General features: G+C 71.9%; 58 protein-coding genes, 1 tRNA gene and 1 pseudogene. 24 read left to right on the forward strand and 36 right to left on the reverse strand.

The window, feature by feature from the left end; genetic code table 11:
- Positions 1-110: 110 nt before the first annotated feature.
- The 5 genes from AB0B68_RS19860 to AB0B68_RS19880 all read right to left on the reverse strand — a co-directional run bounded on the left by AB0B68_RS19860 (position 111) and on the right by AB0B68_RS19880 (position 5,389).
- The gene (locus tag AB0B68_RS19860; RefSeq protein WP_355005148.1) at positions 111-566 is read right to left on the reverse strand and encodes a DUF4383 domain-containing protein; all 456 of its coding nucleotides are present in this window, start codon (positions 564-566) and stop codon (positions 111-113) included.
- Positions 567-666: 100 nt separating this feature from the next.
- Complete coding sequence (locus tag AB0B68_RS19865; RefSeq protein ID WP_357261647.1) at positions 667-2,472, reverse strand: ABC-F family ATP-binding cassette domain-containing protein; 1,806 nt, start codon at positions 2,470-2,472, stop codon at positions 667-669.
- Between the two features lie 120 nt (positions 2,473-2,592).
- A complete protein-coding gene (locus tag AB0B68_RS19870) occupies positions 2,593-3,540 on the reverse strand; it encodes a 4-(cytidine 5'-diphospho)-2-C-methyl-D-erythritol kinase (RefSeq protein WP_357208226.1) in 948 nt (315 codons plus the stop codon).
- An 86-nt stretch (positions 3,541-3,626) separates the two neighbouring features.
- Positions 3,627-4,496, reverse strand: a complete 870-nt coding sequence (gene rsmA, locus AB0B68_RS19875; protein WP_357261650.1) for a 16S rRNA (adenine(1518)-N(6)/adenine(1519)-N(6))-dimethyltransferase RsmA — start codon at positions 4,494-4,496, stop codon at positions 3,627-3,629.
- Positions 4,490-5,389 (reverse strand): TatD family hydrolase, encoded by a 900-nt coding sequence (locus AB0B68_RS19880; protein ID WP_357206770.1) that lies wholly within the window; start codon positions 5,387-5,389, stop codon positions 4,490-4,492. The genes rsmA and AB0B68_RS19880 overlap by 7 nt, the downstream gene beginning before the upstream one ends.
- 129 nt (positions 5,390-5,518) lie before the next feature.
- Between AB0B68_RS19880 and AB0B68_RS19885 the strand changes: the two genes are divergently transcribed.
- Positions 5,519-6,766 carry a hypothetical protein gene (locus AB0B68_RS19885; RefSeq protein WP_357206772.1) on the forward strand — a complete coding sequence of 416 codons (1,248 nt, stop codon included), beginning with the start codon at positions 5,519-5,521 and terminating at the stop codon, positions 6,764-6,766.
- A gap of 130 nt (positions 6,767-6,896) precedes the next feature.
- A complete protein-coding gene (locus AB0B68_RS19890; RefSeq protein ID WP_357261653.1) occupies positions 6,897-9,800 on the forward strand; it encodes a hypothetical protein in 2,904 nt (967 codons plus the stop codon).
- Positions 9,801-9,871: 71 nt separating this feature from the next.
- Here AB0B68_RS19890 and metG read toward each other — a convergent pair whose 3' ends face one another.
- The gene (gene metG, locus AB0B68_RS19895) at positions 9,872-11,674 is read right to left on the reverse strand and encodes a methionine--tRNA ligase (RefSeq protein WP_355005141.1); all 1,803 of its coding nucleotides are present in this window, start codon (positions 11,672-11,674) and stop codon (positions 9,872-9,874) included.
- A 158-nt stretch (positions 11,675-11,832) separates the two neighbouring features.
- On the opposite strand from metG, the gene AB0B68_RS19900 reads away from it, so the two are divergent.
- Positions 11,833-12,885, forward strand: a complete 1,053-nt coding sequence (locus tag AB0B68_RS19900; protein WP_357261656.1) for a hypothetical protein — start codon at positions 11,833-11,835, stop codon at positions 12,883-12,885.
- Positions 12,886-12,915: 30 nt separating this feature from the next.
- Here the strand turns inward: AB0B68_RS19900 and rsmI are convergent, their stop codons facing one another.
- Positions 12,916-13,764 (reverse strand): 16S rRNA (cytidine(1402)-2'-O)-methyltransferase, encoded by an 849-nt coding sequence (gene rsmI, locus AB0B68_RS19905; protein ID WP_357261659.1) that lies wholly within the window; start codon positions 13,762-13,764, stop codon positions 12,916-12,918.
- 131 nt (positions 13,765-13,895) lie between these two features.
- Between rsmI and AB0B68_RS19910 the strand changes: the two genes are divergently transcribed.
- From AB0B68_RS19910 to AB0B68_RS19920, 3 genes are all read left to right on the forward strand, one after another.
- A complete protein-coding gene (locus tag AB0B68_RS19910; protein ID WP_357261797.1) occupies positions 13,896-15,557 on the forward strand; it encodes a phospholipid carrier-dependent glycosyltransferase in 1,662 nt (553 codons plus the stop codon).
- A gap of 365 nt (positions 15,558-15,922) precedes the next feature.
- Positions 15,923-17,200: a VWA domain-containing protein gene (locus AB0B68_RS19915; protein WP_357261662.1), complete on the forward strand. Its 1,278-nt coding sequence runs from the start codon at positions 15,923-15,925 to the stop codon at positions 17,198-17,200.
- Complete coding sequence (locus AB0B68_RS19920) at positions 17,200-17,982, forward strand: peptidase (protein ID WP_355005137.1); 783 nt, start codon at positions 17,200-17,202, stop codon at positions 17,980-17,982. Before AB0B68_RS19915 ends, AB0B68_RS19920 begins: the two co-directional genes overlap by 1 nt.
- A 46-nt stretch (positions 17,983-18,028) precedes the next feature.
- Here the strand turns inward: AB0B68_RS19920 and AB0B68_RS19925 are convergent, their stop codons facing one another.
- Entirely contained in the window at positions 18,029-18,298 is a 270-nt protein-coding gene (locus AB0B68_RS19925) for a hypothetical protein (RefSeq protein WP_357207537.1), read from the reverse strand.
- 198 nt (positions 18,299-18,496) lie between these two features.
- Here AB0B68_RS19925 and AB0B68_RS19930 point away from each other — a divergent pair, with 198 nt between their 5' ends.
- Together AB0B68_RS19930 and AB0B68_RS19935 are read left to right on the forward strand one after the other, a co-directional pair.
- Complete coding sequence (locus AB0B68_RS19930) at positions 18,497-19,153, forward strand: 4'-phosphopantetheinyl transferase superfamily protein (RefSeq protein WP_357261665.1); 657 nt, start codon at positions 18,497-18,499, stop codon at positions 19,151-19,153.
- Between the two features lie 202 nt (positions 19,154-19,355).
- Complete coding sequence (locus AB0B68_RS19935; RefSeq protein ID WP_357207531.1) at positions 19,356-20,123, forward strand: DUF4352 domain-containing protein; 768 nt, start codon at positions 19,356-19,358, stop codon at positions 20,121-20,123.
- A gap of 64 nt (positions 20,124-20,187) precedes the next feature.
- On the opposite strand, the gene AB0B68_RS19940 is transcribed toward AB0B68_RS19935, so the two are convergent.
- The gene (locus tag AB0B68_RS19940; RefSeq protein ID WP_357207528.1) at positions 20,188-21,204 is read right to left on the reverse strand and encodes a hypothetical protein; all 1,017 of its coding nucleotides are present in this window, start codon (positions 21,202-21,204) and stop codon (positions 20,188-20,190) included.
- Positions 21,205-21,324: 120 nt separating this feature from the next.
- A complete protein-coding gene (locus tag AB0B68_RS19945; protein WP_357207525.1) occupies positions 21,325-22,410 on the reverse strand; it encodes a Gfo/Idh/MocA family oxidoreductase in 1,086 nt (361 codons plus the stop codon).
- 59 nt (positions 22,411-22,469) lie between these two features.
- On the opposite strand from AB0B68_RS19945, the gene AB0B68_RS19950 reads away from it, so the two are divergent.
- Positions 22,470-23,204, forward strand: a complete 735-nt coding sequence (locus AB0B68_RS19950) for a hypothetical protein (protein WP_357207522.1) — start codon at positions 22,470-22,472, stop codon at positions 23,202-23,204.
- Between the two features lie 104 nt (positions 23,205-23,308).
- On the opposite strand, the gene AB0B68_RS19955 is transcribed toward AB0B68_RS19950, so the two are convergent.
- From AB0B68_RS19955 to AB0B68_RS19980, 6 genes are all read right to left on the reverse strand, one after another.
- Positions 23,309-23,382, reverse strand: a tRNA-Ala gene (locus tag AB0B68_RS19955).
- A 242-nt stretch (positions 23,383-23,624) separates the two neighbouring features.
- A complete protein-coding gene (locus tag AB0B68_RS19960; protein ID WP_357195416.1) occupies positions 23,625-24,407 on the reverse strand; it encodes a hypothetical protein in 783 nt (260 codons plus the stop codon).
- 200 nt (positions 24,408-24,607) lie between these two features.
- On the reverse strand, positions 24,608-25,258 hold the full coding sequence (locus AB0B68_RS19965) for a GNAT family protein (protein ID WP_357195419.1): 651 nt from the start codon (positions 25,256-25,258) through the stop codon (positions 24,608-24,610).
- Between the two features lie 111 nt (positions 25,259-25,369).
- Positions 25,370-26,683 carry a gephyrin-like molybdotransferase Glp gene (gene glp / locus AB0B68_RS19970; protein ID WP_091394702.1) on the reverse strand — a complete coding sequence of 438 codons (1,314 nt, stop codon included), beginning with the start codon at positions 26,681-26,683 and terminating at the stop codon, positions 25,370-25,372.
- Complete coding sequence (locus AB0B68_RS19975) at positions 26,680-27,642, reverse strand: UTP--glucose-1-phosphate uridylyltransferase (RefSeq protein ID WP_355005128.1); 963 nt, start codon at positions 27,640-27,642, stop codon at positions 26,680-26,682. The genes glp and AB0B68_RS19975 overlap by 4 nt, the downstream gene beginning before the upstream one ends.
- Before the next feature lie 9 nt (positions 27,643-27,651).
- The gene (locus AB0B68_RS19980) at positions 27,652-30,006 is read right to left on the reverse strand and encodes a diguanylate cyclase (protein WP_357261669.1); all 2,355 of its coding nucleotides are present in this window, start codon (positions 30,004-30,006) and stop codon (positions 27,652-27,654) included.
- An 84-nt stretch (positions 30,007-30,090) separates the two neighbouring features.
- On the opposite strand from AB0B68_RS19980, the gene AB0B68_RS19985 reads away from it, so the two are divergent.
- Together AB0B68_RS19985 and AB0B68_RS19990 are read left to right on the forward strand one after the other, a co-directional pair.
- The gene (locus AB0B68_RS19985; RefSeq protein WP_357261672.1) at positions 30,091-30,768 is read left to right on the forward strand and encodes a 5-formyltetrahydrofolate cyclo-ligase; all 678 of its coding nucleotides are present in this window, start codon (positions 30,091-30,093) and stop codon (positions 30,766-30,768) included.
- A pseudogene (locus AB0B68_RS19990) lies at positions 30,765-30,971 on the forward strand (FmdB family zinc ribbon protein); the annotation flags it as partial. The gene AB0B68_RS19985 and the pseudogene AB0B68_RS19990, both read left to right, overlap by 4 nt.
- A 14-nt stretch (positions 30,972-30,985) precedes the next feature.
- On the opposite strand, the gene AB0B68_RS19995 reads toward AB0B68_RS19990, so the two are convergent.
- Positions 30,986-31,333: a hypothetical protein gene (locus tag AB0B68_RS19995; protein WP_357261803.1), complete on the reverse strand. Its 348-nt coding sequence runs from the start codon at positions 31,331-31,333 to the stop codon at positions 30,986-30,988.
- A gap of 160 nt (positions 31,334-31,493) precedes the next feature.
- Between AB0B68_RS19995 and AB0B68_RS20000 the strand changes: the two genes are divergently transcribed.
- Positions 31,494-31,691 carry a hypothetical protein gene (locus AB0B68_RS20000; RefSeq protein WP_357261675.1) on the forward strand — a complete coding sequence of 66 codons (198 nt, stop codon included), beginning with the start codon at positions 31,494-31,496 and terminating at the stop codon, positions 31,689-31,691.
- Positions 31,692-31,816: 125 nt separating this feature from the next.
- Here the strand turns inward: AB0B68_RS20000 and AB0B68_RS20005 are convergent, their stop codons facing one another.
- On the reverse strand, positions 31,817-31,999 hold the full coding sequence (locus tag AB0B68_RS20005; RefSeq protein ID WP_355005124.1) for a hypothetical protein: 183 nt from the start codon (positions 31,997-31,999) through the stop codon (positions 31,817-31,819).
- Positions 32,000-32,142: 143 nt separating this feature from the next.
- Here AB0B68_RS20005 and AB0B68_RS20010 point away from each other — a divergent pair, with 143 nt between their 5' ends.
- The gene (locus AB0B68_RS20010) at positions 32,143-32,649 is read left to right on the forward strand and encodes a hypothetical protein (RefSeq protein WP_357261678.1); all 507 of its coding nucleotides are present in this window, start codon (positions 32,143-32,145) and stop codon (positions 32,647-32,649) included.
- A 34-nt stretch (positions 32,650-32,683) separates the two neighbouring features.
- On the opposite strand, the gene AB0B68_RS20015 is transcribed toward AB0B68_RS20010, so the two are convergent.
- Positions 32,684-33,166: a DUF2231 domain-containing protein gene (locus AB0B68_RS20015; RefSeq protein ID WP_357195558.1), complete on the reverse strand. Its 483-nt coding sequence runs from the start codon at positions 33,164-33,166 to the stop codon at positions 32,684-32,686.
- A gap of 202 nt (positions 33,167-33,368) precedes the next feature.
- Here AB0B68_RS20015 and AB0B68_RS20020 point away from each other — a divergent pair, with 202 nt between their 5' ends.
- Together AB0B68_RS20020 and AB0B68_RS20025 are read left to right on the forward strand one after the other, a co-directional pair.
- Positions 33,369-33,797 carry a Fur family transcriptional regulator gene (locus AB0B68_RS20020; protein WP_357195440.1) on the forward strand — a complete coding sequence of 143 codons (429 nt, stop codon included), beginning with the start codon at positions 33,369-33,371 and terminating at the stop codon, positions 33,795-33,797.
- Between the two features lie 59 nt (positions 33,798-33,856).
- The gene (locus AB0B68_RS20025; protein ID WP_357195442.1) at positions 33,857-34,720 is read left to right on the forward strand and encodes an oxygenase MpaB family protein; all 864 of its coding nucleotides are present in this window, start codon (positions 33,857-33,859) and stop codon (positions 34,718-34,720) included.
- Between the two features lie 22 nt (positions 34,721-34,742).
- Here AB0B68_RS20025 and AB0B68_RS20030 read toward each other — a convergent pair whose 3' ends face one another.
- The 11 genes from AB0B68_RS20030 to AB0B68_RS20080 form a co-directional block, all read right to left on the reverse strand.
- On the reverse strand, positions 34,743-35,663 hold the full coding sequence (locus tag AB0B68_RS20030; protein WP_357195445.1) for a PD-(D/E)XK nuclease family protein: 921 nt from the start codon (positions 35,661-35,663) through the stop codon (positions 34,743-34,745).
- A 43-nt stretch (positions 35,664-35,706) separates the two neighbouring features.
- Positions 35,707-36,321 (reverse strand): MarC family protein, encoded by a 615-nt coding sequence (locus AB0B68_RS20035; protein WP_091394729.1) that lies wholly within the window; start codon positions 36,319-36,321, stop codon positions 35,707-35,709.
- Positions 36,322-36,362: 41 nt separating this feature from the next.
- On the reverse strand, positions 36,363-37,235 hold the full coding sequence (locus AB0B68_RS20040; protein ID WP_357195448.1) for a PHP domain-containing protein: 873 nt from the start codon (positions 37,233-37,235) through the stop codon (positions 36,363-36,365).
- 53 nt (positions 37,236-37,288) lie between these two features.
- Positions 37,289-38,551: a hypothetical protein gene (locus AB0B68_RS20045; protein ID WP_357261682.1), complete on the reverse strand. Its 1,263-nt coding sequence runs from the start codon at positions 38,549-38,551 to the stop codon at positions 37,289-37,291.
- Positions 38,548-39,330, reverse strand: a complete 783-nt coding sequence (locus AB0B68_RS20050; RefSeq protein WP_357224458.1) for a SigE family RNA polymerase sigma factor — start codon at positions 39,328-39,330, stop codon at positions 38,548-38,550. The genes AB0B68_RS20045 and AB0B68_RS20050 overlap by 4 nt, the downstream gene beginning before the upstream one ends.
- Before the next feature lie 103 nt (positions 39,331-39,433).
- Positions 39,434-40,309 (reverse strand): PH domain-containing protein, encoded by an 876-nt coding sequence (locus tag AB0B68_RS20055; protein ID WP_357195457.1) that lies wholly within the window; start codon positions 40,307-40,309, stop codon positions 39,434-39,436.
- A gap of 6 nt (positions 40,310-40,315) precedes the next feature.
- Positions 40,316-40,474: a hypothetical protein gene (locus AB0B68_RS20060; protein WP_007455302.1), complete on the reverse strand. Its 159-nt coding sequence runs from the start codon at positions 40,472-40,474 to the stop codon at positions 40,316-40,318.
- 116 nt (positions 40,475-40,590) lie between these two features.
- Entirely contained in the window at positions 40,591-41,337 is a 747-nt protein-coding gene (locus tag AB0B68_RS20065) for a DUF6758 family protein (RefSeq protein WP_357195460.1), read from the reverse strand.
- Between the two features lie 10 nt (positions 41,338-41,347).
- Positions 41,348-41,971 (reverse strand): RNA methyltransferase, encoded by a 624-nt coding sequence (locus tag AB0B68_RS20070; protein WP_357195561.1) that lies wholly within the window; start codon positions 41,969-41,971, stop codon positions 41,348-41,350.
- A gap of 51 nt (positions 41,972-42,022) precedes the next feature.
- A complete protein-coding gene (locus AB0B68_RS20075; protein WP_357261686.1) occupies positions 42,023-42,559 on the reverse strand; it encodes a hypothetical protein in 537 nt (178 codons plus the stop codon).
- A 94-nt stretch (positions 42,560-42,653) separates the two neighbouring features.
- Positions 42,654-43,169, reverse strand: a complete 516-nt coding sequence (locus AB0B68_RS20080) for a MaoC family dehydratase (protein WP_030486570.1) — start codon at positions 43,167-43,169, stop codon at positions 42,654-42,656.
- 548 nt (positions 43,170-43,717) lie between these two features.
- On the opposite strand from AB0B68_RS20080, the gene trxA reads away from it, so the two are divergent.
- The 3 genes from trxA to AB0B68_RS20095 all read left to right on the forward strand — a co-directional run bounded on the left by trxA (position 43,718) and on the right by AB0B68_RS20095 (position 45,642).
- Positions 43,718-44,080: a thioredoxin gene (trxA, locus tag AB0B68_RS20085; RefSeq protein ID WP_007455291.1), complete on the forward strand. Its 363-nt coding sequence runs from the start codon at positions 43,718-43,720 to the stop codon at positions 44,078-44,080.
- Between the two features lie 153 nt (positions 44,081-44,233).
- Positions 44,234-44,674 (forward strand): hypothetical protein, encoded by a 441-nt coding sequence (locus tag AB0B68_RS20090; protein ID WP_355005113.1) that lies wholly within the window; start codon positions 44,234-44,236, stop codon positions 44,672-44,674.
- Entirely contained in the window at positions 44,671-45,642 is a 972-nt protein-coding gene (locus AB0B68_RS20095) for an HTTM domain-containing protein (RefSeq protein WP_357195468.1), read from the forward strand. The genes AB0B68_RS20090 and AB0B68_RS20095 overlap by 4 nt, the downstream gene beginning before the upstream one ends.
- Here AB0B68_RS20095 and AB0B68_RS20100 read toward each other — a convergent pair.
- The gene (locus tag AB0B68_RS20100; protein ID WP_112620689.1) at positions 45,606-46,025 is read right to left on the reverse strand and encodes a DUF393 domain-containing protein; all 420 of its coding nucleotides are present in this window, start codon (positions 46,023-46,025) and stop codon (positions 45,606-45,608) included. The genes AB0B68_RS20095 and AB0B68_RS20100 overlap by 37 nt on opposite strands.
- A 93-nt stretch (positions 46,026-46,118) precedes the next feature.
- Between AB0B68_RS20100 and AB0B68_RS20105 the strand changes: the two genes are divergently transcribed.
- Entirely contained in the window at positions 46,119-47,162 is a 1,044-nt protein-coding gene (locus tag AB0B68_RS20105; protein WP_357261689.1) for an Rv2578c family radical SAM protein, read from the forward strand.
- 19 nt (positions 47,163-47,181) lie between these two features.
- The gene (locus AB0B68_RS20110) at positions 47,182-47,589 is read left to right on the forward strand and encodes a CoA-binding protein (protein WP_357195475.1); all 408 of its coding nucleotides are present in this window, start codon (positions 47,182-47,184) and stop codon (positions 47,587-47,589) included.
- Between the two features lie 105 nt (positions 47,590-47,694).
- Here AB0B68_RS20110 and AB0B68_RS20115 read toward each other — a convergent pair whose 3' ends face one another.
- Positions 47,695-48,891: an acyl-CoA dehydrogenase family protein gene (locus AB0B68_RS20115; protein WP_357195564.1), complete on the reverse strand. Its 1,197-nt coding sequence runs from the start codon at positions 48,889-48,891 to the stop codon at positions 47,695-47,697.
- Between the two features lie 177 nt (positions 48,892-49,068).
- Here AB0B68_RS20115 and AB0B68_RS20120 point away from each other — a divergent pair, with 177 nt between their 5' ends.
- Complete coding sequence (locus tag AB0B68_RS20120; RefSeq protein ID WP_357195478.1) at positions 49,069-49,608, forward strand: DUF4190 domain-containing protein; 540 nt, start codon at positions 49,069-49,071, stop codon at positions 49,606-49,608.
- A gap of 27 nt (positions 49,609-49,635) precedes the next feature.
- On the opposite strand, the gene AB0B68_RS20125 is transcribed toward AB0B68_RS20120, so the two are convergent.
- Positions 49,636-50,541: an SDR family NAD(P)-dependent oxidoreductase gene (locus AB0B68_RS20125; RefSeq protein WP_357195481.1), complete on the reverse strand. Its 906-nt coding sequence runs from the start codon at positions 50,539-50,541 to the stop codon at positions 49,636-49,638.
- 118 nt (positions 50,542-50,659) lie between these two features.
- Between AB0B68_RS20125 and AB0B68_RS20130 the strand changes: the two genes are divergently transcribed.
- Positions 50,660-51,223 carry a DUF4190 domain-containing protein gene (locus tag AB0B68_RS20130; protein WP_357261692.1) on the forward strand — a complete coding sequence of 188 codons (564 nt, stop codon included), beginning with the start codon at positions 50,660-50,662 and terminating at the stop codon, positions 51,221-51,223.
- A 75-nt stretch (positions 51,224-51,298) separates the two neighbouring features.
- Here the strand turns inward: AB0B68_RS20130 and AB0B68_RS20135 are convergent, their stop codons facing one another.
- Positions 51,299-52,255: a CoA ester lyase gene (locus tag AB0B68_RS20135; protein WP_357195487.1), complete on the reverse strand. Its 957-nt coding sequence runs from the start codon at positions 52,253-52,255 to the stop codon at positions 51,299-51,301.
- A 128-nt stretch (positions 52,256-52,383) separates the two neighbouring features.
- Between AB0B68_RS20135 and AB0B68_RS20140 the strand changes: the two genes are divergently transcribed.
- Entirely contained in the window at positions 52,384-53,208 is an 825-nt protein-coding gene (locus AB0B68_RS20140; RefSeq protein ID WP_357195567.1) for an SDR family NAD(P)-dependent oxidoreductase, read from the forward strand.
- Complete coding sequence (locus AB0B68_RS20145; protein WP_357195490.1) at positions 53,201-53,518, forward strand: hypothetical protein; 318 nt, start codon at positions 53,201-53,203, stop codon at positions 53,516-53,518. Before AB0B68_RS20140 ends, AB0B68_RS20145 begins: the two co-directional genes overlap by 8 nt.
- On the opposite strand, the gene AB0B68_RS20150 is transcribed toward AB0B68_RS20145, so the two are convergent.
- Complete coding sequence (locus tag AB0B68_RS20150; RefSeq protein WP_357261695.1) at positions 53,492-54,880, reverse strand: hypothetical protein; 1,389 nt, start codon at positions 54,878-54,880, stop codon at positions 53,492-53,494. The two genes, AB0B68_RS20145 and AB0B68_RS20150, sit on opposite strands and share 27 nt — an antisense overlap.
- The gene (locus AB0B68_RS20155) at positions 54,877-55,401 is read right to left on the reverse strand and encodes a SigE family RNA polymerase sigma factor (RefSeq protein WP_279515046.1); all 525 of its coding nucleotides are present in this window, start codon (positions 55,399-55,401) and stop codon (positions 54,877-54,879) included. The genes AB0B68_RS20150 and AB0B68_RS20155 overlap by 4 nt, the downstream gene beginning before the upstream one ends.
- Positions 55,402-55,514 lie beyond the last annotated feature (113 nt).

Genomic DNA, 55,514 nt, shown 5'->3' on the forward strand with positions numbered 1-55,514 from the left:
TAATGCCTTGCCCTGTTCTGGTTTCCCCCCGTACCCCGCGCTCCACTGGGATCAAGCCTGACCGCCCGGAGCAGCTCGGGCTCCGGCGGAAAACCCACGACCAGAGCAGATCAGAGCACCAGACGAGCCTTCTGGAACGCCTCCGCCTCGTCATCCGTGCCGACCTTGCCGTACATGCCGACCATGAGCAGCACCAGGGCTGCCGTCATCACCACGACCACAGTGGTGATGCTGAAGTTGAAGATGTTCGCGTCGGTCCGGATGAACGCGAGACCGGCCAGGCTGACCACCATGAGGCCGTACGCCAGCCACTGGTTGATCGCCACGTCGATGTTGCGGCCGAGCGCGGTGCCGACCAGCACGACGACCCCGACCAGCACGCTGAACAGCGAGAAGCCGAGGTTGGTGCCCTGACCGAGGACCCGGGTGTCGTCCTGGGCGAGGATCTCGTTGCCGGTGCTGGCGATGATGCCGAGCACCCCGAAGACGACCAGGTACAGACCGGTCAGCCCGCCGATCGCCCGGTAGATCGGCCGCGCGGGGTGGTTGACGGGGGTGTGTGCCATGTCTGTGTCTCCAACGCCGTGGGGTAGGTGTCGCCGACGATTGTCTCGCATGTGGTGGTGTGACGCCGCACACGGGGGCCGGGCCGGCGCGCCAGGCCGGTCAGCTCTCGGGCAGGTCCTCGGCGAGGGTCATCCAGCTCTCCTCGATCCGCTCCCGTTCGGCGCGCAGATCCTTCAGCTGGGTGTCCAACTCGGCGACCCGGGCGTAGTCGGTGGCGTCCGCCGCAAGCTGATCGAGCAGCGCGGTCTCGCGCTGGTCAAGCTTGCTGAGCTGGCGCTCCAGCCGGGTCAGTTCCTTGCGGGCCTGCCGGACCTCGGCGGCGGTCATGCCGCCTCCCGAGGGAGCACCGGGTGCGGAGGTCGAGGTCACGCCCGCCCGGGGAGAGCCGGCCCGCTCGGCGGTCCGCGCGAGGTATTCGTCCACACCGCCCGGCAGGTGCACCAGTCGACCGTCGCCGAACATCCCGTACGCCGTGTCGGTGACCCGCTCGATCAGGTAACGGTCGTGGCTGGCCACGATGATCGTGCCGGGCCACGAGTCGAGCAGGTCCTCCAGCGAGGCGAGGGTGTCCGTGTCCAGGTCGTTGGTGGGCTCGTCGAAGAGCAGCACGTTGGGCTCGCCGGCCAGCAGCCGCAGCATCTGCAACCGCCGGCGCTCCCCACCGGAGAGATCACTGACCGGGGTCCAGAGCCGGCGGTCGTCGAAGCCGAACACCTCGGCGAGCTGCGAAGCGGAGACCTCCCGGTCGCCGAGCTGAACCCGGCGGGCGACATCCTCCACCGCCTCCAGCACCCGCAGGTGCCCGGGCAGCTCGGTGAGCTCCTGGGAGAGGAAAGCGGGCCGCACCGTGGAGCCGGTGCCGAGGCGACCGCCATCGGGGCGGGTGATGCCGGCGAGCATCCGCAGCAGCGTGGTCTTGCCGGCGCCGTTGGCACCGAGGATGGCGATCCGGTCGCCGGGGCCGACGAGCCAGGAGGTGTCGCGCAGGATTTCCTTCGGGCCGGCGTGCAGCTCGACGTTCTCCAGCTCGTACACCTGCTTGCCCAGGCGGGAAACCGCCATCCGCTGCAACGACATGGTGTCGCGCGCTGGCGGCACGTCGGCGATCAACGCGTTCGCGGCGTCGATGCGGAACTGCGGCTTGGAGGTCCGCGCGGGCGGGCCACGGCGCAGCCAGGCGATCTCCTTGCGGAGCAGGTTCTGCCGGCGGGCCTCGGTGGCGGCGGCGACCCGCTCGCGCTCGGCGCGGGCGAGGGTCCAGGCGGCGAAGCCACCCTCGTAGGCGCGGACGGTCTGGTCGGCGACCTCCCAGGTGTTGGTGCAGACCGCGTCCAGGAACCACCGGTCGTGGGTGACCACGACGAGGGCGCCCTTGCGGCCGACCAGGTGCCGGGCCAGCCAGTCGACCCCGCCGACGTCCAGGTGGTTGGTGGGCTCGTCGAGGATGAGCAGGTCGGAGTCGCGCACGAGCAGCGCGGCGAGCGCCACGCGGCGGCGTTCGCCACCGGACATCGGGCCGACCGGCTGGTCGAGGCCGAGGTGTGGCATGCCGAGGCCGTCGAGGATGGCCCGCACCCCGGAGTCGCCGGCCCACTCGTGCTCGGCGCCCATGCCCTCGGCGAGCCAGGCGGTGCCGAGCACCACGTCCCGGACGGTCGCCTCGGGAGCGAGGGTGAGCTGCTGCGGCAGCCAGAGCACACGCAGGTCACGGCGGTGGGTCACCCGACCGTCGTCGGGGTCCTCCTGTTTGGTGAGCAGCCGCAGCAGGGTGGACTTGCCGGCGCCGTTGAGGCCGACCACGCCGATCCGGTCGGCGTCGTCCAGGCCGAGCGAGACGTCCGTGAGCAGCCGCCCGGCGGCGCCGTACCCCTTGGACACCCGGTCCAGATTGACGATGTTCGCCACGTTCCACCCTTCATGATCAAGGCGTCCCGGTGCCGGCGGGCACCTGGACGCCTGTCCCAAGGGTACGCGGAAGCCCCGAACGCCCGCGCCGCGCGCCGGCAGCTCCGGTGGAACGGGTCGTCAGCCGACCCGGGCGCCGGCTACCGGACCGTGTGCTACCCGCGCCTCCCGGCAGACGCCCGCGGTGGTCAGCTCGGCGGCGATCCGCTCCGCGTCGGCCGCGGTGGCGGCGAGAAACACGCAGGTCGGGCCGGAGCCGGAGACGATGCCGGTGAGCGCGCCGGCCGCCTCGCCGGCCTTCAGAGTGTCGGCCAGCGCCGGGCGCATGGCCAGCGCGGCGTCCTGGAGGTCGTTGCCGAGCGTACGGGCGAGCACCCGGGGGTCACGCTGGCGCAGCGCGCCCAGCAGCGCGTCGGTGCTGCCCAGCGGGGTACCGGCGGCACCGGAGTCGCGGAGCCGATCCAGCTCCCGGTACGCGGCCGGCGTGGAGAGGCCGACGTCGGCGATCGCCACCACCCAGTGCCAGGAGGTGGCGCGGGCCAACACGGGGCTGACCGCCTCGCCCCGGCCGGTGCCCAGCGCGGTGCCACCGTAGATCAGGAACGGCACGTCCGAGCCGAGGTCGGCGGCGATGCCGGCCAGCTCGTCGCGGGACAGCCCGGTGCCCCAGAGCGCGTCGCAGGCCACCAGCGCGGCGGCCGCGTCGGCGCTGCCGCCGGCCAACCCACCGGCGAGCGGGATCTGCTTGCGCAGGTGCAGTCGGGCGTGCGGCAGCACCCCCGCGTACCCGGCGAGGGCGTGCGCGGCGCGGATCACCAGGTTGGTGTCGTCCAGGGCCAGCTCGCCGGTGCCCTCACCCTCCATGGTCAGGGCGAGGGTGTCGCCCCGGCGGGCCGTCAGCTCGTCGTAGATCGAGATGGCGTGGTAGACGGTGTTCAGCTCGTGGTAGCCATCCCGGCGCAGCGGGCCCACCCCGAGGTGCAGGTTGATCTTCGCGGGCACCCGTACCCGCACCGGGCCGATGGCTCCGCGTCGCTCGTCGTCGTCCGGTCGCCAGGCCTCGGTCACGGGGTGATGTCCCGCACGGGCAGGCGGATGTCGAACGGCTTGGCCACGATCAGCTCCTCAGCGTCCTCGGCGGGCACGGCGTCAGCCTACTTCCCGGCCGGCGTACCGACCGGGGCCGACGCGGCGATGGCGGCGAACTGCTCGACGGTCAGTGACTCCCCACGGGCGCCGGGGTCGACGCCGGCGGCGGTGAGCGCCGCGGCGGCCCGGTCCGCGCCGCCGGCCCAGCCGGCCAACGCGGCGCGCAGCGTCTTGCGCCGCTGCGCGAACGCCGCGTCCACCACGGCGAAGACCCGCTCCCGCGGTACGTCGATGCGGGGCGGCTCATGGCAGGTGAAGGCGACCAGGCCGGAGTCGACGTTGGGCACCGGCCAGAACACGTTCGGCGGCACCTTGCCGGCGCTCCGGGCCTGGGCGTACCAGGCGAGCTTCACCGACGGGATGCCGTACACCTTGGAGCCGGGACCGGCGACGAGCCGGTCGGCGACCTCCTTCTGCACCATCACCAGGCCGTGGCGCAGGGTGGGCAGCACGGCGAGCAGGTGCAGCACGACGGGCACGGCGACGTTGTAGGGCAGATTCGCCACAAGCGCCGTCGGTGCCGGGTCGCCCAGCTCGGCGGCGGCGATGCGCAGCGCGTCCGCGCGGTGCACGGTGAGCCGGGCGGCATCGCCCTCGGCGTGCCGGGCGACGGTCTCCGGCAGCGCCCCGGCGAGCACCGGGTCGATCTCCACGGCGTGCACGTGCCCGGCGACCGGCAGCAGCCCCAGGGTCAGCGAGCCGAGCCCGGGCCCCACCTCCAGGGCCACGTCGTCGGGGGTGAGGCCGGCGGCGGTCACGATCCGACGCACCGTGTTCGGGTCGTGCACGAAGTTCTGGCCCAGCTTCTTGGTGGGCGCGACGCCCAACCGGGCGGCGAGTTCCCGGATCTCCGCCGGGCCGAGCAGGCTCACCACGGGCCGAAGGCCCGCTCGCCGGTGGCGGAAATGGCCGCGCACAGCTCGTCCAGGTCGCTGCCGGTGGTCGCGGCGAGCGCGCGAACGGTGAGCGGAATCAGGTACGACGCGTTCGGCCGGCCTCGGTACGGCATCGGGGTGAGGTACGGGGCGTCGGTCTCCACCAGCATCTGATCCACCGGGGTGAGCGCGGCGGCCTCGCGTAGCGCCGTCGCGCTGCCGAAGGTGACGGTGCCGGCGAAGCTCAGCAGGTAGCCGCGGCGGACGCACTCGCTGGCGAAGTCGGCGTCGCCGGAGAAGCAGTGCAGCACCACCCGGTCGGGAGCACCCTCGTCGTCGAGGATGCGCAGCACGTCGGCGTGCGCGTCACGGTCATGGATGACAAGCGTCTTGTCGTACCGCTTGGCGATGGCGATGTGCGCCCGGAAACTGTGCTCCTGCGCGGCACGCCCCTCGTCGCCGGTCCGGAAGAAGTCCATTCCGGTCTCGCCGATCCCCCGGACCCGGTCGCGGGCGGCGAGTGACTCGATCTCCCGCAACGCCTCGTCGAGGTCGCCGAGCCGGGGTGCCTCGTTGGGGTGCAGCGCCACGGTGGCCAGCACCGCGGGGTACTCGTCGGCGATGTCCGCGCCCCACCGGGACGAGGCGACGTCCACGCCCACCTGGACCAGCCGGTCCACGCCGACCTTGGTGGCCAACGCGATGGCCACGGCGACCGGGTCGTCGGCCGGCCCGCCGCCGGGCACACCGGCCTCGCTGACCGTGATGTCCAGGTGGGTGTGGCTGTCCAGCACCGCCCGGGGCAACGACTCGGGGGCGGGCGGAAACTCTCCGGCCCGCCGGGCGGCACGCTCGCGGCGGGATTCAGTGGGCTCGCTCATCAGCGACAGCATCACACACCGGGCCTGTCCATCTGCCCGCCACCCGACGTTCACCCCGACTACGCCGCGCGACTCTACGGTCGCTCACGAGCGGACGCGACAGCGTGCGGACCTCATCCCACCGAGCAGCGAGGCGACGGCATGAGCGTCACTCCCCAGGCCGGTGGCAGCGCCGGCGAACGGACCGGACTGAACGTGGCGTTCGGTGGCGGCGTGTACCCGGCGGAGGAAATCGCCCGGGGTGCCGCGTACGAGTTGTTCAGCGCCGACGAGGTGGCCGGCTTCGAGTGGGCACCCCGCCCGGGTAGCGCCCTGCCGTGGCACCGGTTCGTGCACGTCACCGAGGTGACGGCTGTGCACGGGCTGACGGAGCCGGCCGACGAGCCAGAGACGCCGCTGCTGATGCCCGCTCACCGCGAGCGGGGTTGGGCGTACCTGCACCAGCTCAGCCAGCAGCCGGCCGCAGCGGGCGACCCGATGCTGGTGGCCGCGCGCGCGTCGGCGGTGGTCCGGCGGGGCACCCGGATGATGAAGGTGCTCTCGGCCCAGCAGCTCGCCGGCTACGTACGGGGTTGGCTGCCGCACGGCTTCTGCTACCGCGAGCACGATGTGGCGCACCTGCGTACGCCGGCGACGACGACGGTGCTGCGTACGGACGGTGACGCTGGCCGGGACGACACGGACGTGACGTACGCGCTGCGCTGGCGCGCGTCCGACCCGGGCGACTACGAGGTGCCGGTGGGCCCGGCACACCGTGGCCTGACCGCGCTGGCCGCCCGGGACCGGCTCGGCGCCCCGGTGCTCGGCACCGGCTTCGTGCCCAGCAACGGTCAGCTCATCCCGGAGTTCATCACCCGGGACTTCGCCGACCTGCCGATGCCGGCGAACGCCGCCCTCATCGCGTACCCGGCGGAGGGGATGGAGGTGGTGCTCTACACCTACCAGGCCGAGCAACGCGGGTGGCTGCGGATGGTGGGCCCGCAGTGGCGGCACCTGCTGGCCGCGGTGCCGGGACTCTCCCCGGACCAGGAGTACGTGCCGAACGCCGACGTCCCCCGCTCCACCCAGCTGGTCGGCATGTACGGCGACAGCGAGTACGAGGCGGTCGCCGACCTGCCCGGTGGGTTCCGGGTGCTGGCGATGACCCGGGCGGCCCGTTACCCGGTCGACGCGGTGGCCCGCCGGCTCCGGTTCGCCCAGTGGCGGGGGGTGCCGTGCCTGGTGCTGCGGGAGGAGGCCGGCTGGCTGCGGGTGCGCCTGCGCTACCCGAACCCGGACACCGTGGTCACGACCGGCGCGCAGTGCCAGGAACGCGGCGTCTACGAGGCCTGGGCGCCGGGCGCCGAGGTGACCGACGACCAGGTGATGGACACCCGGTACGCGATGTGACGGCTCCTCCTCCCGGGTTGGGAGAGCGAGCCGTTCGGTGTGGAAACGGGACACCACGACACTTAGATGATCATTAGGGTCGGAGCTTCCGGCGTGCTGCGCGCCGGCGTCTCTCCGGAGGTTTCCCATAGTGTTTCGTCGAAGGCTGTCAGCCGCCACCGTGGTGGTGGCCGTCGCTGCCGGCGCGCTCGTCGCGCCCAGCCCAGCGCTCGCCTACACCAACACCCAGATCCCGGCCTCGAGCTGGGCCTACACCGACTCCGCCACGCCCACTCGCGCCACCGTCAACGCCCAGACCGACGCCCCCATCGGGCGCTGGCTGGACGCCGAGGAGAACTCCCACACCTCCCGCTTCTACTTTTCCATCAGCCTGGCCGAGCTGGCCGGTAGGCAGTTGTCCGACGCGGACCTGATCGTGCGGGAGAAGAAGGTCACCGACTGCGGCAAGGCGGCAGCGGTCGAGCTGTGGCGTACCGCCGGGTTCGCCAACATCAACTCTTGGAAGAAGCCGCCGGTCGAGCAGGAGAAGCTCGGCACGATGAGCGCCGGCGGCGCCGGAGCCGAGTGTCCCGGTTCGCTCGTGCAGGACCTCACCAGCACCGTGCAGGCCGCCCTCGCGCGGGGGGAGACGCGGCTACACCTGGAGCTTCGGCTGAACGCGGAGGCCGAGCGGGACGAACGTCAGGGCCGCTGGCTGTACTACCGGCCCACGCTCAGCGTGCAGCACAACGGGCTGCCGACGATCGGCAACCTCTCCCTCTACCCGAACAAGGGCTGCGGTGACGCCACCCACCCGGTCACCGTCGGGGGCGGCTGGATCACGTTCTCGGCGAAGGCCAGTGATCCGGACCCCAACGACTGGGCCGACGTCTACTTCGCGGCCTGGCCGGTGGACCACCCGGACCAGCGCCGCGAGCGGGGTGGCAGCAGCTACGGCAGCGGCCAGGAGCACCGGACCGAGTGGGAGATGTCGAGCTATCCGCACGGCACCGTCCTGGCCTGGACGGCGCGGGCGACGGACGGCGACGGCGACTCCGGGTGGGCTCCCCTCTGCTACGTGCGGGTGGACGGGCAGGCTCCCGCCGAGGCTCCGCAGGTGAGCTCCGCCGAATACCCGGCCAACGGTGCTCCGGGTTCGGGAGGCGTCGGCGTGCCGGGCACGTTCCGCTTCGACGCGGGTGGCGACACCGACGTGACCCGCTACCGCTACGACGACCCCAACCAGGGGACGACCGTCGTGGTCGACGCACCGGCACCGGGCGCTGCGGCGACCTTCACCTGGACGCCGGAGCGCAGCGGACCGATGACCATGAGGGTGCGGTCGCTGGACGCCGTGGGCAATGCCTCCCCGCCCCGCGAGTACGAGTTCTGGGTCCGGCACACCGAGCCCAGCGTGCAGGTCGATGTGGCCGGCACCCATCTGCCCAGCACGCTCACCATGCGCTCCCCCGTCGCCGAGGTGACCTCCTTCGGCTACCGGATCGACAGCGGCGAGGAGGTGCGGGTGCCGGCGACGGAGGCTGCGGCGACGGCCACTGTCACCTTCACCGAAGCCCGCCTGTACCAGCTCGTGGTCTCGGCCTACATAGGTGACAAGCTCTCCGGATCAGGGCGCCAGTCGGTGTCCGTCAACGACGCACCGAAGGTCGAGTCGACGGACTTCGCCTGGGATCACAACGGCGTCGTCGGCGTGGAGGGGACGTTCAGCTTCCGACCCCGCACCACCGACGTGGTGGCATACCGCTACGCCTTCGGATACGACGAGGAGACGCGAATTGCCGCGGCGGCGGACGGGACGGCGTCGTTGGCGTGGACCCCGCAGGCGCCCAACTACTACCAGCTCCACGTTCGCTCGGAGCGCGCCGACGGAACGCTCTCGCAGGACACGGGGTACGAGTTCTCGGTCGTCGACAACAAGCCCACCGTCTACTCCTCGGATGTCGACGGGTCGCCGCGTCGGGACGGCCTCGGACTCCCGATGTCGTTCCATTTCAGCACGTCGATGCCCGACGTGGCGGAGTTCGTCTACCAGTTCGACGGCGAGGCCGAGCGAACGGTATCGGCGGAGTACGGTACGGCCCGTCTGACCTGGACCCCGGATCGAGCCGGTGATCGCGAGGTGACGGTCCGGTCCCGGTACACCTCTGGCCAGCTGTCTCCTCCGGCGGTGTGGCCGTTCGCGGTCTGGACCGGGCCGGTCGTCCGTTCGGCCGCCTATGAGTCGGGCAGCTCGGACGGGCGGGTGGGCAAGGAGGCCACGTTCACCTTCCAGCCGGGCCTGCCCGGTGTGCAGCGGTACACCTACCAGCTGAACTGGGGCCAGGAGCGAACCGTCGACGCTGGCGCTGACGGCATGGCCAGCGTGACGTACACCCCGAGCGAATCCGGCTACCAGACGATCGAGGTCACCAGCCACGGCGCGGACGGCACCAGGTCGCAGACCCGGACGTACGAGTTCGTGGTGAAGAGCGACCGGGTGGGCGTGGCCGGCTGGTACAGCGACTGGAGCGTAACCGGTGGCATCGGTGTGCCGGGTTCGATGACGTTCTGGACCGATCTGTACCCGGACGTCGCCGAGTACCGGTACCGACTCAACGACGGCCCCGAGCAGACGGTGGCCGCGGACCCGGACGGCACCGGCACGGGCTTCCTCCTCACCCCGGACCGGAACGGCGTGAACACCCTGTCGGTCCGTCAGCTGCTGCGCAGCGGGGAGCTGTCCCCGGCGACCGAATACCGCTTCAGGGTCGGCACCGCACCGCTGGTCACCTCGGCGGAGTACCCGGCCGGGCAGTGGAGCGGCGGCGCCGGTCAGGCCGGCAGGTTCACCTTCAGCGGGGGCACCACCGGCATTGTCGAGTTCGAGTACCAGGTCGGTGAGGACGACGCTCGGGTCGTCCCGGCCGTCGACGGCACGGCCACGGTCAGCTGGACTCCGCCTTACTGGACCAGCTACACGATGACCGTGCGGGGCCGACTGGCCAACGGCACGTGGACGGACAGTTCGTCCTACAACATCCTCGTACAGCCGTAACGCGGCCTACCCGTACGGATCGCGGCCCCGGGGGTCTACCCGGGGCCGCGGTCCGTACGGTGGCAGGGGGCTCAGTCGGCGAGCCGGGCCAGTTCCTCGTCGACGATCGACGGGTCGAGCTTGCGGAACACCGGCTTCGGCGCGGCCAGCGGGCGGCCCGCCTCGATCGACACCGACTCCCAGCGCGCGCCGACGGTGTAGTCCCCGGTCAGCACCGGGTACGCTGGGCCGCCGTCCAGGTCGTCGACCTGCTCGATCACCGGCATCGGCGCGTGCACCCCGGTGCCTCCGAGCAGCTCGTGCACCTGCTGGGCGGAGTGCGGCAGGAACGGGGTGAGCAGCGTGTTGGCATCGCTGATCACCTGAAGGGCGACGTGCAGGATGGTGCCCATCCGGGGCTTGTCCGCCTCGTCCTTGAGCTTCCAGGGCGCCTGCTCGGAGAGGTACCTGTTGGCCTCGGCGACCACCTTCATGGCCTCACCGATCGCCTGCTTCTGCCGGTGCCGGCCGATCAGGTCGCCGACGGTGGTGAACCCGGTCCGGGCGACGGCGAGCAACGCCTCGTCGGCCTCGGTGAGCCCGGCCGGGTCGACCGGCGGGATCGTCCCGAAGTTCTTCGCGGCCATCGAGACGCACCGGTTGACCAGATTGCCCCAACCGGCGACCAACTCGTCGTTGTTGCGGCGCAGGAACTCGGCCCAGGTGAAGTCGGTGTCGTTGCTCTCCGGGCCGGCGGCGGCGATGAAGTAGCGCAGCGCGTCGGCGTCGTAGCGCTCCAGGAAGTCGCGAACGTAGATGACCACCTTGCGGGACGAGGAGAACTTGCGCCCCTCCATGGTCAGGTACTCGCTCGAAACCACCTCGGTGGGCAGGTTGAGCCGACCCAGCTCGCCCGGCTCACCGTCGCGGGAGCCCTCACCGGAGTAGCCGGAGAGCAGCGCCGGCCAGATCACCGAGTGGAAGACGATGTTGTCCTTGCCCATGAAGTAGTAGGACCGGGCGTCCTTGCCCGCGCCGTCGGCGGACCAGTACTTCCGCCACGCGTCCGGGTCGCCGGAGCGACGGGCCCATTCGATCGAGGCGGACAGGTAGCCGATCACCGCGTCGAACCACACGTAGATCCGCTTGTCCGACCGGTCGCGCCAGCCGTCGAGCGGGATCGGTACGCCCCACTCCAGGTCACGGGTGATCGCCCGGGGCTGGAGGTCGTCGAGCAGGTTGCGGGAGAACCGCAGCACGTTGGGCCGCCACCCCTCGCGGGTGTCCAACCACTGCCGCAGCACCTCGGCCAGGGCCGGCAGGTCCAGGAAGAAGTGCTCGGTCTCGACGAACTTCGGAGTCTCTCCGTTGATCCGCGACTTCGGGTTGATCAGGTCGATCGGGTCGAGTTGGTTGCCGCAGTTGTCGCACTGGTCACCGCGGGCGCTGTCGTACCCGCAGATCGGGCAGGTGCCCTCGATGTAACGGTCGGGCAGGGTGCGCCCGGTGGACGGGGAGATCGCGCCCATGGTGGTCTTCGGCACGATGTAACCGTTGCGGTACATCCCCTCGAACAACTCCTGCACCACCGCGTAGTGGTTGCGGGTGGTGGTGCGGGTGAACAGGTCGTACGAGAGACCGAGGCCGTGCAGGTCCTCGACGATCACCCTGTTGTACCGGTCGGCCAGCTCGCGCGGGGTCACCCCGTCGGCGTCGGCCTGCACCTGGATCGGGGTGCCGTGCTCGTCGGTGCCGGAGACCATGAGCACGTCGTGGCCGGCCATCCGCATGTACCGGGCGAAGACGTCGGAGGGAACGCCGAAACCGGAGACGTGGCCGATGTGGCGGGGGCCGTTGGCGTACGGCCAGGCCACTGCCGCGAGAACGTGACTCATGAGCAGTGAGCCTAGTGACCCGTCCGGGGCGTTCGCGAACCAATAGGGGGTGCCCGACCGGCGGACCGGGCCGACCACCTCGCCCGTTGGTCCGATTTGTCGTCGACACGCGGCTCACCTGCCCGTTTCACCTCCTGGTGCGGTGTGCAATGAACGTCGTGACGGGCAGAGGAGCGGCGCGGGACCACGAGGACCCTCCCACCGGGTCGGCGGTCGGCGGCGACCCGGGGCCCGGGCCCGCCGCGTCCCGGGTCGCCGGGGTCGCGCCGCAGCCCCGGCTCGTTTCCACCGCCGACCCGGGTGCGCTGCGGCCCACCCCGGCGGGCAGGTCCGCCGCAGCGGCCCGCCCCGCGCCGGCGGCGCCGTCACCCACACCGACTCGTCCGACCCCGGGGGCACCCGTACCCAGCCCGGCCCGGCCCGGCTCGTCGGGCCCGCCGGCCGACTCGGCGCCGGCCGGCGCGGAGCCCGTCGAGGTGGAGCCCACCACCGGCGCGCCGGTGGACGCGGTGCCGCGTCGGGTGCCGGTCCGGCAGCAGGGCCACCGGCAGCGCGGCCAAGGTCCCGACGGCGACCCGCCGGAGGACGACGGTGGCGCTTTCTGGGCGCCGATCGAGCAGGTGCACTGGGACGGCACCCCGATTCGCAAGGACGCGGCACCGGCGCGGTTCCGCGGCTTCCGGCTGGCGCGGCGCCGGGCACCTCACCGCACGCCACTGCCGCCGGACCCGCTGCCCGGGCTCGCCGCGCTGGTGGTGCTGAGCCTGGTCACGGCCTTTTTCGCCTGGGTCAGCGCCGGCCCGTTCTGGCTCGCGGTCGGGCACGCCCGGACCGGCACCGTGGTGATCGACGGCTGCTCCGGCGACGGTCTCACCCTGCGCTGCCGGGGGATCTTCACGGCCGAGGAAGGGCGGTTCATCACCCATGGTGTCCGGGTCAGTGGCGTGCCCGCCGAGGGGAGCACGGCCGGCACCGTGCTGCCGGCACGGATGACCGGCCCGGACAGCGGTACCGCGTACGCGGACGTCGGCGTGGGCCGGCACCTGCGGTGGCTGCCCGGTCTGCTGGTGGTGCTGGCCTGCGCCGCCGGCATCGTCCGGTTGACCGGGTCGGCCCGGCTGCCCGGTCGCCGGCACCGCCGCTGGGCCGTGGCCGCCGCCGTCGCCGGCCCCACACTGATCACCGTCGGCTTCCTGATCGCCGCGTGGTGACCCGGTCGTCCGGCGAGCCGGACCACTCGATCAGCTGTGCACGACCGTGTAGACGTCCCGACGGCGCAGCGCGTACTCGGTGGCGACGTCGGTGATGGCGTCCCGGCGGGACCGGCCGGCGGCCTCCCGCTCGGCGACGGCGGCGCGAAGGGTGTCGTCGTCGGGGCGTTCGGCAGCGGTCACCGGGGCTCCGGCCACCACCAGGGTGATCTCTCCACGCGGGTCCCCCTCGGTGGCCCACCGGGCCAGCTCGCCGAGGGGGCGGCGGAGCACCTCCTCGTAGGTCTTGGTGAGTTCGCGGCAGAGCGCGGCCGGCCGGTCCGCCCCGAACGTGTCGGCCAGGTCGGTGAGCGTCGCCCCGATCCGGTGCGGGGCCTCGAAGAAGACCAGGGTGCGCTCCTCGGCGGCGAGGGCGCGCAACCGGGACCGACGGCCACCGGGGGTGCGCGGCAGGAAACCCTCGAAGCAGAACCTGTCGCAGGGCAGCCCGGAGACGGCCAGCGCTGTGGTGACCGCGCTGGGCCCGGGGGCGACGGTGACCGGCGCACCGACATCCAACGTGGCACGGACCAGCCGGTAGCCGGGGTCGGAGACGCTGGGCATCCCGCCGTCGGTGACCAGCGCCACCACGTACCCGCTGAGGATGACCTCGACCAGTTCGGGGGTGCGCCGCTCCTCGTTGCCCTCGAAGTAGGAGACGATTCGACCGCCGACGGTGAGATCGAGATCGCGGGCCAGCCGGGTGAGCCGTCGGGTGTCCTCGGCGGCGACCACGTCGGCGCTGATCAACACCTCCCGGAGTCGGGCCGAGGCGTCGGCGGGGTTGCCGAGCGGGGCACCGAGCAGAATCAGGCGCCCAACTTCGGACATTTCACCCACGAATTCGTCTCCTTCATTGCAGGGAATACCGGTATCAGGGACGACGGACGCCACCGGACACCTTGGCAGCCTACGATCGCCGGGTGACGAGTGCGTCGACAGCGCAGACCCCGAGCGCAGATCCGGACAAGATGATCCAGGCGACGGGCGAGCCCAGCGCCACCCAGGAGCCGACGGCACCGAGCGCCGAGGGCGGCGGGGTGGTCGCCGTGGTCCGGCGACGGTTCGCCACCGTCGACACCCAGGCGGACAGGTTCTCCTGGCTGGCCACAGCAGTGGTGGTGGCCATCGCGGCGATCGTGCGCTTCGTCGGGCTGTCCAGCCCGAAGGGCAAGATCTTCGACGAGACGTACTACGCCAAGGACGCCTACGGCCTGATCTCCCGTGGCGTGGAGTGGAACTACAAGGACAACGTCCCGTCGTACGTGGTGCACCCCCCGCTGGGCAAATGGTTGATCGGCGTCGGCGAGTGGGCCTTCGGCTACCAGGACGCGGATTCGAAGGTGTCCGTTCCCGGTCACCTGATGACCACCGCACCGGAGTTCGGCTGGCGATTCTCGGCGGCGGTGATCGGCACGCTGTCGGTGCTGCTGCTGGTCCGCATCGGTCGGCGGATGTTCCGCTCGACGGTGCTCGGCTGCGCGGCCGGTCTGCTGCTCGCCCTGGACGGTTTCCACCTGGTGCTGTCCCGGGCGGCCCTGCTCGACATCTTCCTGCTGTTCTTCGTGCTGGCGGCGTTCGGCGCACTGGTTCTCGATCGGGACGCCCGCCGTCGACGCTGGGCACGGGCCCTGGACGACGGGCTCGATCCGAGCCAGCGGGGCCGGGCCGGGCGCCCGCCGACCGGTTGGCGTACCTGGCCGTGGTGGCGGCTGGCGGCCGGGGTGCTGATCGGCTGCGCCTGCGCGGTGAAGTGGAGCGCCCTGTACTTCGTGCCGGCCTTCGCGCTGCTGGTGCTCTTCTGGGAGGTCGGCGTCCGCCGCTCGGCGGGGGTCCGCCGGCCCTGGCGGGACACGCTCGTCGACGAGCTGCCCTGGCTGGTGCTCGCCGGCGTGCTGATGGTGGGCACCTACCTCGCCACCTGGTCGGGCTGGCTGCTCACCGACGACGGTTACTACCGGCTCGCGTCGGCCTACCCGAGCGCACCCCTCAGCGACCGCCCGTTCATCGGCCCGCTGATCAACCTCTTCGAATACCACCGCGCGGCGTACGGCTTCCACGCCCAGCTTGACGACGCGCACAAGTACCAGTCGTGGCCGTGGCAGTGGCTGCTGTTGGGCCGGCCGGTGGCGTTCCACTACGCCGGTGACGGCGTCTGCGGTGCGGCGAGCTGCGCTTCGGAGATTCTGCTGCTCGGCACCCCGCTGCTCTGGTGGTCGTTCCTGCCGGCCCTGGTGGCGCTGGCCTGGCTGGGGTTGGCCCGTCGGGACTGGCGGGCCGGCGCGATCCTGCTCACCGTGGCCGCCGGGCTGCTGCCGTGGTTCTGGTTCGCTCTCGACGGCCGGACGATGTTCTCGTTCTACGCCGCGCCGGCGGTGCCGTTCCTGGTGCTGGCCGTGGTGTACGTGCTGGGCGCGCTGATCGCGCCCGCCGGGGGTGACGTGGGTGCGGTGACGCCGCTGGTGCCCGGTGACCCGGCTTATGAGCGCCGGCTGGTGGGCAGCATCGCGGCGGGAGCGTACGTGCTGCTGGTTGCGCTCTGCTTCGCGTACTTCTATCCGATTTTTGTCGGTCGGGTGATTCCGTACTCGGACTGGCTGTCCCGGATGTGGCTCGACGGTCGGTGGATATAAGCATCGACAGGCGACGCGCCGCACAGCGCGACGGAAGAAGGGCCCGCACGCCGAAGCGTGCGGGCCCTTCTTGACAAAGACGCGCGCCCCGATCGCCTGCCACGGGGGAAGCGGGCGATTGGGGCGCGCATGAAGAGCTTAACCACCGCGCACCACCGGCACAACGGGTCGACTTGGGTCAGATTTCCGACGGAGGCTGGCCGAGTCGACCACTTCCCTCTCAGAGTTGACCGAGGGTGACCCGGCATGGACCCTGAGCGCGGGTGCTGCCGATCAGAGGCGAACTCCGACGTGGGTGGCGTCGCCGTTTCCGCGCGCCCGCACCCAAACGATCATCCAAAGTGGATCTCACTACACTGCGGGTCGTGATCAACTTCAGACGATCGACGGCGGTCCTTATCGGACTGTTGGCGACCACCGCGCTGACCGGCCCGGCACAGGCCGACGAGGAGCCGGCGCCCGAGCCGCCCCGGGTCGAGCTGGTGCTCGACGTCAGCGGGTCGATGCGCGCCGCCGACATCGACGGACGCACCCGGATCTCGGTCGCCCAGCAGGCATTCAACGAGGTGGTTGACGCGCTGCCCGAGGAGACACAGCTCGGCATCCGGGTGCTCGGCGCGACCTATCGCGGCAAGGACAAGAAGGTCGGTTGCCAGGACACCCAGCAGATCGTGCCGGTCGGGCCGGTGAACCGGTCCGCCGCCAAGGCGGCGGTGGCGACACTTCGGCCGACCGGGTTCACTCCGGTCGGGCTTGCGCTGCGCTCCGCCGCGCAGGACCTGGGCGCCGGGGCCACCACCCGGCGGATCGTGCTGATCACCGACGGCGAGGACACCTGCGCTCCACCGGACCCGTGCGAGGTGGCCCGGGAACTGGCCGCCCAGGGCACCAGCCTGGTCGTCGACACCCTCGGCCTGGCCCCCGACGACAAGGTTCGCCGGCAACTGCTCTGCATCGCCAGCGCCACCGGCGGGACCTACACCGCCGCGCAGAGCGCCGAGGAGCTGACCGACCGGATCAAACAGCTCGTCGAGCGGGCCGGAGACACGCACACCCGAGCCCCGACAGTTGTCGGCGGCACGAGCGCGTGCGACTCGGCGCCACTGCTCGCCCCCGGCGTCTACGCCGACCGGGAAGCGTTCTCCGAGCATCGCTACTACCGGGTGCCGATCCGCCCCGGGCAGGAGCTGCGAGCTTCGGTGAGCATGGCGCTGGACCGGGCCGTCAACCGGGACTACGGGGTGCTGCTGCGGGCCACCGCGGCCGACGGCCGGGAACTCGTCCGCGGCGCGGACGCCGGCAGCGGGCGGGCCGACGTGCTCTCCGCCGGGCTGCGCTGGTCGGCCACCGCCGACGACGAGGATGCCGCCGAGACCGAGCAGAGCGCCGCGCCGGTCATCGAACCCACCACCGTCTGCCTGGTGGTCAGCAATTCGTTCGCCCCGCGTCCCGGCACCGCGGCCACCCCGGGCATGCCGGTGGAGTTGACCATCGACGTGGTCGCCGCCGCACCCGCACCGGACGGACCGGACCTCGGCCGGGGCTGGGTGCTGCTCGCACTGCTCACCATCGCCGGTCTGCTCACCGGCCTGATCGCCGGTCTGCTCACCCGCTGGTGGGTCGCCACCTGGAGGGAGAACTGATGCGTACCGCACTGTTCCGGTCGATGGCGGCGCTGCTCGCCGCCGGCACGGCCGCTCTGCTCCCCACCGCGGCCGCCGCCGCACCAACCCCCTCCCCGGGTGCCACGCCGGTGAACCGTGCCGGCACGTCGTTCCTCACCGCCACCCCGATCACCGCCGGACAACCGGTACGGGTGGACGCCTCGATCGGCGATCACCTCTACTGGTCGTTCCCGGCGACGGCCGGGCAGGTGCACGAGATCAGCGCCACCGTCACCTTCCCGAAGGGACGCAGCGGCGCCTCCACCTGGACGGTGGACGTCTTCGACGGGCTGCGCCGACGCCAGGCGTGCACGGCGGGGGCCCAGACCCCGACAGTGGACGCGAAGGCGTCGAACGTGGTGCTGGGTTGCACGCTGCGCGAGGTGCGGCCGTGGGCGGAGCCCTGGTCGGCCGACCCACTGCCCGGCACGTACGTCGTCCGACTCTCGGTGATCGAGCTGCCGGAGCCGGATCTGGGTGCGCCGATCGACGTCGACCTGCTGGTGGGCACCATCGCCGACCGGGGCGCCTCGGCTGACGACGGCGAACTGGCCGCCCCGCTGGTGCCGAACACCAAGGCCGGCACGGTGCTCAACGCCGTACCCCCGGTGGACGCGGAGGCCGACGACGAGAGCGGCTCGCTGACGGACTGGTTGCCGGATCTCGGCTCGCGCTGGGTCTGGACCGGCATCGGCGGCGCGCTCGCCGCGGTGGCCGGCGTGTTCGGATTCGCGCTGACCCGACGCCCTCGACGTCGCTGAGACGCCTCCTCTGGTGGCCCCGCCCAGCGGCGAGGCCACCAGAGCGTCAGCGCCGCCGGGAGCCGCGCGGCAACCAGCCGATGAACCTGTCCTGGAGCGACATCACCGGGGCTGCGCGCAGATCCTCGGTGGCGGCGGCGAGGCAGGAGCCCAGATAGACGCTGAGCATGGCGCGGTCACCTCCGTACTCCGCCAGCAGCCGGGTGCGCTTCGTCGCGCACGGCCACTCGTCACCGCAGGAGCCGCAGCTCCAGCAGGGGGTCTTCGGGGCGTGTTCGTCGGCCCGCACCCCCGGCCGTTCCAGACCATCGGTCATCGCACGTCCTTCCAGATGTCCACGGGACTGGCGGCTGCCGTGCCGGCCAGCATTGATGGTGGTCCCCCCGGAGCCATCAGGGAGAGCGCTGCGCGTCCCTCCGGTGTTACATCTTTGCGGTACCTTCGTCCGTCGTGGGAGTCGGAAATTTGACGGTTAATTTGATGCGTCATTCCTACCGACCAGTAGGTCACCGGAATGCGTGACCTGCTGCCATCGACGGTCGCCGTCGCCGTCGCCGGGCCGGAGGACTGGACGGGCGAGTTGCTCCCCGCTGAGCAGGCATGCCTTGGCGAGCGGGCGGTGCAGACCCGTCGGCGGGACTTTGCCGCGGGCAGGATTTGCGCCCGCAGGGCACTGCGCGACCTCGGCCTGCCGTCGACCGCCGTGCCGGCCGCCGCCGACCGCGCGCCGGTCTGGCCGGCCGGGATCGTCGGCAGCATCACCCACACCGCCGGCTACTGCGCCGCTGCGGCGGCGCACACCACCGACGTCCGGTCCGTCGGGATGGACGCCGAGCAGCACCGCGAGGTCAATCCGGGAGTACGCCGACTCGTGCTGCTGCCCGAGGAGGAGGCCATCTGCGCCCGGCTGCCCAGCGGCACCTACTGGCCGATCGTGCTGTTCAGCGCGAAGGAGACCGTCTACAAGGTGTGGCATCCGGTCGTCCGCGGCTGGTTGGACTTCCACGACGCCCAACTCGACATCGATCCGGATGCCGGCACGTTCACTGCCCGGATCGCACCGGCCCGGGTGGACGCGGCGGGGGTCGACGACCCACCGGCATCGATCAGCGGCCGATTCGTGATCGCCGACGGGCTGGTCCGCACCGCCGCCGTGCTTCCGGCACGTTGACCTTGCCCGGTTACTCATAGCGATGAATGGAATACCGATCCACATTGGCTATGGGTGACCAGTTGAACACCGTCCACGCTGGCCAGATGGGTTTTGCATCCTTGCGGTGGGAAGCCCTCCGGCGTGGCGATTGGACGCTCCGCCACCCACGGTAACGTCGAAGAGTTCCCGCACCGCACGTACCGAAGCGTCAAGGAGTACGGTGACCCACCCCCAGCCTCGCGTCACGCCGCACGACCCCCGACAGCCGAACCCGCAGCCGCCGACCCGCTCGTTCGCGGCGACACCGCAGCCGCCGTTCTCGGGGGCTGCGTACCCGGCGGCGGGCGGGAACACGGGCGATGGCGGCGGATATCGGGCACCCGGCGGCTCCGGCTACCCGATCATCGCACCACCACCGGCGCTGACGGACCGCGCCAAGAAGTCCGTCGTGGTCGTCGCGGTCACCGCGGCCGTACTCACCCTGCTCACCTGCGCCGGCGGCATCGTGGCGGTCGTCATCGGCACCAAGGGCACCTCGACCACGGTGAGCGAGGCACAGGCCACCCCGCCGACCCCGCCGACGAGCGGCGACACCCGCGGGATGTCGCCGGGCGACACCCTGGTCGTCAACCGCGAGGCCGGCACCGTCGAGATCACCGTGACGAAGTTCAGCAGCGCCACCAAACCCTGCAAGTCCCACGGACTGAAGCCCGGCGAGGGCATGTACGTGATCGCCGACGTGACGGTGGCTGTCACCAAGGGCACCGCGTCGACGAACCCGCTCTACTTCCAGTGGGTCGCCGCCGACGGCACCAAGACCACAGCGATCGGTGGAGCCTTCTCCGGCTGTGGCAAACCGATGCCGGCCGTGGACGACCTGACCGCCGGCACCAGAAGCACCGGCAGCGTGGTGTTCGACGTGCACGACACCTCCGGCGCGCTGGAGTACCACGACCAGTTCCAGACCGCCGGTTCCTGGAAGCCGTGACGCGCTGACACGACGTGGGGCCGACCCGTCCGGGCCGGCCCCACGCGGTGGGTGATTCGGCGGGTCAGCAGCCCGTCCAGCGCACCGGGGTCACCCGGTCGGCCAGGACGTTCCGGAACCCGACGATGGTGCCCGAGTCGGAGATGGACCGCGCACCGACGACCGCCCCGGTGCCGCCGCCCGGCAGGACCCGGGAGGTGGAGCCCCTGGCAACGCGGTCACCACCCACCACGACGCCCTTGGCGTTGACGTCGGTCAGTGCCGGCATTTCCTGGTCGAGCAACGTGTGCGAGCCGTTCCGAAGGTCCCACCGCACCCTGGCCGAGGTGGTGCCGTTCAGCCAGGCCTGACCGATCGCCCAGCGGCCCGCCGCCGCGCCGGCCGTGCTCCACTCGGCACCGGGGAACGTGAGCGCGTCGATCCTTCCGTTCGGTCGGCGGACCCAGCTGTTCCAGTCTCCGAAGGGTCCGGCGCTACCGACGATCGTCCCGTTGTCGGTGATCCCACCCGCCTGCGCGTCGACCGGGGCGTCGAGCACCTCCACAGTGCCCGGACGGGCGGCCGGCCAGCGCAGCGCGACCAGTTGCCCGGGGACGATGTCCGAGCCGTAGCCGACGATGTCGCCGGCATCGTTGATGGCGCTGACGAAGATGCCGGTGGACGGCAGCACCGGCAACTGCTCGAGCTTGCCGTTGCGGTACCTCCACGGCTGCCCGTAGCCGCTCTCCGCCGATCCGTTGCCGATCACGACGCCGTCGGCGTTGATGTCGACGGGGGTGTCCGTGCTCTTCGACTCCAGTTCGGTGACCCGCTGCCCGTCCCAGAACAGCAGCAGGTACTGGTTGTCGGTCTCACCGACCCGCAGCGCGGTGCCCGCGACGTAGCGCCCCGTCGGGTCGACCGCGTTCGCGTCGGCCCGATAGGTGTCGGTCGGGTACGGCAGCGTGCTGATCTTGCAGGTGCGGGGGGTCGCCCCGCTGGGCGCGGCGGTCGCCGTAGCGGAGACGGCGACCCCGAGAGAGGTGGCCAGCAGACCGGTCGCGGTGGCTGCGAGCATCCGGCGTCGAGTGCTTCGGTTCATCCTTGCTCCCCGTGTGGGGCCCGGGTACTCCCAGGCATCTGATTGATACCTGGCTTCACAGGTGAGCTGGCTGCACGGTTGCGCACTGTCAGCCAAGAGACAACAGCGAAACCGCCGGAGTTACCGCCCCCATGCCTCGGTGGCGGTGACGACCGGGCGGCCGGTGCGTACCGACTCCTCGACGGCGAGGCTGATCAGGTGGTCCTGGCAGGCTTCGGCAAGCGGGTACGGAGCCGGGCCCTCCTCCCGCGCCCACGCCCCGGCACGGGCGACGATGTCGGCCACCGCGATGTCGTCGTCGGACATCCCGCTGCCGACGAACGGGTTGCGGTAGACGACGTCGCCGTCGAAGCTGATGTGCTTGAGGTCGAGCCCTTCCAGGTTGAGGTCGAGACCGGTCTGCCGCCGGGTCAGGAACGACTCCACCGGCGTGCTCGGGTCGATCAGGCGGACCACCCGGTCGTCCACCAACTCACCGCGCGAGCCCCGGACCACCAACCGGCGGGTGCGCAGCGGGTTCCACCACTGGTTGTCGGTGAAGTCGTACAACCCCATCCGCCCGCCGAAGTCGATGGTCGCGAGGGTGGTGGAGAGCTGCTGCGGGGTGTCGTCGCCGCTCCAGCCGGCCGGCGAGAGCGGGTTGGCCAGCGGCGCGACGAAGGCGCGCGCGCTCACCTCGGCGCTCTCGTGACCGACGCCGAGCAGGCCCCGGATCAGTGACACCGCGTGGTACAGGTGGGTCGAGGAGATCTGGACCGAGGTCGGCTCACCGAGCACCCCGGAGCGGACCAACGCCAGCCGCGCCGCGTGCCCGGGCATCAGGAGGTACTGCTCGGCGACCTGCACCAGGCCACTGCCTCCGACGTCGGCCCAGAGCGAGCGCAGACCCGCCAGGTCGTGGGCGGGCGGCGTCTCGGCGAGCACCGGTACGCCGGCCGCGACCAGCTCCCGGGTCGCCTCGGGCGTCACCGGCCACGGCACCGACACGATGACGAAGTCCGGCCGCTCGTGGGCGAGCATCTCGGCTGTCGTGCGGAAGGTCGACACGCCCCAGCCGGCCGTCACGGCGGCTCCCCGTGATTCGGTCCGCGTCACCACCCCGGTCACCCGGAAACTGTCGGGGAGCAGCCGGGCCAGGCGTAGGAAGAACTCACCTCGCCAGCCGCTGCCGATGATGCCGAACCGGGTCTGGGCCACCGAAGTCATCTGGGCTCCTCACGTAGAGGTCCGGATGCTAACCGTTCCACTTCGCTACGGTTGCGCTGATGAACACCGAGCCGTTGCGGGCCGTACCCGTGCTGGTGCCCGACGCGGGACCGCCCCTGGACTACTACCTGGTCCTACCTCGACCCGACGACAGCGGCCCGGTCACCACTGTGGACGGGATCGTCGTCGAGGAGTTCACCCGCCACCACGACTTCACCACGACGGGGCTGGACAGCGCCGCCTGGACACCGGAGGCCGGCTGGTGGAGTTCCGCCGCGCTGAGCCGCGCCATGCGTACCGACCCCGAGGTGCTGACACGGGTGCTCCCCACCTCCCGCCGTGAGGCCGAGGACGTCAACCGCGCGCTCGGTGGCGGGCAACTGCCGGCCGAGGCGGTGCTTCGCAGGCACTTCCTCGACCATCAACCGATCGCCACCGCCCCGCCGCTGCGGCTCGGCCCGGCGCAGCCACCGGCCGGCTTCCACGAGCGGCGGGTGTACCGCGTCCTCTTCGCCAAGGATCTCCGCGCCGAGCAGGTGGCGAGCCTCCGGACGGCCTGGCGGACACCGGCGGGCGGCACTGTCGCGTCCGCCGCGAGTGGTCGTCTCGACGAGCACGGTGACCGGTTCACCTGGGATCTGCGCCGCGTCGGCCACTCCCTCGCCTGGTCTCTCGACGTGACCGCGCTGCTGAGGACCGACGCCACCGCGGCGCTCGGCTCGACCCTGTCCGAGCTGACGAACGTCTTGCGCCAGCACGGCCTGATACCGGTGACGACCGAACGCTTCGCCTAGGTGGTTCAACCCCGGGTCGTCACGACCTGGCGTTGGGTCGGTCACGCACCCCGAAGATCGCAAAAGGCCGTCTCCGACTTGCGGAAACGGCCTTTGAACTGGGGTGGAGCTGAGGGGATTTGAACCCCTGACCCCCTCGATGCGAACGAGGTGCGCTACCAGTCTGCGCCACAGCCCCCCGCCGGCGAACCGGCTTCGGTCCCACCCGGCTTACACCGGGCGGGCCGGGAGCAAGGCTAACAGGTTGCTCGGCCCCACCGCGAATCCGCCCCCGGCCCGGCGCTCCGACCCGCCCAAAGATCGACTCGGGTTCCTGGAAATCGGGGCATCCCGGACGCCGCAACCACCCGACGTCCAGGAACCCGAGTCGATCAAGCCAGCCGGGCACGGCCGGGACCGAGGCACGGCCGGGACCGGCCGTCAGGCGCCTCGGCCGGCCTCGTAGGGGCGGCCACGCAGGCCGCCCGACCGCCGGTACGAGACCGATCCACCGTTGACCGCCGCCGGCAGGTCTCCCGGCCGGTCCAGGCCCATGGCGGCGCGGCGTACCCCTTCGCGCTGGGCGGCGAGGCGGCGCTGCGCCTCCCGGCGGGCCGCTGCCCTACGGGCCTGCTCCCGGCGCACCTCGGCCTGCCGGGCAGCCAACCAGGCGGCCTCCCGGGCTCGGGCGCGGCGGCGGCGACGCCCGGCCAGGGCCTGACCCCGCAGGTGCACGACGTAGAGGGCCAGGAGGAGGAAGGTGACCCCGAAGCCGACCCAGAAGCCGGGGCTGACGAACAGCACACCGATCAACTCGACGACGTTGAGGAGCAGCAGGGCGGCGAGCACACGGCGACGCCGGTAGACGGCGGGGGTGTGCTGCCGGCGCGGCGGCGGGCGGCGACGGGACCGCTTCGGTGCGGCGGGCACGGCGCGCAGTCGACCGGAGCGGCGGACGGCCGGCGGCGCGGAGACCGGCGCGCCCAACACGCCGGTAGTCGCATCTTCACTGAGGGTGACTATCAGTGAGCGCGGAGGATGGACGGGTCGCCGTCCCGGCACAGTGCGGCGCCGTCGGCGGCGCTGGAGCACCCGCGCCGTCGACTGCGCCCGCTCCGCCACCAGCCGCTCGGTGGCGTCGTACCGGCGAACCAACGCCGGGGCCAGGGCGAGCAGGCCGGCGGCGGCGAGGACGGCGAGGAGCACCGAGGTCGGCACCCTCACCCCTCCCGTCACCGAATTCGAAGCAACCGCCACCCGACCGCAGGATCTTCCATGGATCACGCCTGGGCGCGTGGATCGTCCGGCCGGGGAGCGCTTGCCGCAGCTTGCAGTTACTTGAGGTTACGGCGCACCGACCGGGTTGCCACCGCGCCGCGCCGATCCCGTCCGTGGGACGAGTGGGCCGATGTCGGGAAATCCTCCTACCGCGCGTTGGCGCGAACCCGGTGCCAGCGGGCCAGCAGGCCACCCTCGGCGGCGATCTCCTCACTCGTCATCGCGTACCCGATGTGGTCCCGCCAGGCGCCGTCGATGTGCATGTAGCGCACGTGGTACGACTCCTCGCGGAAGCCCAACTTCTCCACCACCCGCCGGGACGGCCGGTTCTCCGGACGGATGTTCACCTCCACCCGGTGCAGCCCACCTGGGCCGAACGCGTGGTCCACGGCGAGCGCCAGCGCAGTCGGGATCACACCCTGGCCGGCGGCCCGGGCGTCCACCCAGTAGCCGACGTAGCCGGAGCAGAGCGCCCGCCGCACGATGCTGCCCACGTTGATGTGCCCGACCAGCCGGTCCCGGTCGGCCTCACGCAGGCAGACCGCGAACGGCATGCCCTCACCCTCGCGGGCCGAGCGCCGCTGGTCACGGTGCACCCAGCGGAACGCGGCCGGCGAGTTCATCTCGTCCCAGCCGCCGGGCAGTGACGACTCCCAGGGTGCCAGCCAGGCCCGGTTGGCCCGCCGCACCTCCGACCACGCCGCCGCGTCGGAGCGCCGGTACGGCCGCAGCAGCACTGGGCCGTCGGCCAGTTCCACCGGCCAGCCCGGTGCCCGCGCGGGACCGAAGAGACTCACCTGGACAGTCTCCCGCGCGGGACCGTGTCGCGCACAAGTGGCCTCACCGCGTTCACCGCACAGATCCGACGATCACCCGACGCGGGCCGCGAGCGGGCCGGCCGGGACGCGTCACCGGCGGCGGTCCAGCAGCAGGACGTCCACGGTGGAGCCGGCCGCGGCCGTGGTGACCCGCTCGCCGAGCACCAGCAGCCCGTTGGCCTCGGCCAACCCGGAGAGGGTGAACGGTCCGCCGCTGAGCGGTTGGACCGTGTACCCGCCGCCGCGTCGCTCGGCGACGTGCGCCGGCCGGAACTCGCGGAGCCCGGTCGGCGACGACACGGTCTCCAGCAGGTGTGCCCGCACACTGGGTCGGAACACCGGTTCGGCACCGGCGAGCAGTTGGATGGCGGGGCGGGCCAGCACCTCGAAGCCGATCAACGCGGCACCCGGGTCGCCGGGCAGGCAGACCACCGGCACCTCCTCGGCACCGACAGTGCCGAACCCGAGCGCGGTGCCGGGGTAGAGCGCGACGTCGGTGAAGGTGACCGGCCCGGCGCGACCGCCCTCACGGCGGGAGAGGATCCGACGCACCATGTCTCCGGGGCCGGTGCCGGTGCCCCCGGTCGTGATGATCAGGTCGGCACGCAGCGTCTGGTCCTCCAGCAGCCCGCGCAGCCCCTCCGGGTCGTCGTCGCAGATTCCCACCCGGTACGCCAGCGCGCCCACCTCGGCTGCCGCGGCGGTCAGCGCGTGCGAGTTCGCGTCCACCACCTGACCGGGCTGACTGCCCCGGCCGACGTCGACGAGTTCGTCACCGGTGGCCACGATGACCACCCGTGGACTGGGCCGGACCACCACGTGCCCGATGCCGGTCGCCGCGAAGACGGCGACCAGGGCCGGGGACACGTAGGTGCCGGCCCGAGCGAGCAGGGTGCCGGCGGGCAGCTCCTCACCCGCTCGGCGTACCCCGTACCCCCGTTTGGGGGTGCGGAAGATCTCCACCGCGGCCATGCCCTGGTCGGTCCACTCCACCGGGACCACGACGTCAGCGGCGACCGGCAGCGGTGCCCCGGCGGCCACCGAGAAGCACGAGCCGGGGGTGAGCCGGACCGGCCGCCAGCTCGCGGCGCCGAGATCGCCGACCACGTTGAGCCGGATGGTGCGGCCGCCGGGCGTGCCGGAGGGGGCCGGGACGTAGCTCGGCCCCCTCCCCCCTCCGGAGATGTCCTCCCAGCGCGCGGCGTAGCCGTCCACGGCCGCCTGGTCGAAGGCCGGGAAGGCGTGCGGCGCGACGACGTCCTCGGCGAGGACGTTGCCGTGCGCCTGGGTGAGGTCGAGGTCGAGTGGCGGCAGCGCGCGCAACCTGCGCAGCACGCTGCCCAGGTAGTCGGCGAGCGGCGTCAACTCGTTCGCGGCCGCCTCGGCGTCGGCCGTCGCTGTCATGTACCAGATCCGCCTGCCGCGTCGGCCTTGACGAAGTCGGCCAGCCAGGACCGGAACTCGGCGCCCAGGTCCTCGCGCTCGGCGGCGATCTGCACCACCGTCTGGAGGTATCCCAGCGGCATGCCGGTGTCGTAGCGGGTGCCCCGGTAGACGATCGCGTGCACCGGGGTGCCCTCGGTACGCAGCAGCTCCATCGCGTCGGTCAGCTGGATCTCGCCGCCGCTGCCCGGCTTGGTCCGCCGGATCGCGTCGAAGATCTTGCCCGGCAACACGTAGCGGCCGAGCACCGCCAGGTTGCTCGGGGCGTCCTCCGGCTGCGGCTTCTCCACCATCCCGGTCACCTTGACGACCTCGCCGATGTCGGTCAGCTCCGACTCGGCCGGCTCGACGGAGGCGATCCCGTACCGCTTGGTCTCGGACGGGTCGACCTCGAAGAAGGCGAGCACCACACCGCCGGTGCGGGCCTGCAACTCCAGCATCGCCGGCAGCAGCGGCTCCGATGGCTTGACGAACTCGTCGCCGAGCAGCACCGCGAAGGCGTCGTCACCGACGTGCGACTCGGCGTACCCGATGGCGTGGCCGAGCCCGAGCTGCTCGGGCTGCCGCACGGTGTAGATCTCGGCCAGCTCGCTGGGCCGACGTACGGCGGCCAGCCGCTCGGAGTCGCCCTTCTCCTCCAACCTGGTCTCCAGGTCCGGGCGACGGTCGAAGTGGTCCACCATCGACGTCTTACCCCGACCGGTGATCAGCAACACGTCACCGATGCCAGCCTGCGTGGCCTCCTCGACGATGTACTGCAACACCGGCCGATCCACCACCGGCAGCAGTTCCTTGGGCACCGCCTTGGTGGCCGGCAGGAACCGGGTGGCCAGTCCGGCGGCCGGGATGACGGCCTTGACCGCCAGGGGACGGCCGTTTGCGGCGACCGTCGATGAGGGGTTCGCTGAGTGCTCCGACATGCCGCGAGACTATCGGCCACGGCTCTGCCGCGGCGGGTGTGGCCCAGAAGACGCGCCGCCACCCGGCCCCGGCCGCGCCGCGTCCGGGCCGGCCCGCGCCGCGTCCGTCGCGACGTCCGGCGTGTCGTCGACCGAATCCGGCCGGGCCTGCGCCGGGCCCGCCAGCGATGATTCCGGTACGCCCACCGCCGGGTCGGACCGGGCGGGCCCGCCCGGCTCCCGGCTGGCCTGCACCGGCTGGCCGGCGCGCGGCAGCCCGTCGGTAGGGCTCACCGCGCACGCGAGCACGGGAATTTCCCGGGTCGGCAGATCCGAGCGAACCTCGGCGACCCGGTACGTGTCACGGCCCGCCGCCTTGGCCGCATAGAGGGCGTCGTCGGCGGCCTCCAGCACCTCCCGCCCGGTGCTGCCGTGGTCCGGGAAGACGGCGATGCCCACCGACACGGTCACCAGGACCGGCCCGGCGTACGCCTCGACGGCGATGGGCGTGTCGCGCACCGCCGCGCCGAGCCGCTCGGCAACGATCGCCGCGCCCCGGGCGTCGGTCTCCGGCAGCAGCAGCACGAACTCCTCACCACCCTGGCGGAAGGCCAGGTCGACCTCCCGGATCTCCCCGCGCACCCGGCGGGCGAACTCGGCCAGGACGGTGTCCCCCGCGGCGTGCCCGTAGGTGTCGTTGACGTCCTTGAACCGGTCCAGGTCCAACGCGAGGACGCTGAGCATCCGCCCGAAGCGGCTGGCCCGTTCCACCTCCCGCCGGATCGACTCGCGCAGGTAGCGGTAGTTCCACAGCCCGGTGAGCGGGTCGGTGAGGGAGAGCCGCTGCGCCTCCTCGTGCACCCGGACGTTGTCCACCGCCACGGCCGCGTGGCCGGCGAAGGTGCGCAGGGTGGCCAGGTCGTCGTCGTCGAACTCGTCGGCGCCCAGCCGGTCATAGAGGGCCAGCACGCCGAGGGCGGCCGCCGCGCCCGCCTCGTCGACCGGCCCCGAGGATCCGCCGAGGGTGGCCGTGGCACCGCCGGGCGGGGCGGCGAACGGAACCGCGACGTAGGTACGACAGCGTGGCTCACCCGTTGGCGTCTCGGTCTGCTCCGCCCTGCCCCGTTGCGGTTCCCCGGTGGCGGCGACCTCACCGACCACGCCGACGCCGACCGGCACCCGGAGCGTCTGCGACCCGTCCGCCTCCTCCGCCGGCCAGCGCCCGTCCAACCCCTCCGTGCACTGGGCGACGAGCACCCCGCCGGTCTCCACCAGCAGCACGGCACCGGCGCGCGCGCCCGTGGCCCCGATGGCACTGCGCAGGATCACCCGCAGGATGCGTTGCAGGTCGTGTGTGCTGGCCAGCGTGTCGCCGAGCACCGCGAGGTGCCCGCGCAGCTGGTCCCGGTTGCTGGTCAACGCCGCGACGTAGGAGCCGGTCTCCCGGGTCATCCGGTTGAACGCGGCGGCCAGCCGACCCAACTCGTCACGACTGCGCACCGGCACCCGGGCGGTCAGATCGCCCTGGGCCACCCGGTCGACGGCACCGGCCAGCTCCGCCAGCGGCCGGGTGGTCACCCGGGCCAGCCGCCAAGCGGCCAGCACCGCGAGCAGCCCGGCCAGCACGACCACCCCGAGCAGCGTGGCGTGCAACCCCGGTGGCCTTTCACTGGGCACGGAGAGCACCAGTGGCAGCGGCTGCGTGGCAGAGGGCCCGAGCCTGCGCACGTACCGGCCCTCGTTGGTCTCGGTGACCTGCTCGCCCCGTACGCCGACGGCGGCGGCCAGCACCGCGTCGCGGACGTCACCGGACTCGGTCGTGTGGGTGACCCGAGCGGCGCTCGCCCCACTGTCGAGGAGGGTGACCGCCACCCCGGTCACCGCCGCCAGCCGGGCCACGAAGGCCGGGTCGACCAGTTGCGCGGCGGTCACAGTGCCCAGCCGGGTGCCGGCGCGATCGTGCAGGTCGACCTGGGCGGCCAACGCACGGACCGGGCCCGCCGAGCCGGGGTTCGAGCCCCCGTTCGTGCCCTCGGCCGAGCCGCCGCAGTCCTGCCACGGGGTCGACGGAGCACCGGGCGACAGGTAGGTGACCTGGCCGGCCACGTCGCTGACCAGCACCGCGGCGGCCAGACCCCGACCGACCAGTTGCGCGGCGGCGACGGCGGGGTCGGCGGTGAGCGCCACCGCGTCGGCGGTGGCGCGTAGCTGCTGGCAGAGCGCGTCGACCGAGGTGCGAACCGCGGAGGCAGCCACCGCCAGGCGCTCGGTGGAGCGGCTGCGGTCCACCGCCGCGACTGTGGAGGCGACGAAGAGCGCGCCGAGCAGGACGGGCCCGAGCACCACCACGAGGAAGGCTGCCGTCAACCGCCCGCGTAGCGTCACTCGTCCCCCCGGAAGTTCCGCCTCCGTTGCTTGCGATGCTGACACAGTGCAACCGTGGGAGAGGCGTTGCGTCAGGAGTGTTGCGTGCCGGAATTTTCTGATGAAGCGGAAGTGACCCGAGTGGCGAAGCGGGACACCCGCGTCGAGCTGCTCGCCCGCCGCCGGTCGCTGCCCGCCGCGACCCGGGCAGCCGCCGCCGGGCGCGTGCAGGCCGAGCTGGTCGCCCTGGTACGCCGACTGCGCCCACACCGGATGACGGCGTACGTGCCGGTCGGCTCCGAACCGGGCGGGCCCGACCTGCCCGAGGTGCTGCGGGCGGCGCTGCCGGCGGACGCCGAGTTGCTGCTGCCGGTGCTCCTCGGTGACCTGGATCTGGACTGGGCGGCGTATACCGGGCCCGATGCCGTGATCGCTGCGGGACGGGGTATCCGAGAACCGGTCGGTGCCCGTCTCGGGGTGGCCGCCGTGGCACACGCGGAACTCGTGGTCGTTCCGGCTCTCGCGGTCGACCACCACGGTCGGCGGCTCGGGCGCGGTGGCGGGTCGTACGACCGCGCCCTCGCCCGGGTCCCCGCGGCGGCCCTGACGGTGGTGCCGCTGCACGACGGTGAGCTGGTCGAGGCGCTGCCGGCGGAGCCCCACGACCGTCGGGTGCGCGCGGTCGTCACTCCCGCCGACGGGGTGCGTACGCTTGACGGCGGCCCGGGTGCGGCGCACGGTGTCGCGCCCCACACGTCTGCTGGACGAACCCGGGGCGAATGACGCACCATTGGCACTCGAATACGTCGAGTGCCAACTGGCTGAGCCCAGATCCGGAGGAGAACGTGCCCACGTACCAGTACGCCTGCACCACGTGCGGTGAGCAGCTCGAGGCGGTGCAGTCCTTCTCTGACGAGCCGCTGACCGAGTGCCCGGCGTGTCAGGGGCGGCTGCGCAAGGTCTTCAACTCGGTCGGCATCGTCTTCAAGGGTTCGGGCTTCTACCGCACCGACTCCCGGGCGTCCGGTTCCGAGACGACCGCCGGCGGCACGACCACCAAGCCGGCGAAGTCCGAGTCGTCCTCCGCTGACAGCTCGTCGTCCTCTTCGGGGTCCTCGTCCTCGTCCTCGGGGTCGGGGTCCTCGGGGTCGTCGTCCTCCTCGGGGTCGTCTTCCGGCTCGTCCTCGGGTGCATCGGGCGGCGGCAAGGCCGCGACGGCCAGCTCCGCGTCCTGATCGCCGAAGGCCCGACCCCACCACGGGTCGGGCCTCGATCGACTCGGGTTCCAGGAAGTCGGCCTGTCCCCGTCGCTCAGACCGCCCGCTTTCCCTGATCCCGAGTCGATCAAGCGGCTCTCATAGCAAATCGCGCCGAGGGATGCGCGTTTTCCACAGGCCGGGCAGTTGTCCACAGGCGGCTGCCGTGGGTCGGCCGAGGCGGCGGGAACTGCCTAGCCTCCCCTGCATGGGTGCCACTGCGGCGCTCGGGGACGGGAGGCGGCAGAGGCGATGGTCGATCCGGATTCCGCGCGGGCGTTGCGCCCGCTGCGCCAGCTCACTCTGCCCGGCGTGCGCACCCTGCTCCGGGCCGGTCTGGTCGCCGCGCTGCTCGGCCTGGCCGCCGCGGTCCTGCACACCCCGACCGGATGCCCTCCGACCGCCGTGCCCTCCGACGCGCCATCGGTGGCGGACGACCCGACCCGGTAGGCCGACCCAGGTCGGTCGGTCGGGCGCAGCAGGACAGGCACCCACCCCCGGTCGAGCACCAGCCACCGCCCACTGCAGGTCGGCTGGCGGATCGAGGTCGTCAGGTCTGGCCGAGCCTGCGGGGGTCATTCCCAGTGCGGGGGGCGTTCGGCGAGCAGCCAGTCGTCGTTGCCGCCCGACCGCTCGCCCCAACCACGGTCGGTGTCGTCGGTGGTCTGCTCGGGCAGCACCACGAAGTCTTCGCTCAGGTCGACGGCGCGGTCATCGTCTCGCGGTGCGCCGTGCGTGCCAGGGTCCTCGGTGCTCACGAGCGGCAAGACTAGCGCAGCCGACGGCGGTGGACCGGGCCATCGGCGGTGGGCACGCCGGCCGGAGCCGGCCGGACCGCCGACAGTGGGCGCGCCGGCCAGAAGCGACCGGGCCGCCGGTGGCGTTGGTAGCGTCGGACGGCGTGACGACCCCCAGCGGTGGCAGCGACCCGGACGACTACTGGCGACGGCCCGACACCGGTGACGACGCGGTGGCCGACCAACCTCCCGCCGCGCCCGCGCCCACACCACCGGCCGGGCCCACCCACCCACAGCAGAACGAGCAGGCCAGCCCAGCATCGACGGGCCACCCTGCCAGCGGGAACGCGGGCCCGCCGCCCGCATCGGCACCGACGGGAGGCCCTGTCAGCGGAAACGCGGGCCCGCCGCCCGCACCGATCGCGCCGGCGCCGACGGCTGGCGCGGCCGGCGGGTACGCCGGCCCGCCGCCGAGCGTGCCGCCGCCGGCGGGTTGGCGTCCACCCGTACACCTGCAGCCGGCACCGCCGCGACGGCTGCCACCGCAGGACATGGCCGACCTGGACGCGGCCGAGCAGCGATCGCAGCGGGTCACCTACGGCTTCGGGGCGGCGGCCGGCGTGGTGCTGCTGGTACTGCTCTGTCTGCTCTGCTCGCGGCTCATCTTCTGATGCCCACCCCCGGGCGGCAGCGCCGGCCAGCGGCTCAGAGGGTGGTGCCCCACACCGTCTCGGCGCCGGAGTGGCCGGTCAGGTAGACGTAGATCAGGGCGGCGATGGAAAGCCCCACTGCCGCTACCGCCAGCACGGGGATGACCAGCGCGGGTAGCTGCGGCACCCGGGGGTGCCCACTCGTCGCCACGAGCAGCAGGATGGCCACGATCCCAAGCGGCACCACGACGCGTAACAGGATGTCCCCGTAGCGGCTGTGCTCGAAGATCTGATCGAGGATCGGCCCCTGGAAGCCCCGCGCCACCAGCGCGTCGGTGAGTGCCTCACCCGACTTGACCGCGACGTAGGCGGTCACCGGCGCGGCCACGGCGAGGAGGCCCAGGGCCCAGTCCAGCCGGTGCCGCCACCGCGGTAGCCCCACGTACGCGATGGCCAGCACCGCCAGCAGCGGTACGAACACGACGACCGCGTGGATTACCAGGACGTGCACCGGTAGACCCAGGATCTCCTCGAACATCGAACCCTCCAGGTGGATCATGGTCAGGGGTGTTCAGCCTATGGTCCGCCGATCGTCCCCAGGCTCTCGACGGATGACACGCGCGCCACGTCGATCGGGTTCATTCGCTGGGGCCGTACTCCCGATCTTGCCTGGCTGTGTCGGTGGCCACCCGGAGCGGGCGACGGTTGTCGATGCGGGTCGAGCGTGTTGTCATTGGCCAATGTCCGGTGCCGAGGAGCTGCTGCGGTCGAGGGGTCTGCGTGTCACGCGCCCCCGCCTCGCGGTGCTCGACGTGCTGGCCGACGGCGGCCACCTGGAGGTCGACGAGATCACCCGGCGGGTGCGCGAACGCCTCGACTCGGTCTCCACCCAGGCGGTCTACGACGTACTGGGCGCGCTGTCCCGGGCCGGGCTGTCCCGCCGGATCGAGCCGGCGGGCAGTCCCGCCCGCTATGAGGCGCGGGTGGGCGACAACCACCACCACGTGGTCTGCCGAGGCTGCGGCGAGATCGCCGACATCGACTGCGCGGTGGGCAGCGCACCGTGCCTGGAGCCGAGCAGCGCGCACGGGTTCGAGGTCGACGAGGCCGAAGTGACCTTCTGGGGCCTCTGCCCGGGCTGCCGGGCCCGCCGCTCCGCCGACGTCTGAGCATCTGCACCGGAGGCACGTGACCGGCGAGGTCGGCCCGATCGTGGCACTCTTGTGCGGTGGACTCCGATGACCTCGGCCTTTTCGGTCCGGGTTCGGTCACGTGGAAGGTGCACGAGGAGCCGATCCTGATCGTCGCCGGCCTGCGCTCGCTCTACCTCCAGGCGTTGCACCCCCGGGCCATGGCCGGGGTCGCGCAGAACAGCAACTACCGCACCGACGCCTGGGGTCGACTTCTCCGCACCGCCACCTACGTGGCGACCACCGTCTACGGGACCACCGCCGAGGCGGAGGCCGCCGGGGCCCGGCTGCGCCGCCTGCACGACCGCCTGCGGGCCACCGACACGCTCACCGGTGAACAGTTCAGGATCGACGAACCGGACCTGCTGCGCTGGGTGCACGTGACCGAGGTCGAGTCGTTCCTGAGCACGGCCCGACGCGCCGGGCTGCCGCTGAGCGACGACGAGGTGGACGGCTACTACACCGAGCAGCGCCGCGCCGCAGCCCTGGTCGGCCTGGACCCGGCCACCGTCCCGGGGACCGCCGCCGAGGTCGCTGACTACTACGAGGCCGTACGGCCACAGTTGCGGATGACCCGGGAGGCCGCCGAGACGGCGGTGTTCCTCACCGCCCCGCCGCTGCCGTGGAAGCTCAGCCTGCCGGTCCGGTTGGGGCTCACGTTGGGCCCGCCACGCTGGGCGTACCTGGGGATCGCCAGCACCGCGTTCGCGCTGCTGCCGGCGTGGGCACGCCGGATGTACGGAGGTCCCGGTCTACCGACCACCGCGCTGTCGGCGGACCTGACCGTGCGCGCGCTGCGGCTCGCGTTCGCCGCCGTCCCCCGTCGCTACCTGGAGGGGCCGTTGATTCAGGCGGCCAAGGAGCGGGCCGCGCGGCACGCTGCCGCCTCGCTGGCCGGCTGACCCGACCCTCGGCGGCAGGAGATCAGCCGTCGGCCGGCCGGTCCACTGCCGCCCACGGCTCCTTGCCCGGGACCTGAGCGCCCGTCGGGCAGTGCCGCCGGAAGTCGCACCAGCCACAGCGCGGGCCGGGTGCCACCGGGAAAGCCTCGTCCGCGTCGGCGCCGTCGGCGACCGCCCGCTCGGCGGCCATGATGTCGCGGGCCGTCTCTTCCGCGCGGGTCAGTTGTCGGGCCAGCGACTCGACTGTGTGGTCGTGGCCGGCGACCGTGCCGGTCGGCAGGTGGTGCAGCTCCACCCTGCGGCACGGCCGACGAAACACCCGCTCGGCGGCGTACGCGTAGAGCGCGAGCGCCTGCGAGCCCCTGGCGTCGTCCGTGTCCAGCCCGGTGCGGCCGGTCTTGTAGTCCACGATGACCAGCTCCGGCCCGTCCGGGCCGGGCCGCGAGTCGATCCGGTCGGTACGACCGTTGAACGCCAGCACCGCGGTCTTGACCGCCACCACCCGCTCCACGCCGAGCGGGTCGGAATCCGGCTCCAGCGTCTCGACGTACGACTCCAGCCACCCCAACGCCCGCCGGTAGGCGGCCCGTTCCTGCTCGTCGTCGCGGTAGCCCTCGCGGACCCAGGTGCCCTTGAGCAGTGTGGCCAGCGCCTCGGGACGCCTTCGGTCGGCGGGCAGCGCATACCAGTTCTTCAGGGCGGTGTGCACGCTGGCGCCGAGCGAGTTGTGCGCCCACGGCGGGCCCTTGGGTGGGGCGGGCCGGTCGACGTAGGAGTAGCGGTAACGACGCGGGCAGTCCGCGTACGCGCCCAGCTTGCTCGGGGTGCAGACGAACAGCCGCTCGGGCATGCCCTCGAAGCCGAGCTGCTCGGCGTCGCCGGCGCGCTGCCGCGGGGTCCGGCCGCCGGCGGCCGGCCGCCCCGCTGATGAGGATCGTCGCACGTCTCAGATCCTGCCATCCATCTCCGACATCGCGCGTGTGCCGTCAGGCCATGTTCACGTACTGCGTGACGAAGGCGGCCACCGCGTCGGCGATGAGCTGCACGGCGATCGCGGCCAGCAGCAGGCCGGCGATCCGGGTCAGCACCTCGATCCCGCCCGGCCGGAGGATCTTCACGATGCCGCCGGAGAAGCGCAGGACGATCCAGACGGCGACCATCACGGCGAGGATCGCCACGGCGATGGCGCTGAACTCTCCCAGCCCGTCGGCCTGCTGGACGAAGAGCATGGTGGCCACGATGGCACCCGGGCCGGCCAGCAACGGCGTGCCCAGCGGCACCAGGGCGATGTTGGAGGTGACCTGCTGGCTCGGGTCGTCGGCCTTGCCGGTCAGCAGCTCAAGGGCGACGAGCACGAGCAGCAGCCCACCGGCTGCCTGCAACGCCGGCAGGTCCACGTGCAGGTAGTCGAGCAGGGTCTGCCCCGCCACCGCGAAGATCACGATGACGCCGAGCGCCAACGCGACGGCCTGCCAGGCTGCCCGGTTGCGGTCGCGGGCGGGCAGGGGGCCGGTCAGCGCCAGGAAGATCGGCATCATGCCCGGCGGGTCGGTGATCACCAGCAGAGTCACGAAAACCTCGCCGAACAGCTTCAGATCCACGTGATCAACCTAGCCGCGTCGCGATGGGCGAAATACCCGGATCAGCCCGAAGCGACCTCGGTCACCCCCTCGGCGACGATCCGCTCGTACGCCTCGACGCTGGTGCTGAACGCGCCGAGTTGGACGGTCTTGTGGGTGCCGTGAAAATCCGAGGAGCCGGTGACGAACAGACCCAGCTCGGCGGCGAGCGCCCGCACGTGTTCCCGCTCGGCCGGGCTGTGGTCCTCGTGGTCGGCTTCGAGCCCGGCGAGCCCGGCGGCGGCCAGCTCGGCGATCAGCTCGTCGGGCACGACCCGGCCGCGTCGGGTGGCTCGCGGGTGGGCGAAGACCGGCACGCCTCCGGCCGCCCGGACCAGCCGAACGGCCCGGAACACGTCGATGTCCTCCTTGGGCAGTCGGTACCGCTCGCCCAGCCAGTCCGGGCCGAACGCCTCCCGGACGCTGCCGACCAGGCCCGCGCGGATGAGTGCCTGCGCGATGTGCGGACGTCCCACTGTGCCGCCACCCGCGCCGACCAGGATGTCCGGCCAGTTCACGTCGATGCCGTCGGCCCGCAGGAGGCCGACGATCCGTTCGCCACGCTCTTCCCGGGCGGCCCGGACCCGCGCCAGCTCGGCCACCAGCTCCGCGTGACCCGGATCGAACAGGTACGCGAGCAGGTGCAGCGGCACCGCGGGCTGCGGACCGGACCAGCGACACGACAACTCCGCACCCCGGATCAGGCGCAGACCGGGTGGCAGCGCGGCCACTGCCGGCGCCCAGCCCGCCGTGGTGTCGTGGTCGGTGATCGCCAGCACGTCCAGCCCGGCGTCGGAGGCCGCGCCGACCAGCTCGGCCGGGGTCAGCGTGCCGTCGCTGGCCGTCGAATGGGCGTGCAGGTCGATCCGGGAAGCGGGGCCGGTACACGAGGTCACCGCCCGACGTTACCGAGGAAACGGTGAGCCCGGCTCACATGGGCCACCTGGGGTCAGAAGCCCTGCACCAGGATCGGCCGCTCTCCGGCCGGCACGCCGGGCACCGCAGCGGGGCCGGCGGGCTTTCCCGCCCGCACCTGGCCGACGTCGACCCGGACCAGCTCGCCGTCGCCGTCGAGGTAGGAGGCCTGGGCCTCGTCGCTCCAGACGATCGCCCCGGTCATCGGCGGCCCGGCCGCGACGGCTGTCGCACCCGGCCCGAGCCGCTGTAGGTCGACCAGCAGGGACCGACCGGCCGAGCCGCTGTCCTCGTTGACCAGCAGCCACCGCCCGTCCGGCGAGACCCCGCCGACGCCGTCCTGGCTCAGGTCCGGACCGCAGCCCGTGCGTACCGGGTCCAGGTGACGTGTCGGGGTGAGGATGGCAAGGCAGGTCCGGTCCGGATCGGCCGTGCTGACCTGCCCGACGAGCCGCCCGTCGGGCAGCTGCCCGTAGACGTTGAGGCTCTTCCGGTCGAGGGCGTCGGGCAGCGGCCCCGCACCGGGCCGCCAGAGTGTGTGACCGGCGCTGGCCGGGTCGAGGCGGACCAGCACGCTGTCACCGACGAACCGGACGGGCTCCGCCGCCGCCGGCATCGGGGTGCGCACCGACCCGATGAGTTGGGTGCCGACCACACCCGCCGTCAGGAGATCGCCTCCGTCGCGCCAGGCGACCTGGCGGCTGTCCGGGGCCAGGACGATCGCGCCGGCACCGGCCAGCAGCACCTGTACCAGGCCGTCGTCCTGCACCACCCACAGAAAGCGCCCGGCGGTGCTCGGCGCGCCCACCACCAGCCAACCGCCTCCGCTGGGCAGCGGCTGGACGCGTTCGGCCGGCCCGACGTCGGACAACACCAGCCGCCGCCCGTCGGCGCTGACCAGCGTCTCGCTGGCGATGAGCGAGGTCGACGCCGTGGGCGAGGGGTCGGGGCCGGGAATGCTGGCCGTCGGGAACGGTCGACTGGTCGGGTCGGGGTCGCCGATCACGACGATGGGTGAGCTGTCCCGCCTGGTCTCGGCACCGAGCTGGGCCATGCCGGCGCTGAGCAGCACGGTGGTGGCCGCCGCGAGGGCGAGGCCGGCGGCGGTGCGTCGACGCCGGATCCGGTTCGCGCGACGGATGGCCTGGCCGGCCGGGTCGACGCTCAGCGGGCGGGCAAGGGCGACCTGGTGCGAGAGGGTCTCCCGCACCGCACCTTCCAACTCGTCAGGCCGCACCTGGTAGGAACGCTGCGGGCCGTCCGTCAGGTTGTCGCGTCGGCCGGGGAACTGACTCACTGCTGTTCCCCGGAGCCCGTGCCGACGGGCACGGCCGCCGGGGCGGTGGGCAGGACCACCTGCGGATCGATCCCGCGCGGCACGGCAGGGCGCGGAGCGGTGGGGCGGGGCACGGGTCGGCCAGCCGCCCGTCCGGGACGGGGTGAGGCAGCGGCACCGGTGGCCGGGACCCGCCCGGTCCGGGAACCCGAGCCCGCCGTCCGGCCGCCGGCGCCGATCGCGCCCGCAGCACTGTCGGCAGCGCCAGTCCGGCCGGCGATGCCGGCGGCGGCTGCCAGCTCCGGTGCGTCCGCGCCCAGTCGCCGACGCAACGTGGCGAGCGCCCGGGACGCCTGGCTCTTCACCGTGCCCGGTGAAATGTCCAGCATCGCGGCGGTCTGCGCCTCCGACATGTCCTCGTAGTAGCGCAGCACCAGCACTGCCCGCTGCCGGTTGGGCAACTCCCGGAGATGCCGCCAGAGCAGATCCCGGTCAAGTTGCTGCTCGATCTCGTCGACACCGGCCCGCTCGGGCAGCACCTCGGTAGGGCGTTCGCCGTGCCAGCGCCGCCGCCACCAACTGGTCGACGTGTTGACCATCACACGCCGGGCGTACGGCTCGACGGCCTCGATCCCGCCGAGCCGCTTCCACGCCAGGTAGGTCTTGGTCAGCGCCGTCTGGAGCAGGTCCTCGGCCGTGGCCCAGTCGCCGGTGAGCAGATAGGCGGTGCGCAGGAGCGCGGCAGAGCGGGCCGCGACGAACTCGCGGAACTGCTCCTCCAACGAGTCCTTGCTCGCCACCGCCCACCTCCACACCCCTGCCGTCCTGGCAGAGTGCCACGTCAGGGGCGGTCTGGTCCATGACGAAAGGTGCGCACTTGCTCCGATGTTCGGTCGAAAACCTTCACGCCCCGTCGTCGGCCTTGGCCTCGTCGGCCTCCTTGCCGAGCCGCGCCTCGACGGCCTGCGGCTCGTACATCTCCTCGACGACGCGCAGGTAGAGCTCGTTCGGGTTGGGCAGGTTCTTGACCTCGCGAAGCGCCTGCTCCTGGCCGGCGGACTCCAGCACGAAGGTGCCGTAGTTGAGCGCTCGACCGGTCGGGGTCTGCTCGTACTTCATGTCGGTGACCCGGACCAGCGGCATCATCGCCACCTTGCGGGTGACGATCCCGTTGACCACCATGACCCGCTTGTTGGTCAGGATGAACCGGTCATACCACCAGTCGGCGACCTTCCACGCCACCCAGCCCATCACCGCGAACCACAGCAGCACGGCGATGGTGGTCAACGCGCCGACGTCCTGACCGGCGAGAAAGCCGGAGAGATAGCCGAGCACGAAGGTCGCCGCGACGCCGATCAACAGCGGGTTGCTGAGGTGGATCCAGTGTCGCTTCCACTCGCCCCGGTAGCGCTCGGTGGGGAAGAGGTAGCGAGCCACCAGCGAACTGGGCTCGTCTTCCAGCGGCAGCACCCGCCGAGGGGTCGAGCCGGTCGCGTCGGCACGCAACCCGGCCAGCTCGTCCTCGGAGATCTGCGGCGGCTGGTAGCTGGCCTCCGGATCTCGGATCCACCCCCGACCGGAACGACCCTGGCCGGCGTAGCCGGGCCCGTCGCCATAGCCGACGTCGTCCGAAAGGGACGGACCGTCGGACAGGCCGGGGCCGGCCCCGTAGCCCGGGCCGTCATCAGGCCCGATCCGCGGGATCGGCTCGGTGTCGCGCTCGCGACGTTCCCGGTCGGGGTCGTCCGGGTCGAAGGGTGGACCGGAGGGGCTGCCCATCGGCGGCTAGGCGACGAGGCTGGTGAAGAAGTCGCCAAACCCCTGGGCGATATCCATGATCCCGCCGCCGAGCGACTTGAACACGTCCGCCGCCGAGTTTGGTCGATAGGCGACGAAGAAGATCAAGAATGCGATTCCGGCCCAGGTGAGGACCTTCTTGACCATGGCGGGCCATCCTCTCGCGCGGCGCCGGGTCCCATTACCGCAGCGGCACCCAGAGTATCAGTGTGGTGTCGTACAGTGAATATCTGCGTCCGTTCTCCGTCAATCCGGAAGAGTTGTCAAGCTCTACCGGGTAGATACGGGGACGGTGCGCCGTACACGAGCTCGGGCGGAGTCCACTCGGTCAGGTCGTGTAGCACGACGTCTTCCGCGAGCAGGTGACCCGCACTCGCCGGCCAGGCTATCGCATGGAGCCACATTCCCCGAGCTTCGCCGGCGTACGCGCTTCGATCCGTTGGAGAATTCACCAACCACAGTGGAGTGGGGTGCCCACCGACCTTGATCTTCGCCTGTCCGACGTGGTCAGGGTGACCCGGCCCCGGGTCGGTCAACGCGTCCACCAACTCCGGTCCCGGGTCCGGCCCGGTCAGACCGGCGAGGCGGGTGCCCAGGCCGACACCGGGTTCCTCGGCCACGAAGACCAGATCGGCCGGACCACCACCGAGGGGCGCGGGGCCCGCGCACGCCACCACTGTCGCCCGCACACCCGTGCGGTCGTCCCCGGCGTACGCCACGCCGGTGAGTGTCCAACCGGGCGGCAGCGGCCACGGGCACCACAGCGGTGTCACCGGTGGATCGCCGGTCGCGGTGATCCGTTCCACCACGCTCGCCACGATGTCCGCTCCGATGTGCTCGGGCACGTGCAATGGCGGCACCGGGCCGCAGCGCGCACATCTCGAGTCGGTGTTCATCAGATCCGGCGCCCGTACCGGGCCCCCGCATCTCGGACAACTCACCGCGACACTCACATCCCCACCGTCGCCCCGGACCGCCGGCACGTCAAGCCGGAACGTCCGATTCGGCACCGTACGTGGGTCAGTCCGGCGGCGTACCGGCGTGCGCGCGGATCCAGGCGTGCATGGCGATTCCGCTGGCCACCCCCGCGTTGATCGACCTCGTCGAGCCGTACTGGGCGATGGAGTAGAGCTGGTGGCAGGCGGCACGGGCAGGCGCGGAGAGGCCGGGGCCCTCCTGGCCGAACAGCAGCACGCAGTCCCGCGGCAGGGTGCCGGTCTCCAGCGGACGCGACCCGGGCAGGTTGTCGATGCCGAACACCGGCAGTTGCCGCTCGGCCGCCCAGGCGACGAACTCCTCGATCGTCTCGTGGTGCCGTACGTGCTGGTACCTGTCGGTCACCATCGCGCCGCGCCGGTTCCACCGTCGGCGTCCGACGATGTGCACCTCGGCGGCGTTGAACGCGTTGGCGTTGCGCACCACGGTGCCGATGTTGAAGTCGTGCTGCCAGTTCTCGATCGCGACGTGGAAGCCGTGCCGGTGCCGGTCCAGGTCGGCGACGATCGCCTCGTGCCGCCAGTAGCGGTAGCGGTCGACGACGTTGCGCCGGTCTCCCTCCGCGAGCAGTTGCGGGTCGAAGCGGCTGTCGTCCGGCGGGTCCCCCTGCCAGGGGCCCACGCCCACCTCAAGCTGGTCGTCGGTCACGGTCATCAGAGGGTACGGACCGCGTCGCCGTCGGCTGCGCCGACCTGCCGGTCAGCCCAGGTCGAGGGCGGCACCGAGCCGGTCCAGGAAGCGCCGGTCCGCCGGGCTGGCCGGTGGGTCCACCCGGCGCGTGCCGGTGCCGGGCACCGCGCGACAGACCCGGGCCGCGACCGACTGCACCCACTGGCGGTACGCGGCCGAGTCGGCGGGGTCGGCCCGCCGCCGGAGGACCCGGCTCGCCGCCCGGCAGGCGGCCAGCAGGTCCACCAGGTCGGTGAGCCGCTCGGCGGGTTGTGGGGTGCCGTCGTGGCGGGCGTAGATCGTGGCGACCACCGCCCGGACCAGGTCGCTGTCGGAGGCTCGGCCCGCGGCCACGGCATCCAGACCGGCCAGGCCGGCCATCACTCCACGCTCCGTCCGGTCAGGCCCCGGTGCCGCGGCGGCCACGAGGACCCGACCGGGCAGGCTGGTGAGCAGATCCCACTCGACGGCGGAGTAGACAGCGGTGGTCAAGGGTGCGGCTCGGCGGCCGGCAGAGGGCGGCTCTCCCGCGACGGAGTGGCTCATCGGAACCTCCGGCGTCAGCATATGCCCCGCGACGGGCACCGGACCCCTTCCCCAGCAGACCCGCGCCGGGGAAGGAGGCCGGTGTTCGTCGACGGTCGTAGCCCGCCGCGACCTGTCAGCGCGGCTCGGGGAAGCTGGGCCGCTCCGGATCCACGCCGTCGGGCACCGCGGCGGCCGCGTACTCCCGCTTCGGCACCATGACCTTGCGCCGGAAGACGCAGACCATCGTGCCGTCCTGGTTGTAGCCGCGGGTCTCCACCGACACCACACCCCGGTCGGGCTTCGAGCCGGACTCTCGCTTGTCCAGCACCGTGGTCTCGCCGTAGATCGTGTCGCCGTGGAAGGTCGGCGCGACGTGCCGCAGCGACTCGACCTCCAGGTTGGCGATCGCCTTGCCACTCACATCGGGCACCGACATGCCGAGCAGCAGCGAGTAGATGTAGTTGCCGACCACGACGTTGCGCTTGAACTGGCTGGCCGTCGCGGCGTAGTGCGCGTCCATGTGCAGCGGGTGGTGGTTCATGGTGAGCAGGCAGAAGAGGTGGTCGTCGTACTCGGTGACGGTCTTGCCCGGCCAGTGCCGGTAGACCGCGCCGACCTCGAACTCCTCGTAGTAGCGACCGAACTGCATGCTGGTCCCTTCGACGGGCGGCGATGGAGTTCGGCACAGCATGCCTTACCGATGGTTAAGGCGACCGGCGGGGCGCGGCGGCGGCGGAAATGTCACACCGGTCACTCGCCTGGGGGGAGACGCAATGAGCGGCGGGGCCCTCCCCGGCACCCGCCGCCCACGCTCTGATGTGAGGAATTCTGCCCTACGGGTGCGTAGCTTCAACAGAGGTCGCGATCACATTTATCTTTTTGTAACACTACCGTGAGTGACGAAGCGGAGGTTGATCAGCGATCTCTGCAGGCCGGATACCTCCTTGTCAAGGCCCAAGTTACCGATTCGTAGTGCTCAATCGCGTGGATCTCCCTGGAAACGCTCCCATCACCGCAGGTCACGCAAGTGCGTCATGCACTTGCGTTCCGCAGGTCGGGTGTGAACAGATGCTTGTCGATGACCGTCGGCACCCCCCGGCAGCCCCGGGCACGTTTCGTGCCCCACCCCCCGGGAATTCGATACGGTCAGCCCTGGTTCTACGGGACGTAGATAAACCGCGGTGATCGGAGAGTGCAATGGCAACCGTTGAGCTGACCTCGACGAACTTCGACGAGGTGACCGGCAACGACGGCATCGTCCTGGTCGACTTCTGGGCCGACTGGTGTGGTCCGTGCAAGCGGTTCGCCCCGGTCTACGAGCGCTCCTCGGAGAAGCACCAGAACATCGTCTTCGGCAAGGTCGACACTGAAGCTCAGCAGGAGCTGGGCGCCAAGTTCGACATTCGCTCGATCCCGACGATCATGGCGATCCGCGACGGCGTCATCGTCTTCGCCCAGCCGGGCGCCCTTCCCGAGTCCGCGCTGGAGAACCTGATCGAGCAGGTCGAGGCGCTGGACATGGACGACGTCCGCAAGCAGCTGGCCGAGCACAACCACTGAGTCGTCCCCACGACGACACGCGAGGCCGGGCCCGGTACGGGCCCGGCCTTCGTCGTACCCGCCGACTCCACCCATGATCACCTGCCTGGTCGGGCCGAACTGGCCATCGGAGGGACCCGAGGCCGTCGGTACATCCCGTATCGTCACGACCCGATGGAGAATCTGACCACCCGCGGGCGCGTGACCCGGCTGGGCGCGACCGCACTCGGCCTCGTCCTGCTCGTCGTCGGCACCTTCTGGGGCAGCGACGACGATTTCCCGTTCGGCCCGTTCCGGATGTACTCCACCTCCAACCCGCCGAACGCACCCGCCCCTGACACCCGCGTCGAGGGGGTGAACAGCTCCGGGGCGGTGATCGACCTCGACCAGAACGCGACAGGCATCCGCCGCGCCGAGATCGAGGGCCAGCAGGCCCGATACGCCGCCGACCCGACGCTGCTCACCGAGGTCGCCGACGCGTACGCCGAACGCCACCCGGACGCCCCCGCGCTGGTCGAGGTCCGCATCGTCATCCGCTGGCACGGCATCCGCGCCGGCCGACCGACCGGCGAGCACACCGACCAGACCGTCGTGAGCTGGCAGGCCGCCCGATGAACCGCTGGTTGACCGAGGCCGTACCCCGGGGCCGGGTGGCCGCCTTCCGCACCCTGATCTACCTGTTCGTCGCCGCCGACCTGGTGATCTTCACCCCCTGGGTGCGCACCCGGGTAAGCGTGCCCGGCGACCTGTACCAACCACTCCTGATCGGCCGCCTGCTCCCACTGCCGACGCCAACCGAGACGCTGGTGACGGTGATCTTCTGGGCGTTGCTGCTGCTCGCCCTCCTCGCCGCCACCGGACGAGCGCCCCGGCTGCTCGGCTGGGCGGTGTGCGCGCTGTACCTGGAGTGGATGATCATCGCGATGAGCTACGGGAAGGTCGACCACGACCGGTTCGGGCTGCTCGTCGCACTGGCCGTGCTGCCCACCGCCGGCCGCGCGCGACACGGCGACACCACCCGCACCGAGGCCGGCGGCTGGGCCCTACGCGTCACCCAGATCGCGGTGATCTGCACGTACTTCCTGGCCGCCTTCGCCAAGCTGCGGTTCGGCGGCCTGGACTGGCTGACCGGCTCGGTACTGGCCCGCGCGATCATCCGGCGCGGCACCGACCTGGCCGACCTCATCGCCCAGGTGCCGTACCTGCTGATCGTCGCCCAGTTCGGCATCGTGGCGTTCGAACTGCTGAGCCCGGTGGTCTTCTTCCTGCCACCCCGCTGGCGACTCGCCATGGTCGGCTTCTTCTACTCGTTCCACGCGGTCACCATCGCGACCATCACGATCTCGTTCGCGCCGCACCTGGCCGCGATGACCAGCTTCCTGCCGCTGGAGCGGGTGCGCCCGCTGGTCTGGGCGCGCCGGCTCGTCGGCCGCGGCTCTCCCGAGGCGGCCACGACGGACGCCTCGGTGCCGCGCCCGGCCGACGTCGACCCGGTGCCGACCGACCAGGGCCCGGTGACAGCCGGCTCGGGGCCGGCACGCGACGATCAGGCGCCGGTGGTCGGGCGACCGGCCGGCCCGTAGAGCCGCTCCCGGGCCTCCTGCGGCAGGGAGCAGGCCGCCGTGCCACCGGGAAGTCGGTGCCGGTTGCGCGCCACCCAGCGGTACAACGGCCAGGCCGCGACGCGTACCGGAGGAATCCGCAGGCCAGCGCCGGCGACCCGCCAGAGCGGACCACTCGCGGCGAGCAGCTTCGCGATGGCGTCCGGACCGGCCGCGCGTGAGCCGTCCGCGCCGACCCACTGCACGGCCTCCTCGCACTCGGCCACGCTGAGGCCGAGCGCGTCCAGGTCGGCGAACTGCCAGGGCACCACGCGTGCGGCGGTGGGGATGCGGCGCTCGATGAACTCCGCACAGCTCGTGCAGAACGCGCAGTCCCCGTCGTAGACGAAGGTCGACGTCTCCATGGCTCCCATCCTTCCCTCTCCGACCACCCGGACGCCCACCGGTGTACGGCGGGTCACTTGCGCTTGCCTCGTACACGTGTTCGAATAGTGCCCATGCGCTGGGACAACCTCACCGCTCCCCCGGTCGAGGGAGACCCCGAGCGGGCAGCGCCAGCGACGCCACCCCTGCCGCTGGCGCTGCCCGGCGCCGTCGCCCGCACCTTCGACACCCCCGAGTTCGCCGGGATGACCTTCTACGAGGTGCAAGCCAAGTCCATCCTCAACCGGGTGCCCGGGCAGTCCCGCGTTCCGTTCGAGTGGACGATCAACCCGTACCGAGGCTGCTCTCATGCCTGCACTTATTGTTTCGCGAGAAATACTCACACCTATCTCGATCTCGACGCCGGTGCGGACTTCGACCGGAAGGTGATCGTCAAGGTCAACGCCGGTGAGCTGGTCCGGCGGGAGCTGGCCGCGCCGCGCTGGCGGGGCGCCCACGTGGCGATGGGCACCAACGTGGACTGCTACCAGCGGGCCGAGGGTCGCTACCGGCTGATGCCGCAGATCATCGGTGCCCTGCGAGACTTCGCGAACCCGTTCTCGATCCTCACCAAGGGCACGCTGATCCTGCGCGACCTGCCACTCCTGCGTCAGGCCGCCGAGGTGACCACGGTGGGCATCTCCTTCTCGGTGGGTTTCGTCGACGAACACCTCTGGCGCACCGTCGAACCGGGCACACCACACCCCCGCCGCCGACTGGACGCCGTCCGGGCGCTCGCCGACGCCGGCTTCTCCGTCGGGGTGCTGATGGCCCCGATCCTGCCCGGCCTCAGCGACAGCGACGAGTCGATCGACGCCACCGTCTCAGCCATCGCCGCCGCCGGCGCGACGAGCGTGACCGCCCTGCCGCTGCACCTGCGTCCGGGGGCTCGGGAGTGGTACGCGCACTGGCTCGCCCGCGAGCACCCGCACCTCGTGCCCCGCTACCGCGAGCTCTACCGGGCCGGCGCGTACACGCCGCAGGCGTACCAGCGGGAGTTGACCGCACGGGTGCGGATCGCCGCCCGGCGACACGGGTTGCACCGCGGGGAGCGGGGCGACAACCGCAGCCTGCCCGAGTCGCCGCCACCGTCAGCCGAGCAGCTGACGCTGCTCTGATCGGAGCTACAGTCGGCGGGTGCGTACCGCTCAGCAGATCCTCGCCGAATCCGCCGTGATCGCCGTCGTGGGCGCGTCCCGCGACCCGTTCAAGGCCGCGCACGGCGTGCCGTTGCAGATGCAGCAGTACGGCTGGCGCATCATCCCGGTCAACCCGACTGTCGACGAACTGTTCGGGGAACGGGCCTACAAGACCCTCGCCGACATTCCGCACCCCGTGGACCTGGTGGACGTGTTCCGACCGGCGGCTGACGCCGTGCAGGTGGTCCGGGACGCGGCGGCGATCGGCGCTCCCGCGGTCTGGCTGCAACTGGGCATCGTCTCGGCCGAGGCGCGGCGGATCGCCGAGGAGGCCGGCATGGACTACGTCGAAGACCGCTGCCTCATCGTCGAACGCGCCGCCGCCAACCTGACCCGCCTGCCCTGACCCACCCCCACCCCCGCCGCGATCTTGCACTTACTGTCGCGACAAACCCGGCATGAGGGTCAATCGGGCAACCGAAAGTGCAAGATCGCGGGGGGCTGGGCGGGGTTAGAGCTTGTATTCCTTGAGGAGGCCTCGGGAGATGATGGTCTTCTGAATCTCCGAGGTGCCCTCGCCGATGAGCAGGAACGGGGCCTCCCGCATCAGCCGCTCGATCTCGTACTCCTTGGAGTAGCCGTAGCCGCCGTGGATGCGGAACGCCTCCTGGACGACCTCGGCGCAATATTCGGAGGCGAGCAGCTTGGCCATCCCGGCCTCCACGTCGTTGCGCTGGCCGGCGTCCTTGAGCCGGGCGGCGTTGACCATGAGGGCGTGCGCGGCCTCAATCTTCGTGCCCATCTCGGCGAGCTTGAAGGCGATCGCCTGGTGCTTGGCGAGAGGCTGGCCGAAGGTCTTGCGCTGCTGGGCGTAGCTCACCGCCAGCTCGAAGGCGCGGATGGAGATGCCGCAGGCGCGGGCTGCCACGTTGACCCGGCCCACCTCGATGCCGTCCATCATCTGGTAGAAGCCGCGACCCACCTGGTCGGCGCCGCCGAGGATCGCTGAGTCGGGCACCGTGACGCCGTCGAGCACCATCTCGGTGGTCTCGACGCCCTTGTAACCCATCTTTTCGATCTTGCCGGGGATGGTGAGGCCGGGGGCGGTCTCGCCGAAGCCCGGCTCCTTCTCCAGCAGGAAGGTGCTCATGTTGCCGTAGACGGACTCCGCGCCGGTGTCGGTCTTGACCAGGGTGGCCACCACCGAGGAGTAGGCCCCGTTGGTGAGCCACATCTTCTGCCCGTTGAGCACGTACTGGTCGCCGTCGCGGACGGCCCGGGACTTGATCGCCGAGACGTCGGAGCCGGTCTCGGGCTCGGACATGGAGAACGCTCCCCGCACCTCGCCGGTGGCCATCTTCGGCAGCAGCCGGGCCTTCTGCTCGGCGGAGCCGTGCTGGGAGATCAGGTACGCCACGATGAAGTGGGTGTTGACGATGCCGGAGATCGACATCCAGCCGCGGGACAACTGCTCCACCACCAGCGCGTAGGTGAGCAGTGATTCGCCGAGGCCGCCGTGCTCCTCGTCGATGGTGAGGCCGAACAGCCCCATCTCGCGCATGCCGTCGAGGATGTCGGTGGGGTACTCGTCGGCGTGCTCCAGCCGCTGCGCGTGCGGGATGATCTCCTTGTCGGCGAAGTCCCGAACGGTCTCCAGGATCGACTGTTGCACATCGGTCAGGCCGGGCGTCTGGGCGAGTCGGGCCATCTCAGCCTCCGGGGATCCGCGCACTACTCATGGGTAACTGAACGCTGGGTCAGTATCGGCCCCTCGGGTCGAGGAGGCCAAGGTGACCAGTCCACACAACCGCTGTGAAAAGGTTCACCGCTGCGGGTAGCGTCCGGCAAGAGGGACTTTTCCGGCACCGGCAGGAGGAGGACAGCTGTGAGCTACCCACCGCCGTCGGGACCGCCCGAGGACGAGCCGCCGCCGTCACCCTACGAGCCACCGAAGGACCAGTCGCCGTACGCGCCACCGCCGGCCGGCCAGTCACCGTACGCGCCGCAGCCGGACCAGCCGGCGTACGAGCTGCCAGCGGAACGCTCACCGTACGGGCCGCCGGAGGGCGAACCGTCGCCGTACGGCCACCAGGGGCCGCAGCAGTCGGCGCACTGGAGTCAGCAACCGCCGTACCCCCCGCAGGGCCCCTACGGCCAGTACGGTCCACCGCCCGCCGGGCCGGGTCGGGGCACGAACGTGCTGGCGATCCTGTCGCTGGTGTTCGCCTTCGTCTTTCCGCCGGCCGGCGCCGTCCTCGGTCACGTGGCCAAGCGGCAGATCCGTACCAGCGGCGAGGAGGGCGACCAGCTCGCGACCTGGGGACTGATCCTGGGCTACGTCTTCACCGGGCTCACAGTGCTGGCCTGCTGTGGCTGGCTGGCGCTGGTGGCCTTCAGCAACTCCGGCGACAGTGGCAGCTACTGACGAACGGGCCGGTGTGGCCCGTCAAGGTCAGCGGAAGCGGGCCTCGCGGACGCTGTTGCCGCCGTCCACCACGAGCATCTGCCCGGTGATGTACGAGGCGGCCGGCGAGCAGAGGAAGCTGATCGCCGCGGCGACCTCGTCCGGCGTGCCCGGCCGCCCCACCGGGGTGCCCAACCCCTGCTTGATCTCGGCCATGGTGGACGCCGCGGTGTAGATGGTGCCGGGCGCCACCGCATTGACGGTCACCCCGTCGGCGATCATCTCCATGGCCAGGGCCCGGGTCAGCCCGACGACCCCGGCCTTCGCCGCGGCGTACGCGGCCTCGGTGGGCAGGGCGTTGACCGGGCCGGCCGTGGCCGCCAGGTTGACGATCCGACCCCAACCCCGCTCGGCCATCCCCCCGATGAACGCCCGGCTGCACAGGAACGCGGTGGAGAGGTTGCGGTCGATCTCGCCGCGCCACTCGTCGTAGGTGAGCTGCGCTACCGGCCGCAGCACCCCCTGGCTGGCGCGACTGGCCAGGCCGGCGTTGTTGACCAGCACCTCGACGTCGCCCAACTGCTCGGCGACGGCATCGGCCAACGCGCCGACCTCGGACTCGTCGGTCAGGTCGGCGACGAAACCGGTCACCCCCAGCTCGGTCGCCCGCTCGTGGATGCGTCGGGTGGTGGAGACGATGGCCACCCGCGCGCCCAGGTCGGCGAGTCGACGGGCGGTGGCGTACCCGATGCCGTCCGGGCTGCCCGCCCCGGTGACCAGGGCGACCCGCCCGTCGAGGCGCATGGTGACCGGGTCGGTGAGCGCGACCGGCTCGTCGGGGCCGGGGCTGCCCGCCGGGGGGGCCGTCCGGGCGCGCCGGGCCGCACCCGGGCGGCTGACGTCCCGTCGGGGTCGACTGCCGGAGCGGTCCGCGGCGCGCGCGTCGTATGCCATGTCAGGGATCCTGCCCGTTACGACCGGCCCGAGCAACGCGGCACCCGGAAGCGGGGGCGTCGGGTTTGGGCAGCGCTGGCTACCCTGTCTGCGCACCCCAACCTGACGGAGAGTTCGTATGACCAATCCCCCGCCGCCCGGCAACTGGAGCGACCCCACGTGGTCGGCCCAGCCGTCGAGCCCCGCACCGGATCCGACCCTGGTGGCCGGTCAGCCGGTGCCCGCGCAACCTGGCCCGGTCGACCCGTACGCGCCCAGCCCGTACGCGACCAGCCCGTACGCCCCGGACCCGTACGCCCCGGTCGACCCGTACGCCGGAGCGAAGCAGCCGGCGACCCAGCCGATGCCCGGATACGCCGCGCCCGGATACGCGCCCGGTTACCCGCCGCAGTACCCCGGCTACGGCTACCCGCAGCCGCCGAAGACCAACGGGATGGCCATCGCGGCGTTCGTGCTGGCCCTGATCGGTTTCACGTCCTGCATCACCGCGCCGATCGGCGCGATCCTCGGGCACGTCGCGCAGAAGCAGATCCGGCTCAGCGGTGAGGGCGGTGCGGGGATGGCGAAGGCTGCCATCATCGTCGGCTGGATCCTCACCGGGTTCCTGGTGTTGGTCATCCTCTTCTACGTTGCCGCTATCGTCTACGCGATCGTGACGAGCAACGACAGCAGCAGCTACTGACCAGCGGGCGGGCCGGCGTACCGGCGATTGTCGGGCCGGTTCGACAGCCGGCGGCGGTCGTCCCGGCCCGGCCGGTCACTGCTCCGGTGGGGTGAACGACGAGGTACGGCTCATCCCGGCGGCCCGGCCCTTCGCGGCGACCACCAGCGCCATCTTGCGGGACGCTTCGTCGATCATCTCGTCGCCGAGCATCACGGCGCCGAGCCGGCCGCCGGCCTCCGAGGTGTAGTGCTCGTACGCGTCGAGGATCAACTCGGCGTGGTCGTAGTCGGCCTGCGCCGGCTGGTAGACCTCGTTGGCGGCGTCGATCTGGCCCGGGTGCAGCACCCACTTGCCGTCGAAGCCCAGCGCGGCCGAGCGCTTGGCCACCTCGCGGAAAGCGTCGACGTCGCGGATCTGTAGGAACGGGCCGTCAATGGCCTGCTTGTCGTGCATCCGCGCGGCCATCAGGATCCGCATGAGGATGTAGTGGTACGGGTCGCCCGGGTAGTCCGGGATCAGGCCGCCGACCACCATCGACTTCATGTTGATCGACGCCATGAAGTCGGCCGGGCCGAAGATGATGGTCTCCACGCGCGGCGAGGCGGCGGCGATCGCATCCACGTTGACCAGACCGGCGGCGTTCTCGATCTGCGCCTCGATGCCGATCCGGCCGACCTCCAGGCCGATCGTCTTCTCGATCTGGGTGAGCGTCAGGTCCAGCCACTGCACCTGGTCGGCGGTCTGCACCTTCGGCAGCATGATGCAGTCCAGGTTGGCGCCGGCGCCCTCGACGACCTCGATGACGTCCCGGTAGGTCCACGGGGTGGTCAGGTCGTTGACCCGGACCACCCGGGTCTTGCCGGCCCAGTCGCCCTCGTTGAGGACGGCCACGATGTTCTTGCGCGCGTCCGGCTTGGCCAGTGGGGCGACGGCGTCCTCCAGGTCGAGGAAGACCTGGTCGGCCGGGAGGCCCTGGGCCTTGCCGAGCATCTTCACGCTGGAACCCGGCACGGCGAGGCAGGACCTGCGGGGGCGACCGACTGCGGCCATGGATGCGCTCCTTCCAGCGTCCGGCGGGCATGCCGACGCCACCTGACGACAGATACGGGACCTTAACGATCCCAAAGGGCGTTGTGACGTCACGGTAACCTCGCGCCATGACCGGGGTGAATGGACCTGTGGAAGATCTCACTGGGCGCCGACTGGTGGTGGTGACCGGGGCCAGCTCCGGCATCGGGCTGGCCGCTGCCGTGCACCTGGCCTGCCGGGGCGACCAGGTGGTGCTGGTCGGGCGGGACCCGGCCCGCCTGCAGGCTGCGGCCGAACGGGTTCGGGAGACCTCCGGCGAACGTCCGGAGCTGTTCCGGGCCGACTTCGCGATCCTCGACGACGTACGCCGACTGGCCGAGCGGCTCCGGGCGGCGTACGACCGGATCGACGTGCTCGCCAACAACGCCGGCGCGATCGCGCTGCAACCACTGAAAACCGTCGACGGCTTCGAGATGTCCATCCAGGCAAACCACCTGGCCCCGTTCCTGCTGACCAACCTGCTGGCCGACCGGGTGGGCCGGGTCGTGGTGACCGCCTCCGGCGCGCACCGCTTCGGCGCACTGGACCCGGACGACCTGAACAAGCCACTGAGTAGTTACTGGCCGCTGGGCGCGTACGGCACCAGCAAGCAGGCGAACGTCCTGTTCACCGCCGAGGCGGCCCGGCGCTGGCCGGACGTTGCCGCATACAGCTTCCACCCCGGGGTGGTCCGTACCCGGTTCGCCAACGACAGCAGGATCGTCGCGATCGGCATGCGTCTCATGCCGTTCCGCAGCCCGGAGAAGGGCGCCGAGACCCTGGTGTGGTTGGCCAGACAGGAGCGTTCCCGGCTGATCAACGGGGGGTACTACGTCGACCGACGCCCGCGTCGACCGCTCCGGAAGGCGGCCGATCCGCAGCTCGCCGCCCGGCTGTGGGCGGCGAGCGTCAAGGCGGTCGGTCTCGATGACTGACCGGGCCGATGAGCTGACACTCGTCGCGATCGTCGAGTTCGCCGTCGGGGCGGAGGCCGCCGGGCGGCGCTACGAGGACGCCGTGCTGGCCCTGCTGGAACGGCACGGCGGCCGGTTGGAACGGCGACTGCACGGCACCGACGGGCAGACCGAGGTGCACGTGATCCGGTTCGCCGGACGGGCCGGCTACGAGTCGTTCCTCGCCGACCCGGACCGGGCGGCCCTGCGTGCCGCCCTCGGCGAGGCCGCCCCGACGACCCGGGTCATCGAGGTGTACGAGGGGTCAGCCGCCGCGGAGGAGTCGGTCTGACCGTCGAGCGCGCCGGCGTCGCAGCCACGACAGCACGGGCAGCGCGACCAGGACCGCCAGGATGAACCCCACAGCGAGCGCCCAGAACGGCGGTGGCCCGTAGTGGGGGCGGCCGGATTCGCGTACCGCCCCGTCGATCGCGAGGTCGGCGGCGACCGACAGGTCGGTGATGCCCTCCGGCGTCCGGAAGAGCACCTCCGGCGCGGTCGCCCCCCGACGTAGCACCACGAGTTCCACCGCCTCCGTGCCGACCTCGTGATAGGGCCCCCAGGCGACGTCGTGCTCCTCCGGGCTGTCCACCGCCGCCGGGCCCGGTACGCCGACCAACGCGACCGCCTCGTCCGCCGAGCGCCAGCCGAGCAGCTGCACGAACGAGCGGGAGCGCAGCGGCGGGAACGCCGCGCCGGCCAGCGGAGTGCCGTCGACTGTGGACCGGGTGACCAGTGTCCAGGTGCGTCGGTAGGACGGAACCGGGCAGTCGGTGCAGGTGGACCGGCCGAGGACAGCAACCGAACGGCCGTCCGGCAGCCAGGACCCGGCCCCGGCGAGCCGCCCGCCCGCCAACGGCAGCTTCCGGTACGGCTCGGCCACCCGATCCGCGCCCGCGTCGTCCACCCGGGCCAGCCAGACCTCGTCACGGAGCTGAAGGGCGAGGTCGCCGCCGTCCGGCGACAGCGCGGCAGTGCGCCCCGGCGGAACCCAGGTGGTGCCGACCCGCACCCGCAGCACGTCGGTTCCGCGATCCCGGTCGTAGACCCCCACGTACGGGGTGGAGTAGGTGTTCGGGGACGTGAACGTGGTGTCGTCGTCGGCGTAGACCAGGCGTTTTCCGTTGGGCGCGAAGGCGAGTGGATAGCCGTCCGGGCGATCCGTGGTGGTCCTTCCGGACGTGAGATCGAGCAGCGACGCGCCCATCCAGACATACCGGCCGTCCGGGGAGAGCATCGCCTCGAAGCCCGCGACGGCCGGATCCCCGTTCAGCACGCGGTAGCGGTCGTCGTCGGCCGCCACCACGGCCATCCGGGTCTCGAACCAGTTGGTGCGCACGGCGGGACCGCCGAAGAGCATCGCGGCGGCACCCGGCGCCGACGCCCGCACCGAGGCGGTCCGCAGGGGCGGATCGACGAGCCGGGTAGGCAGGCCCGGGGCGTCGTGCCGAGGGCTGGCGGGCAGCGGCAGGGCGACCGGGTGCAGCGCGTACCCGGTGCCCAGGAGCAGGACCAGGACGGCGAGCGCGCCGGCGACGACGGCCCGGCGACGACGGTGCCGGGTCCGCGCCGCGTCGAAGAGCCCCGCCGGTACGCGCGCGGGCGGCACGTCGTCCGCGAGGCGACGCAGCGCTTCGGAGAGCCGAGCGGTCACCGGGCCACCTCCTGCGGGTCACGGCCGACGAGTTCGGCCAACTCGGGGGCGAGGACACGGAGTCGGCCGAGGGCGTGGCGGGTCTGACTCTTCACGGTGCCGACCCGGCAGCCGAGCAGTTCCGCCGTCTCCGTCTCGGTACGGTCCTCGTAGTAGCGCAGCACGAGGACCGCGCGCTGCCGCGCGGTCAACCGGGCCAGCGCCGCCGACAGCACCAGCCGCAGATCGGTGTCGTCACCCGGCCCGGGGCGTTCCGGCAACGCCCCGTCCAGCCGCTCCGGTGGGCGGGCCCGCCGCCAGCGCCACCAACTGGCCGCCTGCGTGCAGAGCACCCGGCGCAGGTAGGCGCGCGGGTCAGCGATCCGCTCCCACCGCACCGCGACCCGAGCGAGTGCCACCTGGACCAGGTCCTCGGCATGATGCCGGTCACCGGTCAGCAGGTACGCGAGCCGGGTCAGCCCGGCGGTCTCGGCCCGGACGAAGTCGGCGAAGCCGTCCCGGGTGCGGTCCTCAGTCGTCAACGGATCGCCCTCCTCACCCGGACAGACGCCGGGCGGGCCCTTCGCGGAGGGAACCAGCGTTGATGTTGTGTTCCTCGCCGACGGGGAACTGGGCAGGCTGCTAGCCGCTCTCG

The sequence above is a fragment of the Micromonospora sp. NPDC049049 genome (genome assembly GCF_040649115.1).
In the GTDB taxonomy this organism is placed as follows: domain Bacteria; phylum Actinomycetota; class Actinomycetes; order Mycobacteriales; family Micromonosporaceae; genus Micromonospora.

Coding starts and splice junctions, on each gene's coding strand:
- AB0B68_RS19860 (WP_355005148.1), bottom strand. CDS start 566: ATGGCACACACCCCCGTCAACCACCCCGCGCGGCCGATCTACCGGGCG.
- AB0B68_RS19880 (WP_357206770.1), bottom strand. CDS start 5,389: ATGCTGTCGCTGATGAGCGAGCCCACTGAATCCCGCCGCGAGCGTGCC.
- AB0B68_RS19885 (WP_357206772.1), top strand. CDS start 5,519: ATGAGCGTCACTCCCCAGGCCGGTGGCAGCGCCGGCGAACGGACCGGA.
- metG (WP_355005141.1), bottom strand. CDS start 11,674: ATGAGTCACGTTCTCGCGGCAGTGGCCTGGCCGTACGCCAACGGCCCC.
- AB0B68_RS19910 (WP_357261797.1), top strand. CDS start 13,896: ATGATCCAGGCGACGGGCGAGCCCAGCGCCACCCAGGAGCCGACGGCA.
- AB0B68_RS19920 (WP_355005137.1), top strand. CDS start 17,200: ATGCGTACCGCACTGTTCCGGTCGATGGCGGCGCTGCTCGCCGCCGGC.
- AB0B68_RS19925 (WP_357207537.1), bottom strand. CDS start 18,298: ATGACCGATGGTCTGGAACGGCCGGGGGTGCGGGCCGACGAACACGCC.
- AB0B68_RS19930 (WP_357261665.1), top strand. CDS start 18,497: ATGCGTGACCTGCTGCCATCGACGGTCGCCGTCGCCGTCGCCGGGCCG.
- AB0B68_RS19940 (WP_357207528.1), bottom strand. CDS start 21,204: ATGAACCGAAGCACTCGACGCCGGATGCTCGCAGCCACCGCGACCGGT.
- AB0B68_RS19945 (WP_357207525.1), bottom strand. CDS start 22,410: ATGACTTCGGTGGCCCAGACCCGGTTCGGCATCATCGGCAGCGGCTGG.
- AB0B68_RS19950 (WP_357207522.1), top strand. CDS start 22,470: ATGAACACCGAGCCGTTGCGGGCCGTACCCGTGCTGGTGCCCGACGCG.
- glp (WP_091394702.1), bottom strand. CDS start 26,683: ATGACAGCGACGGCCGACGCCGAGGCGGCCGCGAACGAGTTGACGCCG.
- AB0B68_RS19975 (WP_355005128.1), bottom strand. CDS start 27,642: ATGTCGGAGCACTCAGCGAACCCCTCATCGACGGTCGCCGCAAACGGC.
- AB0B68_RS20000 (WP_357261675.1), top strand. CDS start 31,494: ATGGTCGATCCGGATTCCGCGCGGGCGTTGCGCCCGCTGCGCCAGCTC.
- AB0B68_RS20015 (WP_357195558.1), bottom strand. CDS start 33,166: ATGTTCGAGGAGATCCTGGGTCTACCGGTGCACGTCCTGGTAATCCAC.
- AB0B68_RS20020 (WP_357195440.1), top strand. CDS start 33,369: ATGTCCGGTGCCGAGGAGCTGCTGCGGTCGAGGGGTCTGCGTGTCACG.
- AB0B68_RS20055 (WP_357195457.1), bottom strand. CDS start 40,309: ATGGGCAGCCCCTCCGGTCCACCCTTCGACCCGGACGACCCCGACCGG.
- AB0B68_RS20060 (WP_007455302.1), bottom strand. CDS start 40,474: ATGGTCAAGAAGGTCCTCACCTGGGCCGGAATCGCATTCTTGATCTTC.
- AB0B68_RS20075 (WP_357261686.1), bottom strand. CDS start 42,559: ATGCTGACGCCGGAGGTTCCGATGAGCCACTCCGTCGCGGGAGAGCCG.
- AB0B68_RS20080 (WP_030486570.1), bottom strand. CDS start 43,169: ATGCAGTTCGGTCGCTACTACGAGGAGTTCGAGGTCGGCGCGGTCTAC.
- trxA (WP_007455291.1), top strand. CDS start 43,718: ATGGCAACCGTTGAGCTGACCTCGACGAACTTCGACGAGGTGACCGGC.
- AB0B68_RS20090 (WP_355005113.1), top strand. CDS start 44,234: ATGGAGAATCTGACCACCCGCGGGCGCGTGACCCGGCTGGGCGCGACC.
- AB0B68_RS20095 (WP_357195468.1), top strand. CDS start 44,671: ATGAACCGCTGGTTGACCGAGGCCGTACCCCGGGGCCGGGTGGCCGCC.
- AB0B68_RS20100 (WP_112620689.1), bottom strand. CDS start 46,025: ATGGAGACGTCGACCTTCGTCTACGACGGGGACTGCGCGTTCTGCACG.
- AB0B68_RS20105 (WP_357261689.1), top strand. CDS start 46,119: ATGCGCTGGGACAACCTCACCGCTCCCCCGGTCGAGGGAGACCCCGAG.
- AB0B68_RS20115 (WP_357195564.1), bottom strand. CDS start 48,891: ATGGCCCGACTCGCCCAGACGCCCGGCCTGACCGATGTGCAACAGTCG.
- AB0B68_RS20125 (WP_357195481.1), bottom strand. CDS start 50,541: ATGGCATACGACGCGCGCGCCGCGGACCGCTCCGGCAGTCGACCCCGA.
- AB0B68_RS20130 (WP_357261692.1), top strand. CDS start 50,660: ATGACCAATCCCCCGCCGCCCGGCAACTGGAGCGACCCCACGTGGTCG.
- AB0B68_RS20135 (WP_357195487.1), bottom strand. CDS start 52,255: ATGGCCGCAGTCGGTCGCCCCCGCAGGTCCTGCCTCGCCGTGCCGGGT.
- AB0B68_RS20145 (WP_357195490.1), top strand. CDS start 53,201: ATGACTGACCGGGCCGATGAGCTGACACTCGTCGCGATCGTCGAGTTC.